This window comes from Actinomadura alba, assembly GCF_014323705.1.
Taxonomy (GTDB): Bacteria; Actinomycetota; Actinomycetes; order Streptosporangiales; family Streptosporangiaceae; genus Actinomadura_C; species Actinomadura_C alba.
The window spans coordinates 1-56,710 of record NZ_JABVEC010000035.1 but is presented as its reverse complement, the minus strand read 5'-3'; the positions used below and the strand labels follow the sequence as shown (position 1 = coordinate 56,710).

The following is a 56,710-nucleotide window of genomic DNA, read 5'->3' as shown; positions in this document are numbered from 1 at the left end:
CTGCGCCGTGCCGTCAACGCCTGCCGGGCCCACCCCAAGGTCGCGGTGCTGACCGCTCCCGGCGCCGGCCCGGCCGAGCTGGCCCGCGAGCTCGCGCCGCAGACTCCCCGGTCGTTCGTCGTCTGCGAGGACCTCGGTGGCCCGGACGAGCGGGTCACCCGCTGCCGTCCCGCCGAGGCCACCACCCGTACCTGGCGCGATCCCAACGTGGTGCTGGTCCTCGACGCGGGACGCGGAACCGGACCCAGGAGGTGGCTCGCGGGCGCCGCTCCCGGCCCCGCGGAGTGGGCGCTGCCCGAAACCGCGTTCGAGCACCGCAACTCGGTGGTCACCAAGGCCGAGGTCCGGGCCCTCGTGCTGGCCAGGCTCGGGCCGCGGCTCGGTGACCTGGTCTGGGACGTCGGCTCGGGCAGCGGCTCGGTGGCCATCGAGTGCGCCCGCTTCGGTGCCGCGGTGATCGCGGTTGAGCGGGACGCCGCGTCGTGCGACCGCATCAGGCACAACGTGCGTGCACACCACGTCAAGGTGGCCGTGTCGCGTGGCGACGCCCCCGCCGTGCTCGACCACCTGCCCGATCCCGACGCGGTCTTCGTCGGCGGCGGCGGCCCCGACGTGGTGGCCGCGTGCGCCGCCCGGGCACTGCGTTCCGTGGTCGTGGCGCTCGCCGCCGTCGAGAGGGTACGGCCGTCGCTCGACGCGCTCACCACGGCGGGCTTCACCGCCGAGGCCGTACAACTGCAGGCGAGCCGGCTGTCGCCACTGCCCGGCGACGTGCACCGGCTCGCCGCGGGCAATCCCGTCTTCGTCGTCTGGGGAACGCGTGAGTGAACAGTCGTCTGAGGGACCCGTGAGTCAACATGGGAGCGAGCAGGTGATCGGCGTCGTCGCCGCGACCGCGAGCGGCCGCACCGCGGCCGCCGCGCTCGCCGCCGCGTGGCCGGGCGAGGTCCGGTTGTTCACCGGCGAGAAGGCCGGCGACGGGCTGCGGGCGGCGTGGCACGCCTGCGACGCGGTCGTCGCCTTCCTCGCGGTCGGTGCCACCGTACGGGTCCTCGCGCCGCTGATCGGGCACAAGGCCGACGACCCGGCCGTCGTCTGCGTCGACGAGTCTCTGCGGTTCGCGGTGGCCGTGCTCGGCGGTCACCACGGCGCGAACGCGCTGGCCGACCGGGTCGGTGGCGTGCTCGGCTCCCTGCCCGTGGTCACCACGGCGACCGACGCGGCCGGGATCCCCGCCCTCGACTCCTTCGGCGCCGACCTCGGCTGCACGATCGAGAACCCCTCGATGCTCGCCCGGGTCGGCGCCGCCCTGCTGTCCGGCGAGCCGGTGGCCCTGGCCGACCAGGGTCCCTGGCCGGTACCCGCGCTGCCGGGCAACGTCACCGTGCAAGACCCGGCCCGCGATGACCCGGCCCGCGATGACCCGGCCCGCGATGACCCGGCCCGCGATGACACGGCGGGGGCCGGGGCACGGGCGCTCATCCGGATCGACGACCGGACCCCGGCCCACCCCTCCGACCCCGAGGCGACCCTGGTGCTGCGGCCCAAATCGCTGGTCGTCGGGGTCGGCGCGGCCCGCGGCGTGGCCTCGGCGGAGGTGGGCGGGCTCATCGACGCGGCACTGTCCGACGCCGGGCTCGCGCCGGCGTCGGTGCGGTGCGTCGCCACAGTCGATCTCAAGGCGGACGAGGGAGGCCTCCTCGAAGCCGCCGGGCAGCGCGGCTGGGAGGTGATCACCTTCACCGCGGACGCGCTCGCCGCGATCGACGTGCCGAATCCCTCCGAGATCGTGCGGGCCGAGGTGGGCACGCCCAGTGTCGCCGAGGCCGCCGCGATCCTCGGTGCCCGTACACACGGCGCCCGTACACACGGCCGGGCCGCGGAGCTGGTCGTCGGCAAGCGGAAGTCGGCGGCCGCCACGGTCGCCGTCGCGCGGCTGACCCCCAAGGGCCGGCTGACCCTCGTGGGCCTCGGGCCGGGCGCTCGCGACCTGCTGACCCCGCGCGCCGAGGCGGCGCTGCGGAGGGCCTCGATCGTCGTCGGCCTCGACCAGTACGTCGACCAGGTCCGCGACCTGCTCCGTCCCGGCACGAGGACCATCGAGAGCGGCCTCGGCCAGGAGGAGGAACGGGCCCGTACCGCGGTGGAAGAGGCTGGGCGCGGGCGGGCGGTCGCGCTCATCGGATCCGGTGACGCCGGGGTCTACGCCATGGCGGCCCCCGCCCTCGACTTCGCCTCGGCGGACATCGTCGTGGAGGGGGTCCCGGGCATCACCGCCGCGGTGGCCGCTTCGGGCCTGCTCGGCGCCCCTCTCGGCCATGACCATGCCTACATCTCGCTCTCCGACCTGCACACCCCGTGGGAGGTCATCGAGCGGCGGGTGCGCGCCGCCGCCGAGGGCGACTTCACGGTCTGCTTCTACAACCCGCGCAGCCGCGCGCGGGACTGGCAGCTGCCGAAGGCGCTGTCGATCCTCGCCGAGCACCGGCCGCCCACGACGCCGGTCGGCTACGTGCGCAACGCCACCCGGCCGGGGGAGAGCATGACGCTGACCACGCTGGACGAGATCGATCCGGCCGGGGTCGACATGTTCACCGTGGTGATCGTCGGATCCAGCCGCAGCCGGACGGTGGCGGGGCGATTTGTCACCCCCAGGGGGTATAAGTGGGCGTGATCAGCGGCGTGGTCGTCACCACGCGGTGCCAGGGGTGCGGCGCCTGCCTGCTGACCTGCCCCGAGCGAGCGATCCGCCCGCACGGCGACCCGCTGCTCGTGCTCGACGAGCTCTGCACCGGCTGTGGTGAGTGCGTCGAGGTCTGTCCAGTCGACGCGATCGAGGAGATCACCTCATGAGCACCCGCGAGCCGCATCCCATCGAGGTCCGGTCGTACGAGATCCTGCGCTCGCGGATCGACCTGTCCACGATGCCGCCACTGCGGCGGGCGGTCGTCGAGCGGGTGATCCACGCCACCGCCGACCTCGAGTACGCCGCGGACATCGTCGCCGACGAGGCCGACCTGGTGCGCGGGCAGGAGGCCCTGCGGGCGGGGGCGGCACTCGTCACCGACGTGGCCATGGTCGCCGCCGGAGTGACCGCCCGTGCGGCGGTCTGCCGCATCGGCGACCCGGCCGCGGCGCGCATGGCCGGTGAGTCCGGGATCACCCGGTCCGCCGCCGCCGTACGTCTTGCGTACGCCGAGGTGGGGCCGGGTGCGGTCTGGGTGGCCGGCTGCGCGCCCACGGCACTGGAAGAGATCATCTCGCTCGGGGTGGCGCCCGCTCTGGTGATCGGCCTGCCCGTCGGGTTCGTCGGCGCGGCCGAGGCCAAGGCGGCGCTGCGGGCGAGCGGCCTGCCCCAGCTCAGCAACGTCTCCGAGAAGGGCGGCTCCGCGCAGGCGGCGGCCGCGGTGAACGCGCTTCTGTACGCCGGCCCGTACGCCGGCGGCGATCGCGAGGACGAGCTGAAGGAGGAGGACCGGTGAAACCGCCGCTGCTGGTGGTCGGGCACGGAACCCGCGACGACGAGGGGGTCGCCGAGTTCGGACGGTTCGTCGACCGGCTGCGCGGCCGGATGCCGGTCGAGGTGGCCGGAGGGTTCATCGAACTGTCCCGGCCGCCGCTGACCGACGCGGTCGCCGAGCTGTACGGGCGCGGTCACCGGCGGGTCGCGGCCGTGCCGCTGGTCCTGGTCGCGGCCGGGCACGGCAAGGGCGACATCCCCGCCGCGATGAACCGGGAACCGTCGCGCCATCCCGGGCTGTCCTACGCGTACGGTCGGCCGCTCGGCCCGCATCCCGCCCTGCTCTCGCTGCTGGAGCAGCGGCTGGACGCGGTCCTCGATCCGGCCGAGCGAGGGCCGGACACCGCGGTCCTCCTGGTGGGGCGAGGTTCCACCGATCCGGACGCCAACGCCGAGGTGCACAAGGTCGCCCGGTTGTTCTGGGAGACGCGGTGGTCCCGCGGTGCGGACGGCGCGGGCGGTCACGGCACCGAGCCGGCGTTCGTGTCACTGGCCTGGCCGGGCGTCGCCGCCGGCCTGGACCGCTGCCGGCGGCTCGGTGCGCGGCGCGTGGTCGTGCTGCCGTACTTCCTGTTCCCGGGCGTCCTGCCGGACCGCGTGGTGGCGCAGGCGCGGGAGTACGCGGCCGGCCATCCGGGGTTCGACGTACGGTGCGCCGAGGTGATCGGCGACTGCGACGAACTCGCCGACCTGGTGGCGGAGAGATACGAGGAGGCGCTCGTCGGCGACATCCGGATGAACTGTGACACCTGCGTCTACCGGATCGCCATGCCGGGCTTCGCCGACCGCGTCGGCGCCCCGCAACGACCCCACCACCATCCCGACGATCCCACGCACGGACACGGTCATGCCCACGCCCACTGAAGCCGAGTCCGCGAGGGGCGCCGCACTGTCTGGACTGAGGAGCGAGGGAGCGAGGTACGAGCGAGTGAGCGACGAGGGAAGACAGCGCGTCAAGGCGCCCCGAGCCGCCGAGCGGAGCGAGGCCATGGACACAGACATAGATCTCGGGCATCACGGCGACGCCGAGGTCGGCGGCGGGCTCGTGGACTTCGCGGTCAACGTGCGTGGCGGGACGCCGCCGGCCTGGCTCGCCGAGCGGCTGCGCCGATCCGTCGACGACCTGGCCGCCTATCCCCGGCCCGGCCCGGCCCGGGCCGCCGTCGCCCGGCGGCACGGCAGGCCCGACGATGAGGTCCTGCTCACGGCGGGGGCGGCCGAGGCGTTCGTCCTGCTCGCGCGGGCGCTGGCACCGCGCCGCGCCGTCGTCGTACATCCGCAGTTCACCGAGCCCGAGGCGGCCCTGCGGGCCGCGGGCCACCCGGTCGAGCGCGCGGTGCTCGGCGGCGGCTTCACTCTCGACCCGGCCGCTGTCCCGGCGGACGCCGACCTCGTCATGATCGGAAATCCGACCAACCCGACCTCGGTCCTGCATCCGGCGGCGGGCGTCCTCGGCCTCGTCCGGCCCGGCCGGCTGGTCGTGGTCGACGAGGCGTTCATGGACTGCGTGCCCGGCGAATCCGAGAGCCTGGCCTCGCACGGCGGGCCCGGCCTCGCGATCGTGCGCAGCCTCACCAAGACCTGGGGGCTGGCCGGACTGCGGGCCGGTTACGTTCTCGCCGAGGCCGCCCTGGTCGCCGAACTGGCGCGGGCGCAGCCGCTGTGGGCCGTGTCGGCTCCCGCGCTCGTCGCGATCGAGGCGTGCTGCTCTCCCGAGGCGGTCACGGAGGCCGGCACCTGGGCCGCGGGCCTCGGCGCCGAACGGGAACGGTTCGCCACGGCCCTCGGCGCTCGCGGCCTGCACGTGGTGCCGGGGGCCCGCGCGTCCTTCCTGTGCGTCCGCGGCCCCGGAGAACTGCGGGCCCTGCTGCGCGAGCGCGGTCACGCCGTGCGCCGGGGCGACACCTTCCCCGGTCTCGGCCCGGAATGGCTCCGGATCGCGGTACGCGACGCCCGCACCAACGACACCCTTCTGGAGGTGCTTGATGACCTGGACTTCTGAGCTGATCCGGCAGACGGTCGCGGCGATCCGCCCGCCCGACGACGCGGCGATGCGCGCCGCCCGCATGCACCAGGACCGGCTGACCAAACCACAGGGATCCCTCGGCATGCTCGAGGACGTCTCGGTGCGGCTGGCCGGGCTGGCGGGGGAGTGCCCGCCCCCGCTTCCCGTCCCGGCCGCCGTCGCCATCTTCGCGGCCGACCACGGTGTGCACGCACAGGGCGTGACACCGTGGCCCCAGGAGGTGACCGCCCAGATGGTGGCCAACTTCCTCGCCGGGGGAGCGGTCGTCAACGCATTCGCCGGACAGGTCGGCGCCGACGTCACGGTGGTCGACGTGGGCGTGGCCGCCGAACTCCCCGAGGCCCCGGGGCTGCTGCCGCGCAAGGTGGCGTACGGGACGGCCGACATGACCGAGCAGCCGGCGATGACGGCCGAGCAGGTGCTCCGAGCCGTGGAGACCGGGATCGAGGTCGCCCGGGATCTCGTGTCGGCCGGCAACCGCTGCCTCGTCACCGGCGACATGGGGATCGCCAACACGACCGCCTCCGCCGCGCTGATCGCCGCCTGCACCGGGCTGGCCCCGGGCGAGGTCACCGGACGGGGCACCGGAATCGACGAGGCCATGCACAACCACAAGATCGATGTGGTCGCGGCCGCGCTGGACCGGCACGCGGAGCCGATCCGCGCGATGCGCGGGCAACTGCATGATCACGGCAGGGTGGGGCGGGCGCTCGAGGTCCTCGCGGCCGTGGGCGGACTGGAGCACGCGGCCCTCGCCGGCTTCATCCTCGGCGCCGCCTCCCGCCGGGTCCCGGTCGTGCTCGACGGCGTGATCGCCGGCGCGGCCGCGCTGATCGTCGCGGCGGTCGAGCCCGACGCCGTCGCGGCCTGTGTCGCGGGGCACCGGTCGATGGAGTCCGGGCATGCCGCTACCTTGGTTCACCTGGGACTGCATCCGCTGGTCGACCTGGAGCTCCGGCTCGGGGAGGGGACCGGAGCGCTTCTGGCCCTGCCCCTGGTCCAGAGCTCCGTCCGGGTTCTTCACGAGGTGGCCACATTCGATTCCGCGGGTGTTACCGAGAAACAACTGGACGGTCAGCGAGACGGTTCGGCATAGCGAGGTGAAGCCGAGTACTTTGGTGCGCGAACACACCTGCCTGTCATGGTCCGGCCACCGGGCGAAGTGGTGGTCGGTTCCGCGATGAGAAAGATCGATACCGTGCCCCCGTACCTGCTCGGCCTGCGTCTCACCGGGCGACGTGTCGTCGTCGTCGGTGGTGGGCGGGTCGCGCAACGCCGGGTTCCCTCGCTGGTGGCCGCCGGCGCCGACCTGATGCTCGTCTCCCCCGAGGTGACGCCGTCGCTCGAGGACCTCATCACCGGTGGTCAGGTGCGGTGGGAACGCCGGCCGTACGCCACCGGCGACTGCGCGGGAGCCTGGCTGGTCCAGGCGTGCACCGACGACCCGAAGGTCAACGCCGCCGTGGCCGCCGAGGCCGACGAGCGGCAGACCTGGTGCGTGCGGGCCGACGACGCCGAGGCGTCCGCCGCCTGGACCCCGGCGACGGCGCTCGTCGGCGAGACCTCGGTCGGCGTGCTCGCCGGCGGCGATCCCCGGCGCGCGGCCGGCATCCGTGACGCCGTCGCCGACGGCTTGCGCGACGCCAGCATCGAGTCCCGCCACTCCCGGCACAAGCCGGTCGGCGTCGCTCTCGTGGGCGGTGGCCCCGGCGACCCCGGCCTGATCACTGTGCGCGGTCGCCGGCTGCTGGCCCTCGCCGACGTGGTCGTCACCGACCGGCTCGCTCCGCGGCTGCTGCTCGACGAGCTCGCGAACGACGTTGAGGTGATCGACGCGGCCAAGATCCCGTACGGCCGGTCGGCCACCCAGGAGCGCATCAACGAGCTGCTGGTCGAGCACGCCAGGCAGGGCAGGTTCGTCGTTCGGCTCAAGGGCGGCGACCCCTTCGTGTTCGGCCGCGGGGCCGAGGAGGTGCTCCACTGCGCCCGGCACGGCGTCCCGGTCACGGTGGTCCCCGGGATCACCAGCGCGGTGGCCGTACCGTCGGCGGCGGGCATCCCCGTCACGCACCGTGGTGTGAGCCAGGAGTTCCACGTCGTTTCGGCGCACCTGGCCCCGGACGCGTCCGGCTCGACCGTCGACTGGGCGGCCCTTGGCCGATCGCGGGGAACCCTGATATTGCTCATGGCCGTCGAGCGCATGACCCTCATAGCGGCAGCACTCATGCGCTATGGTCGGTCCCCTGACACGCCGGTCGCCGTGATCCAGGACGGTACGCTGCCGGGCCAGCGCGCGCTCACGGCGACGCTCGACACGGTGGTGGATGAGATGACGGCACAGGACGTGCGACCTCCGGCGATCGTGGTCGTCGGAGACGTGGTGGACGTGGCGCGGGAAGTCGACTTGATGAGAGCGGACATGGGACAGGGCCCGTGACGACCCCGGCGGATCAGAGCGCTGTTCAGACGGCGGGAGCCGGAGCCGGAACCGGAAAGTACACAGCGGTCACTTCCGCATCCTCGGCCGATCTCGGCCGGGTCCTGATCGAGCTACGCGACCAGATCGACTCGTTCCGCTTCATCTTGGACGTGCCCGGCGCCGAAGACGCCCGCGCCGCCCAGCTGGAGATCAGGAATCAGCTCGACGACTATGTCCTGCCGCGGTTGCGCAGCGCGGGCGTCCCCATGCTCGTCGTGCTCGGCGGTTCCACCGGAGCGGGCAAGTCGACGCTCGTCAACACCCTGGTCGGCGAGCGGGTGAGCGCCACCGGTGTGCTCCGGCCGACCACGAGCAGCCCCATCCTGGTCTGCCATCCCGACCACGCCGAGTGGTTCCTTGAGGGCCCCCTGCTGCCGGGCATGGCGAAGGTCCCCGGCCCGGCCCCCGACGCGGTGGTCGGCGACCAGCTGGTGATCATGCAGAGCGAGGCGCTGCCGGCGGGGCTCGCGCTGCTGGACAGCCCGGACTTCGATTCGGTCTTCGAAGACCACTACGAGTTCGCCACCAAGCTGATGGCCGCCGCCGATCTGTGGCTGTGCGTGACGACGGCCGCCCGCTACGCCGACGCCCAGGTGTGGCAGATGCTGCAACGGGCCAAGGAGCACGGCGCGACCATCGGCACCGTGCTGTCCCGGGTGCCGCAGGGCGCGGGTTCCGAGGTCGTCGAGCACTTCGTCGAGATGCTCGAGGAGCACGGCGTCGGCGAGGCCGAGCGCTTCACGATCCCCGAGACCAAGATCGAGGCCAGCCGGCTGCCGGAAGAGTGCGTCGAGGACGTCCGCGAGTGGCTCGTCGGCCTCGCCGACAGCGACGAGCGCCGCTCCGATGTGATCCGCGACACCTTCGGCGGCGTGCTCGACAGCTTCCGCACCCGTGTCCCAGAGCTGGCCAAGCAGGTCGAGACCCAGGTCGAGCTGAGGACGGCGCTGCGCTCGGACGTCGAAGCCGGCTACGCCACCGCGCTGGCCGAACTCGACGAGGCCACCCGCAACGGCTCCCTGCTGCGCGGCGAGGTGCTCGCCCGCTGGCAGGACTTCGCCGGCACCGGCGACCTCGTGCGCGCGCTGCATGTCCAGCGCGGCCGTGCCGCCCGCAAGTCCAACCGGCGGCGTCGCACCCCGACCCGGGTCAGGGCGCTCAAGAGCGCTCTGCGCGCGGGGCTGGAGTCGCTGATCCTGGCCGGTGCCGACCATGCCGCCGAGCAGGTGGTCACCCGCTGGCGGGAGAACCCCGCGGGCCGCGAGATCCTCGTGGGCGGCCAGGGCGCCGGGGCCGGCGCGGCACGGGTGACCGCGCTCGAGCACGCCTCGCCGGAACTGGCCCGCCGCGTCACCCGGGCCGTCAGCGCCTGGCAGGACCACGTCCTCGAACTGATCCGTACCGACGGCGTCACCAAGCGCTCGGTCGCCAAGCTGGTGTCCTTCGACGAAGAGGCGCTCTCACTGGTGCTCACGGTCGGCCTGCTCGCGTACGGCACGAGCGACGTCGCCGTCGAAGGCGGCACCAGCGCCGTGCCGCAGCGGCTGCTCAAGGCGCTCTTCGGCGCCGAGTCGCTGCGCGGCATGGGGGCCAAGGCCCGGGCCGACCTGCGCAGCCGGATCGGAATGCTGTTCGATGAGGAGGCCATCCGGTTCGGGCAGGCGATCGACGCCGCCGGGATCCCCGATGAGAACACCGCCGTCCAGCTCTACCAGGCGACATACAACCTCGAGGTCGCACGATGACCACGACCGCTACCAGCGCGTTCCAGCCCTCGGCGCACCCGTCCGCGGACGGCACCAGCGTGTCCGGCCGCTTCGAAGCGCTCGAACAGCTGGTCGAGCTCGGCGCCGGCCGGCTCGACCAGGAGCTCCTGGACGAGACCGCGACACTGCTCGGGCGGGCCGGGCAACGGCTGCGGCTGTCGGGTGAGCACACGGTCGTCACCCTCGCCGGGGGCACCGGCAGCGGGAAGTCGTCACTGTTCAACGCCATCTGCGGGCTCGAGTTGTCCCCGGTCGGCGTGCGGCGGCCCATGACCTCACAGGCGCACGCCTGCGTCTGGGGCCTCGACGGGGCCGGCCCCCTGCTGGACTGGCTCGACGTCGACAAGCGCTTCCGCTACGCCAGGGCGAGCGCGCTCGACGGGTCGGGCGGCCGCGAGACCGGTACGGGCACCGACGGATCGCTGCAGGGCCTCGTCCTGCTCGACCTCCCCGACCACGACTCGATCCGGGCCGCCCACCGCGCCGAGGTCGACCGGTTCGTCACCATCGCCGACCTGCTCGTCTGGGTGGTGGACCCGCAGAAATACGCCGACGCCTCCCTGCACCGCAACTACATAGTGCCGTACGCCCGGCACGCCGGCGTCACGCTCGTCGTGCTCAACCAGGTCGACCGGTTGCAGCCCGAGGAGGTCGAGGACTGCGTGTCCGACCTCCGCCGGTTGCTCGAGGCCGAGGGCCTGCACAAGCCCCGCATCGTCACCACCTCGACTGTCGCCGAGGGCGGCGTCACCGGCATCCGCGAGGTCCTCGTCGACGCCGTCACCGCCCGCCGGGCCCGTACGGAGCGGCTCGCCACCGACCTCGGCGCCCTCGTCGACCGGTTCGCGGCCTTCGACGGCGGACACGAGCCACCGGCGGCCGTCGACGACCGCCGGGCCACCGCGCTGGTCGACGCGCTCACCGACGCGGCCGGGGCGCCGGCCGTCGCCGAGGTCATGGAGAGCGCCTACGAACTCCGCGCGGTCGACTACGTCGGCTGGCCGATCGCCCGCACCGCCGCCCGGCTGCGCAGCGACCCGCTCCGCAAGATGCGGCTCACCGAGTTGCGCGACGAGTTGCGCGGCGCCTTCACGGGCCCGGTGGGCGCCCAGCAGGGCGACGTCGACAACGCCCTGCAGGGCGTGACCGACGAGGTCGTCAACGGCCTTCCCGAGCCCTGGGCCCGATCGGTACGCGCCGCCAGCCGCTCCCATGCCGCGTCCCTCCCGGAGGCGCTCGGGATCTCCCTCAAAGAGGCCCTCCCGGCGTTCAACCAGGTGCCGCGCTGGTGGTGGCTGGTCAAGACCTGGCAGTACTTCCTCGTCCTGGTCACGATGATCGGCCTGATCTGGATCGGCCTGCTCGTGTTCCACGGCGTCTTCGGCGCCGACGACGCCACCGACGGGCTGGTCGGCGACTCCGGCCTGATCCCCTACGTGGCCGTCCTCGTCGCCTGTACCTTCGGGATGGGCGCCCTCACCTCCTCGGCCTGCCGCAACGTCGTCGCGCTGTCGTCGGCCAAGCACGGCGAACGGATGGAGGACCACATGCGCACCCGCATCAGAGCGGTGGCCAGGGAAAGGGTCCTCAACCCGGTCAGCGCGGAACTGGACGTGTACGCCAGGTACCGGGCTCTGCTCAATGGCCGCGCTCCGCGCGGCGACTCGCGGGCGCTTTGACGCTCTGTTGAATGGCCGTGCCTCCGGCGCGGCGACTCGCGGGCGCTTTGACGCGGCGGCTTCCCTCGTCGCTCAGTCGTTCGTTCCTCACTCCTTCGCTCCTCAGTCCAGCCGCCGCGCGCCCGCTCGCAGATGTTCTTCGTGAGCGGGTTGGGCACCATCTCGCCGTGATCATGCAGTTGTGACGGGGAGTTATCCACAGATCGCGGTCTGGGCTCCCGCTGAGGGGTGTGGTGCTTCACGGTGGTGTCGGACGGGGTCGTTACCGGCCTCACGAGACACCGAGTGGAGGATTCGATGAACGACGCGCACGTCACCCTGGTCGGCTGGCTGGCCCAGGATCCGTTCTACACGGTCACGCAGCACGGAACGTCCTTCCTGTCGTTACGGGTCGGCTGCACGCCGCGCCGTTTCGACCGGCAGACCGGGCAATGGCAGGACATGGAATCCATGTTCGTGACGGTGAACTGCTGGCGGGGCCTCGCCGACAACGTCAACACCTCGAAGCTGAAGCGGGGTGACCCGGTGCTCGTCACCGGGCGGCTGCGGATCCGGCAGTACGTCAAGGACGAGCAACTGCGCTTCTCCGCCGAGATCGAGGCGACCACTCTCGGCCATGACCTCACCCGTGGGTGCGCCGAGTTCCGGCGGGTCCAGCGCGGGGGTGTCATGACCAGCGAGGACCGCACGGAGGCGGCGGAGCACAACGACCGGTGGGCCGAGGCCGGCGGGCCGGCTCCCACGACGGACGAAGACGAGTTCGAGCCCAGCGAGACGTCCGCCACGGGGTCGTCCACCACCGGGTCGGCCGGGCCCTCCGAGGGGCACCTGGCCGATGCCGACGGCGCCGCTGTGGACAAGGGAGAAGAGGACGAGGAAGGGGATGGAGCGGATCTCGGCCGCTTCGACGTGCGGACCACGGCGGCTTGACCGGCGGGTGAGCCGTCCGAGCGCACACGGTTCGGGGCGTCGTCTCATCGGGGCGGCGCCCCTGCCGAGAGGCAGGGTCAGTGCGGCCGGCCTCGCCGGCCGCGTGGAAGGGCGCGCGGCCGTCCGCGGCCGGAGGCGCCGCTCATATCCATGAAATGCCGCGCATGGTGTGCTCCCCCTCTGGGATGTGCTGAGAACCACGTGACCGCAGGTCCCAACGTGGGCGTTGATCCCAATGCGCCCACGTGTGCGTAAACGAAGGTACCCGTTCACGGCCCGCCACGCACACTTTGCAACTATCGTGTTACACAACGTGAATCACTGCGGCGTGCGCAGGACCCACCGAGGGCTGTCCCGACCGATGGGGGAAGTATGACGGCAGTGCAGCAGCCATCCGCCACCGAGCGGACGGATCTGGCTCACGGGCCGCGGCGGATGCCGCCGATGCCGCATCCGCTCCGGCTGGCGATTTACGTGGGCCTGATCGTCTCCCTGCACGTACTCCTGACCGCGCGCGAGCTGACGCGTACGCCGTTCCGGTTGACCGAGCTGCTCACCTTCGGTGCGCTGCTGGCCTGCGGGGCCGTGTGCATCGAGGCGTCCCGGCGGCTCGGCATGCCCGCCGGCGTGGCGCGCGACCTGCTGTCCGCGTGGTGGCTACCGGTCGCGCTGCTCCTGCCGCCCGTCTACGCGTTGCTCATCCCGATCCCGCTGCAGGCACTGCTGCAGTTCCGGGTACGCCGGACACTGCTGCACCGCCGGGTCGTGGTGGCGTCGGCCCTCGGGCTGGCCGGCGCCTCTGCGTCGTACGTCTTCCACTGGGTCGTGCCCGACCCGCTGCGCGGGGCGCCGGCCTGGGTGATCGACTCCGGCCCGGGAGTCGCCACGGCCGTGGGCTGCGCGGCGCTGTTCACGGTGGTCAACACGGCGCTGGTCGCGGTCGCGGCGCGCAGCGCGGCCCCCGACAGCCGGTGGCGCGAGGTGCTGTGGAACCGCGAGAGCCTCATCCTCGACGTGGTGGAACTGTGCGTCGGCATGCTCGTGACCATCGCCGCCGCGATCTCACTCAGCCACCTGCTGCTGGCCCTGCCGCCGGTCATGCTCCTGCAGCGCAGCCTGATGCACCAGCAGTTGAAGGCCGCCGCCCGCACCGATGCCAAGACCGGGCTGCTCAACGCCGCCGCCTGGCAACGTGAGGCCGACACCGAGATCTCTCGGGCGCGCCGCTCCGACGAGCCGCTGGCGCTGCTGCTGATCGACATCGATCTGTTCAAGCGGGTCAACGACACCTACGGGCACCTGGTCGGCGACCAGGTGCTCTTCGGCGTCGCCACCACGTTGCGCGGCCAGTTGCGCGACTACGACATCACCGGCCGGTTCGGCGGTGAGGAGTTCGTCGTGCTGCTGCCCGGCACCGACACCGTCGAGGCGTGCCGGGTCGCCGAGCGGCTGCGCAACTGGGTCCGGCGGCTCTCCGTGCCCGCCGACGACGGCACGGTCGGCGTCACGGTCTCGATCGGGGTGGCGCTGTTCCGCACGCACGGCGAGGATCTGATCGAGCTGCTCACCGCCGCTGATCTCGCGCTCTACCGGGCCAAGGAGTCCGGCCGTGACCGGGTCTGCCTCCCGGCCACCACGGTGCCGCGTCCCCCGACGATCTGATCATGGCGGGCGGCACCCTGGTTCAGGGCGCTAGCTGCCCTCAGGACCCCATAGGCTTGAGGCATGCCCGAGTACATCTATACGCTGCAGCGCGTGCGCAAGGCGCACGGCGACAAGGTCGTCCTCGACGACGTCACCCTGAGCTTCCTGCCCGGGGTGAAGATCGGCGTGCTGGGCCCGAACGGCACGGGAAAGTCCACGCTGCTGCGGATGATGGCCGGCCTGGAGCACCCGTCCAACGGGGACGCGCGGCTCATGCCCGGCTTCTCGGTCGGCATGCTCCAGCAGGAGCCGCCGCTCAACGAGGACAAGACGGTGCTCGGGAACGTCCAGGAGGGCGTGGCCGAGACCAAGGCCATGCTCGACCGGTTCAACGAGATCGCCGAGCAGATGGCTACGGACTACTCCGACGAACTGCTCGAGGAGATGGGCAAGCTTCAGGAGCAGCTCGACCATCGCAACGCCTGGGATCTGGACAGCCAGCTCGAGCAGGCCATGGACGCGCTCCGCTGCCCGCCGCCGGACGCCGAGGTCACCACACTGTCAGGTGGTGAGCGCAGGAGGGTCGCGCTCTGCAAGCTGCTGCTGGAGGCACCCGACCTGCTGCTGCTCGACGAGCCGACCAACCACCTCGACGCCGAGAGCGTCCAGTGGCTGGAGCAGTACCTCGAGAAGTACGAGGGCACCGTCCTGGCCGTCACCCACGACCGGTACTTCCTCGACAACGTCGCGACCTGGATCCTCGAGCTCGACCGGGGCCGTTGCTTCCCCTACGAGGGCAACTACTCCACGTACCTCGAGAAGAAGGCCGAGCGGCTGAAGGTCGAGGGGCAGAAGGACGCCAAGAAGAAGAAGCGCCTTGAGCAGGAACTGGAGTGGGTGCGCTCCAACCCGAAGGCGCGGCAGGCCAAGAGCAAGGCACGGCTCGAGCGCTACGAGGAGATGGCGGCCGAGGCGGCGAAGTACCGCAAGATGGACTTCGAAGAGATCCAGATCCCGCCGGGCCCGCGTCTGGGCACCACCGTGATCGATGCCGTCGACCTCACCAAGGGCTTCGCTGACCGGCTGCTCATGGAGAAGCTGTCCTTCCGGCTGCCGCCCAACGGCATCGTCGGGGTCATCGGCCCGAACGGTGTCGGCAAGACGACGCTCTTCCGCATGGTCGTCGGTGAGGAGACTCCCGACGACGGCGCGCTGAAGGTCGGCGAGACCGTCCAGGTGTCGTACGTCGACCAGGGCCGGGGTGGCATCGACCCGAAGAAGAACGTCTGGGAGGTCGTCTCCGACGGGCTCGACCACATCAAGGTCGGTCAGGTGGAGATGCCGTCGCGCGCCTACGTCGCGGCGTTCGGCTTCAAAGGGCCCGACCAGCAGAAGCCCGCTGGTGTGCTGTCCGGCGGAGAGCGCAACCGGCTCAATCTGGCGCTCACCCTCAAGCAGGGCGGCAATGTGCTGCTGCTCGACGAGCCGACCAACGACCTCGACGTCGAGACGCTGTCGAGCCTCGAGAACGCGCTGCTCGAGTTCCCCGGATGCGCGGTGATCACCTCGCACGACCGGTGGTTCCTCGACCGGATCGCCACCCACATCCTGGCGTGGGAGGAGGGCTCGAACTGGTTCTGGTTCGAGGGCAACTTCGCCGACTACGAGATGAACAAGATCGAGCGGCTCGGGGCCGACGCGGCCCGGCCGCACCGGGTCACCTACCGCAAGCTCACCCGGGACTGAGCACGCGTGGGGCCGGCGTGGAGCCGGCCCCAGGACATGGATCATCAGGCGAGGACATGGAAGACATCGCGACCATGCCCGTGGCCGCCCAGCGCCACGTGCACGAGTTCCGCATCCGCTTCAGCGACATCGACTCGCAGGGGCACGTGAACAACGTCCGGTTCCTGACCTACCTCGAGGACGCGCGGTTGGAGATGTTCCACGCCGACCCCGTGCGCAACGGCGAACACCCGGTGCGGGGCATGGTCATCGCCCGTCACGAGATCGACTACCGGCGGCCGCTGATGTTCGGCATCGAGCCCATCCGGGTCGAGACGTGGGTCACCGAGGCCGGAGCCGTCTCGTTCCGGCTGGCCTACGAGGTGCGCGACGACGAGCACATCTATGCCAAGGCGACCTCGCGCATCGTCGCCTACGACGTCGACGCCGTACGTCCGCGCCGGTTCACCCCGCAGGAGCGGGAGCGCATCGGCCGGTATCTCCATCCGGCTTCCTGAACGGCGCGGCACCGACCCAGGCACCGACCACCGTGCCCCGGAGTGTCTTTCGCGGCATTGCTCCTAAGTAACACAGATACATAACAAACCTCGCACGGATGTACACATATCCACTGCTCGCCTCTAATGTCACGCCCGATACAGGCTGATTCGACATAAAAGGGGTGGGGATGCGGAAGATCTCTGGTCTGCTGCTGTCGATGTTGCTCCTGGTGGGGCTCATCAGCAGCACGGCCTCGGCGCAGGCGTCGCCGAGCGCCACCGAGGGGGACATCCTCGCGCGGCTCAAGGCCATTCCGGGCATGAAGGTGCTCGCTGAGCGGCCCACCAACCCGGGGTTCCGCTATTTCCTGCTCAGCTACCGGCAGCCGGTCGACCACCGGCACCCGGAGCGGGGCGGTTTCGACCAGCGGTTCACATTGCTGCACAAGGCCGTCGACCGGCCGATGGTGCTCTACACGTCCGGCTACAACCTGAACGACCTGCCGACGTTCCGGTCGGAGCCCGCGCAGCTCATCGACGGCAACCAGATCTCCGTGGAGCAGCGGTTCTTCACGCCGTCGCGGCCTGAGCCCGCCGACTGGAGCAACCTGAACATCTGGCAGGCCGCCACCGACCACCACCGCCTGGTCACGGCCCTCAAGAAGATCTACAGCGAGAAGTGGATCTCTACTGGTGCCAGCAAGGGCGGCATGACCTCGGTCTACCACAGCCGGTTCTATCCGAAGGATGTGGACGGCGTCGTCGCCTATGTGGCGCCGAACGATGCCGACAACCGTGAGGACAGCGCCTACGACCGGTTCTTCAAGACCGTCGGCACCGACCCGCAGTGCCGCCAGCGGCTGAAGGACCTGGCGGCCGAGTCGCTCAAGCGCCGTCCCGCGATGCTGGCCAAGTTCGAGGCGGCGGCCGCGGAGCAGGGCCTGACCTTCGGCATCCTCGGGACCCCCGACCGCGCCTTCGAGTCCTCGGTGCTGGACCTCGAGTGGGGTTTCTGGCAGTACATGCTGCAGTCGGCCTGCGCGAGCGTCCCCGACCCGAAGACGGTCACGACCGACGACCTGTACGCCTTTGTCGACCAGATCGCCGGCTTCTCCTTCTACTCCGACCAGGGCCTGACCCCCTACGTCCCGTACTACTACCAGGCCGGCACGCAGCTGGGCTGGCCGTACCCGAAGTTCGATCACCTGCGGGGCCTCGCGAAGTACGCCGGCCTCTACCAGCCGCGGTCGTTCGTTCCGGCCGAGCTGAAGATGCGGTTCGAGCCCTCGGCGATGCGTGACGTCGACCGCTGGGTGCGCAATGACGGCCGTCACCTGATGTTCCTCTACGGGGCCAACGACCCCTGGGGCGCCGAGCCGTTCCGCCTGGGCCGAGGCACCAGGGACTCCTATTGGTACGAGGTCGCCGGCCTCAACCACAACGGACGCCTGATCGGCTACCTGCCGGGGGACGAGCGGGCCAAGGCCACCGCCGCGCTCCAGCGGTGGGCCGGCGTGTCCGGTCAGCAGCAGGCGAGGAAGCTCAACACCACGTTCGACACCTTCGACGAGCTGCAGCTCAACCGCCCGCCCCTGTAACCCTCCCGGATCGCGAACGGGCCCGTGCCGTCCAGCCGGACGGCACGGGCCCGTTCCCGTACGGCGGGTGGCTCAGCCCGGTTTGTTGATCAGGCTGCGGGCGGCCATGACGAGGTAGTTCCAGAGCCGCTCCTCGTGCTCCGGAGCCAACTGCAGCTCGTTGACCGCGTCGCGCATGTGCCGCAGCCAGGCGTCGTGCTCCTGTACGCCGATCGTGAACGGCACATGCCGCATCCGTAGCCGAGGGTGGCCGCGTTGCCGGCTGTACGTGGACGGCCCGCCCCAGTACTGGATCAGGAACATCCGGAGGCGTTCCTCGGCCGGGCCGAGGTCCTCTTCGGGGTACAGCGGGCGCAACACCGGGTCGTCGGCCACGCCCTCGTAGAAGCGGTGGACGAGGCGACGAAAGGTCTCCTCGCCGCCGACCGCCTCGAAGTAGTTCATGTCGGTAGCCATCGCGCTCAACCCTATGCGGGCGGCGAGGCCACCGCGACGCCCGCCTCATCGAAGGTCTTCTTGACCCGCTCGCGGAGCTGGCGAGCGACTTCGGCCTGCTTGCCCGGCGCGGTCTTGAGCACGACCCTGACCACCATCGCGTCGCCGGTCAGCGCCTGCACGCCCCACACGGACGGCGTCTCCAGGATGATCTCGTCCCATGGCGGGTCGACGGCGAGCGCCTCGGCGCTCTCCTTGAGCAGCGCGCGCACCTTGTCGACGTCCTCGTCCGGGGAGACCGGGATGTCGAGCACGGTGCGGGCCCAGTTCTGGGACTCGTTGCCGATCCGGAGGATCTCTCCGTTGCGCATGTACCAGACCACGCCGTTGATGTCGCGCAGCCGGGTGACCCGCAGGCTGACCGCCTCGACGGTGCCCTTCGCCGGTCCCACGTCGATCACATCGCCCACGCCGTACTGATCCTCCAGCAGCATGAAGATGCCGGCGAGAAAGTCCTTGACGATGTTCTGCGCGCCGAAGCCGACGGCGACGCCGATGACGCTGGCGCTGGCCAGGATGGGCGCGAGGTTGAGGCCGACGGTCCCGAGGACGCTGAACAGCGCGGTGCCCAGAATGAGGATCGAGGCGATGCTGCGCAGCACCGATCCCATGGTCTGGGCCCGCTGCCGGCGCCGCTCGCTGATGAGGGCGGGGCTGCCGTCGAAGATCGTACGAGTCCGTTCGCGCAGCCGCTCGGGCATGGTGCCCTCGGACATGCGGAGCGTGATCCTGGTGATGAGCCGGTGTGCCGCGTGCCGCAGGATCATCGCGATCAGGAGGGTGATGCTGATCTGCACCAGGGCGGTGAGAGGCCGGTCGAGCCAGGTACTGAAGAACTTCGTGAAGTCCGGGTTGTGCGTCGTGGCCCAGCTGATCCGGCAGGCGATGCTCGGCTCGCCCGGGCCGCAGTGGTCCTCCGGTCGTCCCTGCCCCCACAAGGGAAGTGTTGCCAGAGCCTCGTAGAACAGTGGCACGAGTGAGACCCTCCCCGGGCCGGTCAGATCTGTTCGCCGTCACATCGCCGTGGTCGGCGGCGGTACGAGCCGATCGTAGGGGACGGCGGGGACCGGTTCATCCGGCACCGCCTGCGCGACGCGCAGATCTCGGCTTGGGGAGGGACGGCTCGACCTGGGGAGGGACGGATCTCGACCCGGGGAGGGGCGAACCCCGCCCGGCCGGCGCGCGCTGGTTCGCGCCGGCCCGGCGAGGTCCGGAAAGGGCCGTCCGCCGATCCGGTGTGGGTCCGTGGCGGGGGCCCGTGGTCCACCACTGCGGGTGTGGAGGAGGGCCGGGTGTGCCCGTGCGATCCGGCCGCCGCGCCGTTCCAGCCGGGGACACGGGACACACCCGGGCTAATGGCGGCGGACGTCCAGGACGCGCGCCACCTTGATGGCGGCGCCTCCCGGGTCGCCGACCTGGTGCAGACGCTCGCCCCATGACCACCAGTAGTAGTCATCGCGGGTGTCCGGCGCGGGGGCGCAGGTCACGTTCTCTGAGAGGCTCGCGGCCTCGGGATTGACGACCCGCAGGAACACGGGGTCGTCGGCTCGGGCCTGCACCACTCTCGCGATCAGCCCGTGGGTTCCGAGTTCGTGCACCAGCTCTTCCAGGTAGCCGACGCGCTTGTCGGGTAACACCTGAGCACCCTCTTCCGTCCGTGGTGGCGTCTTCGGGACCGTCCTGTGTGATCAAGCGGATACGCACTGCTATGCGGGGCGAGAATTGCAAGTACCTCGCTGGTTGGTCAAGCGCGGCGTATGCCCGCGAGAGGACAAATGTCGAACCCGGTGTAGGTCTCTCATCCTTGGGAGGACATATTTACGCCCGCGAGCAGTGCTGGGCACCCGGTGCACCCTCATTTCTTGTGAATGGGTTGGCTTGCGGCCTCGTGAGAGTTACGCTTCGTCACGAAGAGTAATCAACGTGATTGATTACCGGTCGCCCTGGCGGCGAGGAGGCCGGAACGGATGTCCGAACCCCCGCAGAAAGAAACGGACATAGCGCGCAGAATTCGAGCGCAAGGTCTGGCCCGACGGCAGACGTCCGTCAAGATCGCATCGGATATACACGATCAATGCGGCCGCCTCTTCGGCACCAGCCTGATCAAGGCGCATCGCCTTGCTCTCGGCGTGTCGCTGTCGGACGTGGTCGCCCAGGTAAGAGCGCTGTTCGAACTCGAGGACAGGCCCACCCCCAAGCTCGGCGAGACGCTGCTGTCGGCTTATGAAAGCGGCTACAAGAGGCCGGGTCCGGAATATCTGCACTACCTGTGCCGCGTGTTCCGGGTCGATCCCGATGGGCTCGGTTTTCCCGGTCGCTGCATCTGCGGCCAGAAGCATGCCATACGTCCCGATACGCCGCCGTTAGTCCAAGTTCAAGGCGAATCGGACGCACTTGTCGGCTCTGTCGTCGTGAGCATGCCGGACAACCGGAACTGGATCAATCAAGTTAGAGGTCTCTATGGCTCTGACCGCGCAAGGGAGCCTGCCTGCGCGGATGTAGGAGAGGAGGACATCGTGCTTCGCAGGACCCTTCTGCAATTGCTCGCCGGAGCGGGCGTGACCCTCGATGGTCAGTTTCTCGGCGCTATCGACAACCTTCGCCGCAGGATGGACGACACGCTGGTCAACGCCACCGTGTCGCCCACGATGCTCGACCAGTGGGAGGAGACCACCCTCGGGTACGGCCAGCAGTACCAGGCCACTCCTTCCCTGCGCATGCTCTGTGACGTGCTGCTGGACTTCAGCGAGGTGCGCCGCATGTGCGATCACCGGCAGCCCATCGAGTTGCAGGAGCGGCTGTGCCGGTTGGCCGCCCAGCTCGCCGGCATGTCGGGGCTCATCATGATCAACCTGGGCGACCACCGGCTGGCGCGCTCGTTCTTCCGCACCGCCCGTACCGCCGCGGACGAGACCGGCGACAGGCCGTTGCGCGCCTGGGTGACCGTGCGCGAGGCGCTGGTCCCGATGTACTACGGGGACCCGCGGGAGGCGCTGCACCTCGCCCGGAAGGCGCAGGACCTGGCCGGCCGCACGCCCAGTGTGGCGGCCGCCATGGCCCCCGCCGTCGAGGCGCGGGCACTCGGCCAGCTCGCGTTGCGCGGCCGGTCCGACGCCGCACCCGGCGCCAGGCGTGCCCTCGTCCGCAGCCGTGCCGTCTTCGACCAGTTGTCCAAGGCCGATCTGAATGATCTCGCTTATGGTTTCACCGAGCGTCAGATGTCGTTCTACGAAGGCGACACCTTCACCAATCTCGGTGATCACCAGCGGGGCGAAGAGGTGCTGAGCCACGCTCTGACGCTGTACTCGGCGACCGAGCGGGTCGACCGCACGCTGGTCCGGCTCAACCGGGCGGCGTGCAAGCTGTACGCCGGGGAACCCGGTGCCGCGGCGACCACGGCCAAGGAAGCGATCTTGGAGCTGCCCGACGAGCACCGCTCCGACATCCTGCTGCACCGCGCCCGGCAGCTCAACGCGGCGGTGGCCGCCAAGCACGGCGAGATCCCCGAGGTGAAGGACTTCCGCGAGGCCCTGTCCGGTCCATCGGTGCAGAGCCCGACGATCACGCCGCCGGTTCCTCGGCCGTCGTCGCCCGAGCCGGTCTGACCGCCGGGATGACGAACCGCGACAGCGGTGTCCGGGAGCTCATCCGGCGCCGCGCGGAGCCCCCTGTCTGGGAGTTCGGCGATCTCACCATTCGGCGGTATCGCTCCGCCGACCACACGGCCGTCCTCGCGCTGCACCACGATGGGCTCGCCCAGGTGGGGCTGCGGCCCGGAGACGGCGTCTACTACGACCATGACTTCCCCGCGCTCAAGGAGATCTACCTGGACAACGGCGGCGAGTTCGTCGTCGGCCGGTCCGCGCGGATCACGGGCAGGTTCACGGATCAGAGCCGTCAGAGGCGCCGGGTGCTCGCCATGGGCGGTCTGCGCCGGGTCGACGAGCACACCGCCGAGATGGTGCGGCTCCGTGTGCACCCCGACGTCCAGCGGCGGGGCTACGGTGCAGCGATCGTCCTCGCCCTGGAGGAACGGGCCATCGAGCTCGGCTACCGGTTACTCCAGGGCGACACCACCGACCTGCAGGCGCCCGCGCTGGCCCTTTACCAGAGGTTCGGCTGGCGCGAGACCCGCCGCGAGGTCATCCGCGGCATCGTCAACATCTACGGCGAGAAGGTGCTCGGCCCGACCTGAGGTGCCGGCGTCCGCGAGATCAGACCCGTAGATCAGACCCGTAGATCAACCCGGCAGATCATCCCGTAGGTGCAGGCCCGTGCGGGCCGCCATGAACGACAGCGTGTCGACGGCCAGTTGCACCGTCCGGCTCACCGCACGGGCCCCGTGCCCGACCTCGGCCTCGTTGCGCAGCAGGATCGGTTCCGCCGACGACGTCGCGTGCTGGAGTGCAGCGCACATCTTGCGGGCGTGCAGGGGATCGACCCGGGTGTCGCTGTCGAAGATGGTGAAGAGCGTCGCCGGATACTCCACGCCCTCTTCGACGTGGTGGTACGGGGAGTAGCCCAGCAGCCAGCCGAGCTGCTCGGGTACCTCGGCAGAGCCGTACTCCACGTTCCAGGTCTGGCCGAGGCCGAATTTCTCGTACCGCACCATGTCCAGGAGCGGAGCCGAGCAGACGACCGCACGGTAGAGGTCCGGCCGCTGGGTCAGGGCCGCGCCGACGAGCAGGCCGCCGTTGGAGCCGCCCGAGATGGCCAGCCGCGACGGCGTGGTCCAGCCGTCCGCGATCAGTTTCTCGGCCGCAGCGTGGAAGTCGTCGAACACGGCCTGCTTGCGGTCGAGCATGCCGGCCCGGTGCCAGTCCTCACCCTCCTCGGAGCCGCCGCGCACGTTGGCGATCACATAGACGCCGCCCGCCTCGACCCAAGTGAGGATGGTCGGGGAGTACGACGGCGTCAGCGACACGTTGAAGCCGCCATAGCCGTACAGGACGGTCGGCCGCGGCTGGTCGCCGGCCGCCACATCGGCCCGGGAGATGACCAGCATCCGTACCTGGGTGCCGTCGTAGGACTCGTAGGCGATCTGCTCGGCCCGCACGTCGGGCAGGTTCACCGTGCCGGGGGCTGCCTGCCACAGGGAGGTCCCGCCGGTGCGGGCGTCATAGCGTTGAACCGAGGTGGGCGTGACGTGGTCGGTGTAGCCGAACCACGCCTCGTGCCCGCCCTCAGGGCGTTCGACGATTCCGCTGATCGTGCCCAGGCCCGGTGTGGGCACCTCGCCGATCCGCTCCCCGGTGACCAGGTCGTGCACGGTGATCTCGCTGATCGCGTGCCGCGTCCAGGCGGCCAGCAGCACCGGCCGGTCCAGCTCCGGCCCGTCCAGGATGGCGAAGTCGCTGAGCACCGCCTCGGGGTCCTCGGGAATCAGATCACGCCACGTCTCGTACGAGGGGTCGGCCGGGTCGGTGACGCACAACCGGGCCCGTGGCGCGTCCCGGTCGGTGAAGAGGTAGGCCCGCCCGTCCCGGCCCACGTAGACGCCCGTCTCGGCGTCGACGCCCTCCTGGATCACGGTGAGCGCCGGGGCCTCGATCGTCGAGACGGACAGGTCGGCGAACCAGAGGTCGTTGCGCGGAGCCGTGCCCTGTGCGGCCGACAGGGCCAGCCATCTGCCGTCCCTGCTCACCGACACGCCGTAGTAGGTGGTCTTCTCGCCGCCCTCGCCGAAGATCATCACGTCGTCGGTCTCGGGGTCGGAGCCGACGCGGTGCAGGTAGACGCGGCGATGGTACTGATCCTCGCCCTCGGGCACCTCGCTCGCGGGCAGGCGCCGAACGTAGTAGAACGCCTCGCCGCCGGGCAGCCAGGCGATCTGGGTGTACCGACAGCGCTCGATCGGCCCCTCGATCTCCTCGCCGGTCTCGACGTCCATCACCCGCAGCACCGACTCCTCGTCGCCGCCGTGGGAGAGCTGGTAGGCCAGCAGCCGGCCCTCCTTGTCCGGTTGCCAGGAGTCGAGCGTCGTGCGCCCGGAGTCGTCGATCGCCATCGGGTCGAGCAGCGTCCGCTCGACATCGTCGGCGCCCACGGTGTAGAGCACGGCGTGCTCCTGCTCCGCCGTCCGGCGGACGAAGAAGCGCCGGTCGCCGCGCCATACCGGGGCGCCGATGCTGCCCGATCCGAGCAGGTCGGTCAGCCGCGCGCGCAGCCGCTCCCGGCCGGGTAGATCGTCCACCGACTGGTGGAAGAGCTCGTCCTGGGCGGCGAGCCATTTCTTGGTGTCATCGCTCTGCGGGTCCTCGAGCCAGCGGTACGGGTCCGCGACCTGATGACCGTGAAGATCCTCGACGATGCCCTGGCGCTGCGCGGCCGGGTACGGTGGTCGGCTCATGGATCGCACCTTACGTCCTGGTAGGACTGCTCCGTGCCCCGCTTTCGCACCATCCGCCACTTTACGTGTTCTTGCCATCACACGCGGAGCACCGTGTTCTCGGGCCGTAGGTAGGCTCGGGATGACCAACCGTCGCGGCGTGTCGAAATTGACGGGTAGCGTGATGGGGCCCTCACGAGCCACACTGATGGCAGCTTCGAGTTCGCCCCTGAGGAGGTCCTCGTGGCGCAGGTGCCGAAGGAACAGGTCGAGCCTCCCACCGAGGCACGCATCAGCGTGTCCCCGCGGGCGGTCGGCGCCTGTGCGCCCGCGGAGGTCGTCTGATGCGACAGGTCCTCCTCCTGAACGCGACGTACGAGCCGCTCACCACTCTGCCGCTCCGGCGGGCGGTATGTCTCGTGCTCAGAGAGAAGGCCGACGTCGTTCATCACGACGTCACCGGAGCCCGGCTGCGGTCCGCGACGGCGTCCATCGAGGTACCTTCGGTCATCCGGCTGCGCCGGTACGTCCGGATCCCGTTCCGGACGCGGGTGCCGCTGACCCGCGCCGCGCTGATGCGGCGGGACAACTTCCAGTGCGCCTACTGCGGCCGCCGGGCCGAGACGATCGATCATGTGCTGCCGCGCAGCCGTGGCGGCAAGCACACGTGGGAGAACTGCGTCGCCTCCTGCTCGACCTGTAATCACCGTAAGGCCGATCGACTCCTGGAGGAGCTGGGGTGGGCGTTGCACGTCACCCCGGTGGTGCCACGCGGCGCCCACTGGCGGCTCATCGGCGTCATCCACGACGGTGATCCGCAATGGGCGCCGTATGTCACCGAGCCCGCGGCCTAGGTACCCTGAGGGGGTGCCGCGCTATGAGTATCGATGCCGGGCGTGCGGAGACAGCTTCGAGCTCTCCCGCCCGATGAGTGAGTCGTCCGCGCCCGCAACGTGCCCGGGCGGCCACGATGACACCGTCAAGCTGCTGTCCACGGTCGCGATGACCGGTGCCTCCCGGGCGGCCGCGCCGGTCACCCGCCCGGCGGGTGGGGGCGGCGGTTGCTGTGGCGGGGGTTGTTGTGGCTGACCGCCCGGCCGTGGGGCATTCTTGGCGGCATGCCTGAACTGATCGAACATCCGTCCCGGGTGACCGCCGCCGGCGAGCCGCCGAAGCTGATCGACGAGTACGTCGGCCGGGTCAACACCGGCGACGAGCGGCTCAGCGTGGCCCACATGCGCAGCCCGGCCGGTTGGGCCGAGCCTGGCCAGCGCCCCGAGTTCGACGAGTACACCGTGGTGCTGAAGGGCACGCTCCTCGTGGAGTATGAGGGCGGCAGCATGAACGTCGGCGCCGGCCAGGCCGTGCACACCAAGCCGGGGGAGTGGGTCCGCTACAGCTCGCCCGGCGCCGAGGGCGCCGAGTACATAGCCGTCTGCCTACCCGCCTTCGCCCCCGGCACGGTGCACCGGGATGAGAAGTAAGAATCAGCCGGAGAGCTGGGTGATGTCGCGGGCCGCGCCGGTGGAGGCCGAGGTGGCCATCGCGGCGTAAGCCTGCAGGGCGACGCTGACCGGACGCTGCCGGTCGCGCGGACGGTAGGAGCCGAGGTCGGCCAGCAGCCGCTCGCGGCGGGCCCTCAGCTCCTGCTCGGGCACGTCCAGCTCCAGCGACCGCTGCGGGATGTCGATCACGATCCGGTCGCCGTTCTCGACCAGCGCGATGAGGCCCCCACTGGCCGCCTCGGGCGAGGCGTGCCCGATGGACAGGCCGCTGGTGCCGCCGGAGAACCGGCCGTCGGTGACCAGCGCGCACGCCTTGCCGAGCCCGCGGCCCTTGAGGAAGCTGGTCGGGTAGAGCATTTCCTGCATGCCCGGCCCGCCCTTGGGGCCCTCGTAGCGGATCACCACGACGTCGCCCGGCTTGACCTGGTCGCCGAGGATCCCGTCGACGGCGTCGTCCTGGCTCTCGAAGACGACGGCCGGGCCGGAGAAGGTCCACAGCTCCTCCTCGACCCCCGCCGTCTTGACGATCGCACCCTCGGGGGCGATGTTGCCGTAGAGCACGGCCAGGCCGCCGTCCTTGGTGTAGGCGTGCTCGACGTCTCTGATGCAGCCGGCGGCCCGATCGAGGTCGAGGCTCTCCCACCGGGTGTCCTGTGCGTACGGCCGGATCGTGCGGACACCGCCCGGCGCGGCGTGGAAGAGCTCGACCGCCTCGGGGTGCACGTTGGGTGAGCGGACGTCGTAGGCGTCGAGGAACTCGCCCAGCGAGGCGCTGTACAGGGTGTGCACGTCGCGGTGCAGCATCCCGGCCCGGTCGAGCTCGCCGAGCAGCGCGGGGATGCCCCCGGCCCGGTGGACGTCCTCGACGTGATACTTCGAGGTCGCCGGGGCGAGTTTGCAGATGCACGGCACGCGGCGGGACAGCTCGTCGATCTCCTTGAGGCCGAAGTCGACCTGCCCCTCGTGGGCCGCCGCGAGCAGGTGCAGGATCGTGTTGGTGGAGCCGCCCATGGCCACGTCGAGCGTCATCGCGTTCTCGAACGCGTCGCGGGTGGCGATGCTGCGCGGCAGCACCGAGTCGTCGTCGCCGTCGTAGTAGCGGCGGCAGACGTCGACGATCAGCCGGCCCGCGTCCTCGAAGAGCCGCTTGCGGGCGGTGTGCGTGGCCAGCGTGGTGCCGTTGCCCGGCAGCGACAGCCCGATCGCCTCGGTCAGGCAGTTCATGGAGTTGGCGGTGAACATGCCCGAGCACGACCCGCAGGTCGGGCAGGCGTTCTCCTCCATCTCGGTGAGCTCGTCGTCGGAGACGCTCTCGTCCGCCGCAGAGATCATCGGGTCGATGAGGTCGAGCTTGCGGATCGTCTTGGCCTCGCCGTCGACGACGGTGACCTTGCCGGCCTCCATCGGCCCGCCCGACACGAACACGGTGGGGATGTTGAGCCGCATCGCGGCGATCAGCATGCCCGGGGTGATCTTGTCGCAGTTCGACACGCAGATCATCGCGTCGGCGCAGTGGGCGTTGACCATGTACTCGACCGCGTCGGCGATCAGTTCGCGGCTGGGCAGCGAGTAGAGCATGCCGCCGTGCCCCATCGCGATGCCGTCGTCGACCGCGATCGTGTTGAACTCGCGCGGGACCCCGCCGGCCTCGCGGACCGCGTCGGCCACGACCTGCGCCACCTCACGAAGGTGTACGTGGCCGGGCACGAACTCGGTGAAGCTGTTGGCGATCGCGATGATCGGCTTACCGAAGTCCTCGCGCGCGACGCCGGTGGCCCGCAGGAGGGCCCGGGCGCCGGCCATGTTCCTGCCGTGCGTGACCGTACGTGATCTGAGCGGTGGCATGGGGCTCTCCCAACTGAATGCTGTCCTCCCGATCGTACGGCCCCGGGGATTCGGATGAGACGACCGTCCCACCACTTGGACATTCAGCCGCCAGGCCGGGCCTCAGTCGGCGGAGTAGGCGGGCGGCAGCATGTTCTCGGCCGCCTTGGCGATCCGCTGGACGTCGGTCTCGGTCAGGATCTTCGGGCGGCGGCGCAGATAGGACTTCGCCCGTCCGCCCGAGTAGACGTCGACGTCCCGTACGGTCATCACCTTCCACGGGATGGACGGGCCGTAGATGGCCACCGACGGCTGGACCGGTACGTCGAAGCCGACCTGGGCGCTGAGCAGCCTGCTTGCCTGGCCGGCCTCCCAGCACGCCTCGTCGAGCCGGTCCTTCTTGTTGAAGGGGCCGTGGAAGAGCTTGCGGTGCGAGAGCGTCCGGACCGGCAGGCGCTTGTCCCACTTCTCCGAGTCGATGGCGTAGACGCCGCTCGGGCCGATGACCAGATGGTCGATCTTGCCGTCGCTGACGCCATCGTCGTCGCGGGGGACCGCGCGCGCGTGCAGTATCCGCCACCCGCTCTTCTCCAGGCCGCGCAACTGGCGTTCGGTGCGGCGTTCGGCCGCGGAGGACTTCCGCCACGCGTCGACGCTGGACTGCGTACGGGCCCGGCGGACGGTGTCCGCGATCACCACCACCACGGCGACCGTGAAACCGACGCGGAGGCCGAAGAAGATGGTGATCGCCAGGCCGATGATGATCGCGACGCCCACGCGCTGGCCCCACCGGCGGACCTGCGGGTCGCTGATCAGGTCACCGTAGGTCTGTTCCCGAGACCGGGGGGACTCGCCCCCCCGCGGATGGCCGTCTGCCGAATGGGTCTTACCGTCCCGCCCCATAATCGACATTTTTAACGCTCCGTATTCCTCTCCGGGAAGATGCGTGATCCTCTGTGCGCAGAGTAAGCATTTCGTTTACCGGCGACTAGTCTTGTCAGGTTTATACTTTTGTCGCCTCGCATGTGTGATTCATTGGCGGGCGGCCAGGGTAAGTTCTGTGCACCGCTGCTCCTGGCATGCCCAGGTGCGTCCCCGGGGCGGCCCGCCGCGCCGTCCCTCCCGCGCCGTCCCTCCCCGCCCACCTTTGATCCGGGCTTCGGGGGCGTCTACTGTTCGGCTTTGTGACTGATATCCACGACCTCACCGCGACGCGGCAGGCGGCAGCGGTCCGCAACCGTGAGCTTTCCCCTGTTGAGATCGTTGATCACTACCTCGGTCGTATTGAACGGGTAAATCACCAGGTGGGCGCCTACGTGACCGTCACCGGCGAGTCGGCGCGAGAGCAGGCCCGCAAGGCGGAGCGGATCGTGCTCGAGGCCGCGGATCCGGCCGGCCTGCCGCCGCTGCTCGGCGTCCCGGTCCCCGTGAAGGACCTCAACATGGTGCAGGGCGTGCCGATGACCTTCGGGTCGGCCGTCTTCGACGACCTTACGGGATTCGCGGACGATCACGTCGTGACATCGCTGCGGGACGCCGGGTCGATCATGATCGGAAAGACTAATACGCCGGAGTTCGGGCTGCCGTGCTACACCGAGAACGCGGTGGCTCCGCCCGCCCGTACCCCCTGGGATCTGGGCAGGTCGGCCGGCGGCTCCAGCGGAGGCGCGGCGGCGGCGGTCGCCTCGGGCCTCGCCCCGGTCGCGCAGGGCAGTGACGGCGGAGGATCGATCCGGATCCCGAGCAGCGTCTGCGGCCTGTTCGGGATCAAGCCGACCCGTGGCAGGGTGTCCCAGGGCCCGATCATCCCGGACCTGTTCGGGCTGTCCGCCAACGGGCCGATCGCGCGGACCGTCCTGGACGCGGCCACGCTGCTCGACGTGATGTCCGGGTCGAAGCCCGGCGACCTGTTCCTCGCGCCGCCCCTGCCGGCGGGCGACACGTTCGCGGCCTACGCCCGCCGGGAACCGGGACGGCTGCGCATCGCGCGCACGATCGAGCCGGTCGTGCCGGGCGCGGTCGTCCATCCCGACTGCGTCGCCGCCTATGAGGAGGCCGGTTCGCTGCTCGCCGAACTGGGCCACGAGGTCGTGGACTTCGCGCCGCCGTACGGCCCCGATCTGGTGCCGATCTTCGAGACGCTCTGGAGCGTCATGGCGACGATGACGCCCGTCGACCCCCTCCGTGCGGACAGGTTGCAGCCGCTCACCCGCTGGCTGCGCGAGCGGGGCGACGCGGTGACCGCCCATGCGCTGCTCTCGGCGCACGCGCAGCTCCAGGGGACGCTGCGGGTGAGCCTCACCGCCATGGCCGAGTACGACGCGATCCTGCATCCCACGCTGGCCCTGCCGCCGGTGCCGATCGGTCACTTCCACGACGTGGATCCGGCGGAGAACTTCGAGCGGCAGAAGCGGTTCACTCCGTTCACCTCCCTCTACAACATCTCCGGCCAGCCCGCGGTCAGCGTGCCGCTGCACTGGACCGAGGACGGCCTGCCGATCGGCGTGATGCTGGCCGGACGGCTGGGCGGCGAGGGCACGTTGATCTCGCTGTCGGCCCAGCTCGAGGCCGCGCGCCCCTGGATCGGGCGCAAGCCGCCGATCTGGACCGCCTGATCCGGATCCGGCCGCAGCCGCCCGTTTTATCGGCGATCGCGTTGTTCTGGTCTTCGATGGGCATGGTTGTGCTGTGGCGGACTTGGATCTGATCGAACTTGCGGGCGAATACCGGGTCGGGACGGCCTACACGGACTGGCGCGGGCGGCATGTCGAGGTGCCACCCGACACGATCAGGGCCGTACTGGCCGCGATGGACGTGGACGCGTCGTCTCCGGCGTCCGTGCGGGCCGAACTCCGCCGGCTAGGCGAGGAGTGGAGCACCCGGCTGCTGCCCCCGGTGGTCGTCCATCCGGCGGTGGCCGCGTCGTCCCACCGGCCCGCGGGCGCCTCGCCGGCCGAGCCGCTCCGGCTTCCGGCGGCCGGCCGGGTCTGGGTGGAGCTCGACGGCGGCGGCGTCGTGCCCCTGAGCGCGGGGCCCTCCGCCCGCCGGCGGCACGAGACACTGGGGCGCGACCGGGAGGAACACGAGCTCCGGCTGCCCCCGGACATCCCGGTGGGATGGCACCGACTGCACGCCGAGCGCGGCGCTCATCACGAGAGCGCCGCGCTGCTCGTGGCGCCACGCCGGCTGGAACCCCCGGCGGCACGGGCCTGGGGTCTCATGGCCCAGCTCTACTCGGTGCGGTCCGAGGCATCCTGGGGGCTCGGGGATCTGCGGGATCTGGCCGATCTCGCCACCTGGAGCGGTGACGAGCTCGGCGCGGGGTTCGTCCTGATCAACCCTCTTCACGCGACCGAGCCGGTGCGCCCGATCGGGCCGTCCCCGTACTTCCCGATGAGCCGCCGCTTCGCGGCTCCGCTCTATCTGCGGGTCGAGGACGTGCCGGAGTACGCCGCCATCGCCGAGGACGACCGGAGGCGCGTCGACGGGCTCGCCGCGCTCATGAGGAACGGCGCGCGGGGCCGCGGTGACGCGACCGGGCCGCTGGACCGGGACTCGGTGTGGGCCGCCAAGCTGAGCGCCCTGGAGATACTCCATCGAGGTCCCCGTACGGCCGCGGAGGAGGCCGAGTTCGCCGCGTTCCGGGCGGGGGAGGGAGCCGCCCTCACCGACTTCGTCACCTGGTGCGCCCTCGCCGAAGAGCACGGGGCGGACTGGCGGGACTGGCCGGCCGAGCTGCGCGACCCCCGCTCACCCTCCGTCGCCGCCGCCCGCGATCGGCTGGCCGGACGGGTCGACCTCCACGCCTGGCTGCAGTGGCGGCTCGACGGGCAGCTCGGCGCGGCGCAGCGCAGCGCGCGCGAGGCCGGAATGGCGATCGGCGTCGTGCACGACCTGGCGGTCGGCGTGCACCCGGGTGGCGCGGACGCGTGGACCTATCGGGCGATGTTCGCCTCCGGGATGCGCGTCGGGGCCCCGCCGGACGAGTTCAACCAGCGTGGCCAGGACTGGGGGCAGCCCCCCTGGCACCCCGGCCGGTTGGCGGCCGCGGAGTACGGGCCGTACCGCGAGATCCTCGCGTACGCGCTGCGGCACGCGGGCGGGCTCCGCCTCGACCACGCGATGCAGGTGTCGCGGCTGTGGTGGATCCCCGAGGGCGCGGCCGCCGACCAGGGCACCTATGTCGGCTATGACCGGCCGACGCTGCTGGACGTCCTGTGCTCGGAGACGGCGCGGGCGGGTGCCGTCCTCATCGGCGAGGACCTCGGCGTGGTCGAGCCGGGGTTCCGCGAGGACCTCGCCGGGCGCGGCGCGTTCACCACCTCCCTGTTGTGGTTCGAGCGCGACGAGCGGGGCGCGCCGCTCCCGCCCGAGCGGTGGCGGGAGCTGTGCCTCGCCACCGTGGGCACGCACGACATGCCACCGATCACCGGGTTTCTGCACGGCGACCACATCGAGCTGAGGAACCGGCTCGGGCTGCTCACCCGGCCGGTGGCCGAGGAACTGGCCGAGCACGAACGCGCGCTCGCGGACTGGATCAAGTCGCTGACCGAGCTCGGGCTGCTCGAGCTCGGGCTGCTCGAGGACGGGTTGCTCGAACACGGGTTGCTCGAACACGGGCTGCTTGAACACGGGCTGCTTGAACAGGGCGGCGGGTCGGACCGCGAGATCGTGGCCGCGCTGCACGCCTTCCTCGCCCGTACCCCCGCCAGGCTCATCGGGATCTCGCTGGCCGACGCCGTCGGCGAGCGCCGCACCCAGAACCAGCCGGGCACGACCGACGAGTACCCGAACTGGCGTGTGCCGCTCGCGGACGCCGAGGGACGCGCCGTCCTGCTCGAGGACCTGCGCGACGATCCGGACGTACGGACGGCGGTCGCCGCCGTCATCAACGCCGTGAGCGGGCGAGAGCCCCGCCGAGCCGGGGAGTGACGATCAAGGATCGTGGCATCTGTGCGTGCCACGATCCTTGATCGTCATCTTGGCCCAGGGGCGGGCCGGGGTCAGGCGGTGGAGGCGTCCTTGGCGCGGGCGCGCAGGGCGCGGGCGACGCCGTCACGGCCCTCCGACAGCAGCCGGGCGAGCCCGGCCGGCGGCCGGTTCCCCTCGATGTAGGCGTCGGTGCGCTCGATCGTGTCCGGCGAGATGACCAGGACCGGATAGGCGACCTCGGCGAAGGTCTGCGCCATGTCGCTGCTCCAGTCCTGCCAGATCCGGCCCACCTCGGCGAAGAACCTCTCGGCGTACGGCTCCAGCAGCGCGACCTGGTCGGGCTCCACGAACCCGCCCAGCGTCGCCCGGAACACCGCGTTGGGCAGGTCCCCGCCGACGATCCGGTCCCACGCGGCCGCCTTGGCCTCGGCGGTCGGGATCGCGGCCCGGCAGGATGCCGCGTTCCGCTCGCCCGCCGCGGTGGCGTCGCGCTCCAGCTCCGTGGCGATCTCGGCCTCGCCCGCGGCGCCACGGACGACCAGCCGGCGCAGCAGCGCCCACCGCAGGTCCGTGTCGACCGTGAGCCCCTCGAGGGTCTCGGTGCCGTCGAGCAGCCCGCGCACGTACTCCAGGTGAGCGCCGTCGGCGGCGGCCGCCACGAACGCCTGGGTGTAGGTGAGCTGGAAGTCCGATCCGGCCTCGGCCTCGCGGGTCAGTTCGTACAGCGCGTCGGCCATCAGCCGCAGCCCCGTCTCGCGCCACGCGGGGTCGGCGTACTGCTGGACGGCCGTGCGGGCCTGCCGCAGCAGGGTCTGGGCGACCGAGATGTCGCTGACCCCGCGGATGCCGGACAGGACGAGCCGCACATAGTCCCGGGTGGCCATCTCGGCGTCGCGGCACATGTCCCACGCCGCCGTCCACCCGAGGGCCCTCGGCAGACCCTCGCGGATCTCGCCGATGCCCTCGACGAGGGTGTGCAGGGAGTGGTCGTCCAGTCTGATCTTGGCGTAGGTCAGGTCGTCGTCGTTGACCAGCACCAGGTCGGGGCGGCGCTCGCCGATGAGCTCGGTCACGTCGGTGCGGGCGCCGACCACGTCCAGCTCGACGCGCCGGCGTCGTGTGATGCCGTCGCTCGTGCGGTCGTAGAGGCCGATCGCCACGCGGTGCGAGCGCAGCGTCGGGTGCCCACCGGGCGCCTCCTGGACGACGGCGAACGACTGGAAGGTCCCGTCCTCGGCCAGCTCGTAGGCCGGGCGCAGGGTGTTGACGCCGGCGGTCTCGAGCCACTCCTTGGACCAGGAGGTGAGGTCGCGGCCCGACACCTCCTCGAGCGCGTCGAGCAGGTCGGCGAGCACCGTGTTGCCCCACGCGTGCCGCTGGAAGTAGCGCCGCACGCCCTCGAGGAAGTTGTCGCGCCCCACATAGGCGACCAGCTGCTTCAGCACGCTGGCGCCCTTGGCGTAGGTGATGCCGTCGAAGTTCACCTCGACCGCGTGCATGTCCGGGATGTCCGCCGAGATCGGGTGCGTCGACGGCAACTGGTCCTGCCGGTACGCCCACGCCTTCCACAGGTTGGCGAACGTCGTCCACGAGCCGTCCCAGCGGGTCGCCTCGCTCTGGCAGAGCACGCTCATGTACGTGGCGAACGACTCGTTCAGCCACAAGTCGTCCCACCACCGCATGGTGACCAGGTCGCCGAACCACATGTGCGCCATCTCGTGCAGGATCGTCTCGGCGCGGCGCTCGTAGGCGGCGTCGGTCACCCGCGACCGGAAGACGTAGTCCTCCAGGAACGTCACACAGCCGGCGTTCTCCATCGCACCGGCGTTGAACTCGGGCACGAACAACTGGTCGTACTTGCCGAACGGGTACGGCTGGGCGAACACCCGCCGGAAGAAGTCGAAGCCCTGCTTGGTCACCTCGAAGATCGCGTCGGCGTCGAGGTGCTCGGCCAGCGAGGCACGGCAGTAGACGCCCAGCGGAATGCCGTCGTGCTCGTCGCGCACGACGTGGTAGGGCCCGGCGACCAGCGCCGTGATGTACGTGGGCACGCGGGGCGTGGGAGCGAACCGCCACCGGGCCGGACCGCCCGGTTCGCGGGCCTCGTCGTTCGGCGCCGAGTTCGACACCACCTGCCAGTCCCCGGGCGCGGTGACCCCGAGCTCGAACGTCGCCTTGAGGTCCGGCTGGTCGAAGCAGGCGTACATGCGGTGGGCGTCGGCGGTCTCGAACTGCGAGTAGAGGTAGACGCTCTGGTCGACGGGGTCGACGAAGCGGTGCAGGCCCTCACCGGAGCGGGAGTAGGCGCAGTCGGCGACGACGGTGAGCTCGTTGGCGGCCGCGAGGTCGGGCAGCGGGATCCGGCCGGCGGCCTCGTCGTAGGTGGCCGGGTCGAGCGCGCGGCCGTTGAGGGTGATCTCACGCACGACACCGTCGTGCAGGTCGACGAAGCTGGACGCGCCCGGCTCCGCACAGCCGAACCGGATCACGCTGGTCGATCCGAACCGCTGATCGCCCGTGGTCAGGTCGAGCCGCACCGAGTACGACTCGACGGCCAGCAGCCTGGCGCGTTCCTGCGCCTCGTCGCGCGTGAGGTTGCCTGCCACGTGCCCCTCCTGGTTCTCCTGAGCGGCCCGCGGCGAACGACGTGGCCGCGTGGCCTTGGTGTTCCCGGCCCTGTTCCGCTGAGCCCTGTACTACCCGGCTCGGTCTTCCGGGCAACGGTCTTCCCGGCATCCTCCCATGTCCGGGGAGGGTCCGGCGCGGCCCGGTGCCCCCGGCACGGCGCGCCGCCGCGGCGGACCCGACGAGATCGTGACGGCCGCGACGGACGTGGTCGCGATGCGCCGTTGACGTGGGGATTGACGTGGGGATTGACGTGGGGAATGTGGCACCTCGGTTCCGGGTTCAGGGAATTGATAGATCTTCGATCCCTGTATGGAGGCCTGCCGTGTCCGACCGCACTCCGGTGGATTTCTGGTTCGATCCGCTCTGCCCCTGGGCCTGGATCACGTCGCGCTGGATCCACGAGGTGTCCGCGTTGCGCCCGGTCGAGCCGCGATGGCACGTGATGAGCCTGTCCGTGCTCAACGAGGGCAGGGACCTCCCCGAGGAGTACCGCGGTTTCCTCGACAACGCCTGGGGACCGGTGCGCGTCTGCATCGCCGCCGAGCAGAAGTACGGCTCGGAGATCCTGGGGCGGCTCTACACCGAGCTCGGCACCCGCTTCCATGACCAGGGCAAGCCGAAGGATCGCGCCACCATCGAGGAGGCGCTGCGCGCGGCCGACCTCGACCCCGCTCTCGCCGACGCCGCCGGCACCGACGAGCACGACGCGGCACTGCGCGCCTCGCACCACGACGGGATGGACCGGGTCGGCTACGAGGTCGGCACCCCGGTGATCGACGTCGAGGGCGCCGCCTTCTTCGGGCCGGTCGTCTCACCGATCCCCCGGGGCGAGGCGGCGGCGAAGCTGTGGGACGGCGTGCGGCTCGTGGCCGGCACCGAAGGCTTCTTCGAGCTCAAGCGCAGTCGCACCCGGGACCCGATCTTCACCTGATCGGCCGGCTCCGCTTGACCGGCTCCGCTTGACCGGCTCCGCCTGGTCGGCCGCGCTTTACCCGTTCGTCCGCTGATCCTTACCGACTCGACCGGTACGGCTTGTCGCCATCCCCTGCTTGTTGCGACTATCTTGCAACAAGCAGGGACAAGCGGTCAGACTGGTCTGAAACCGGCTCGACAGCGACGATCAGGAGGCGGCATGCACGTACCGGACGGATTCATCGACGCGCCGGTATCCCTCGGCACGGGCGTCATCGCCGCCGCGGGCATCGCGGTATGCCTGCGCGGTGCTCACAGGGAACTCGACGATCGCACCGCCCCCCTCGCGGGCCTGACCGCCGCGTTCGTCTTCGCGGCGCAGATGCTGAACTTCCCGGTGGCCGTGGGCACCAGCGGTCACCTGCTCGGCGGTGCGCTCGCGGCCATTCTGGTGGGCCCCTATACGGGTGTGCTCTGTGTGTCGGTGGTGCTCCTCGTACAGGCGCTGCTGTTCGCCGACGGAGGGCTGACCGCGCTAGGGGTGAACATCACCGTCATGGGCCTGGTCACGGTCCTGGCCGGATACGGGCTGTTCCGATTGCTGATCCGGGTGCTGCCGAGAACACGGGCCGCGGTGTCCGCAGCCTCGTTCGTGGCGGCACTGGTCTCGGTGCCCACGGCCGCCCTGGCGTTCACCGGCGTCTACGCCCTCGGCGGCACCACGGACGTTCCGCTCGGCACCGTCGCCGGCGCGATGATCGGTGTGCACCTCCTCATCGGCCTCGGCGAGGCGATCATCACGATGGTCACCGTGTCGAGCGTGCTCGCCGTCCGGCCCGACCTCGTCTACGCGGCTCGCGGCCGGGTCCGCGAGCTCGAGCTCAAGAACACGCCGGTCCGGCCGTCCGCCGCGGGCGTCTGAGAAGGAGAGTCATGACCACCAGACGTTTCCTCACCGCCGGGCTTCTCGTCGCCCTCGTCCTCGCCGGCATCCTCAGCTACTACGCCAGCAGCAAGCCGGACGGCCTCGAGAAGGTGGCGGCCGACAAGGGCATCAACGCCAAGGAGGAGGACCACGCGTTCGCGGACTCCCCGCTCGGCGACTACGGCGTGAAGGGCGTCGACCACGGGCGGCTGTCCGGCGGCCTCGCCGGCGTCATCGGCGTGGGCGTCACCCTCGCCCTCGGCGGCGGGCTGTTCTGGGTCGTCCGCCGCCGCGACTCGTGAGCGCGAGCGGAGCCGGCGGATGAGCGGGGCGACCACCTCGCTCGGCCGGCTGTTCCTGCCGGGAGCGACCGTCGTGCACCGGTTGCCGCCGCAGTGCAAGCTGGTGGCGACGGTCGCGTTCGTGCTGGCCGTCGTGTCCACCCCGCGTGAGCAGGTGTGGGCCTTCGGCCTGTACGCCATGCTGCTCGCCGCCGTCGCGGCCACCGCGCGCGTCCCGGCGGGGGTCATCGCGCGGCGGATGGCGATCGAGCTGCCGTTCGTAACGTTCGCCCTGCTCATGCCGTTCGTGGCGCACGGTGAACGCGTCACGGTCGCCGGGGTGGGGCTGAGCGTCAGCGGTCTGTGGGGGGCGTGGAACATCCTGGTCAAGGGCACGCTGGGCGTCGTCGCCTCGATCCTGCTCGCGGCCACGACCGAGGCCCGCACACTGCTGCTCGGCGTCGAGCGGCTGCGGCTGCCGTCGCTGCTCACCCAGATCGCCACCTTCATGCTGCGCTACACCGATGTGATCGTCGACGAGCTGCGCAGGATGAAGGTCGCCCGCGCCGCCCGCGGTTTCGAGGCCCGCGACATCCGGCAGGTCGGCGTGCTGGCGCGCTCTCTGGCCGCGCTGTTCCTGCGTTCGTACGAGCGCGGCGAGCGGGTCCATCTGGCGATGGTCAGCCGTGGCTACGACGGCCGGATGCCGGTGCTGCACGGGGACGCCCGCGCCTCCGGTGCCCAGTGGGCGACGGCCGCGGCCCTGCCCGCCGCCGCGGCGCTGGTCGCGGCGACTGCTTGGATGGTCCAGTGGACCCATCTCTAGAGGTGCGCGGGCTGGCGTACGCCTACCCCGACGGCCACCAGGCCCTGTACGGCGTGGATCTCACGATCGCCCGGGGCGAGCGGGTGGCCCTGCTCGGTCCGAACGGCGCCGGCAAGACCACCCTGGTGCTGCACTTGAACGGCATCCTGCACGGCGGCCTCGGCACCGTACGCGTCGCCGGCCTCGGCGTCGACCCGGCGGACAAGAAGTCGCTCCGGGAGATCCGCCGCCGGGTCGGCATCGTGTTCCAGGACCCCGACGACCAGCTGTTCATGCCGACCGTGCGTGAGGACGTCGCGTTCGGCCCCGCCAACCTGGGCCTGCGCGGCGACGAACTCGACCGGCGGGTGGTGTCCGCACTGACCCGCGTCGGCATGCTCGAGGTCGCCGACCGGCCGCCCCAGCACCTGAGCTTCGGGCAGCGCCGCCGCGTCGCGGTGGCCACGGTGCTGGCGATGGAACCGGAGATCCTGGTGCTCGACGAGCCGTCGTCGAACCTCGACCCGGCCGGCCGGCGCGAACTGGCGGAGGTCCTGACATCCCTGGACGTGACCGTGCTCATGGTCACGCACGACCTTCCGTACGCGGCCGAGCTGTGCCCTCGCTCGCTCATCATGTCCGGCGGCCTGATCGTCGCCGACGGGCCGACGCCCGACATCCTCACGGACGACGAACTGCTGCGCGCCCACCGCCTCGAGCTGCCGTTCGGCTTCGATCCGGCCGCCGTGGCCCGCTGACCGCGACGGCGCGACGTCCCTGGAACGGCCGCCGGGTGTCCGAGGCGGTGGATAGGGTCGGATGGTGCCCCAAATGATCATCGAGGCCCGGGATGTGGGAGTCGAGTTGGGCGGTGGCCCCGTTCTGCGAGGGGTCGACCTCCGCGCGGGCCGCGGTGACATCGTCGCCGTGGTCGGGGAGAACGGCGCGGGCAAGTCGACGTTGCTGCGGTGCCTGGCGGGCCTTCAGCCCGGGGTGTCGGGGAAGGTCGGCGTCTTCGACCGGCCGCCGGTGGACGAGCCGGCGTTCTGGCGCGACGTCGCCCTCGTCGGGGACGAGCCGGCGTGGTATCCGGGGCTGACGGTGCGTGAGCATCTGGAACTGATGCCCGCGGTGCACGCGGCGGCGCGGATGGAGGTCGGTACGGCGCTGGAGACGTTCGGCCTGGCCGGGCGGGGCGACATGGCGCCGCTGTCGCTCTCGACGGGCCAGCGGCAGCGGCTGTCGCTCGCCATGGCGCTGATCCGGCCGAGCCGGCTCCTGCTGCTGGACGAGCCTGAGCGCGGGCTCGACCCGGCGTTCAGGTCGCGACTGGCGGCGTGCCTCACCGAGTACGCGGCGGAAGGCGGCACCGTGGTGATGGCCACGCACGACCTGCGGCTCGTCGAGGTCACCCGCGCTCGCTCGGTGACGTTGGAGGCGGCATGAAGACCTGGTCGGACCGGTATTCCGCCGTGGTCGGAGCCGCCGTGGCGGTGGCGCTGCTGGTCCCGGCCTCGAGCGCGGTGGTGACGAGCCTCGCGCAGCAGGTGGACCCGTCGAGGATGGGCGCGGGCATCGCCTTGGTCGCTCTGGCCTTTGCGGGTTATCTCGCACTCGCGCGCGCGTTCGGTCCCGTCGCCACCTCGGCCGCCGACGCGGCGTGGCTGCTGCTCTCGCCGCTTCCGCGTCGCGGTGTGCTGAGGAGGACGGTCGGGATTCTGCTCGCGATCTCGCTGCTGGGCGGGCTCGCCCTGGCCGTGGGCCTGCTCTCCGCACTCGGCGTCCGCGACCAGCTCACGCTGCGGCTGCTCACGGCGGTGGTGCTGGGGGTCTCGGCGACCATCGGCGGGATGGCGATGGCGGTGCTGGCGCAGGCCTCGCAGGCGTGGGATTCGTGGCTGCTAGGAACGATCATCTTCGTGATGGCGCTCGCGGTGCTCGCGGCGGTGCTGGGCAGCGGTCTGTGGCGGCCACTGCCGGCCGCCGTCGCCGGCGTGCCCGCCTCCGTGGGCTCGGCCATCGCGGTCGTGTCGGCCATCGCGGCCGCCGTGCTGGCCCGGCGGGCGTGGGCGGCGCTCGAACGCGTCCCCGCGCACAGGGTCCTGGCCGCCTCGACGCGTACCGGTCAGGTGGCCACCGCCACGGTTCTCCTGGATCCCAGCGCGCTGACCTGGATCGCCGAGGACGAGCACTGGCGGGGGCGCGGCCTGCGGTCCCGACCGTGGCCACCGCGCCTCCACGGCCCGCTGGTGCTCGCCTGGCCCGACTGGCGCCGTCTGGCGCGGCGTCCGGGCCGGTCGGCGCTGCTGCTCGCGAGCGCCACGCTGCCCGCCCTGGCCGCGCGGGCAGGAGGCGGTCTCACCACGTTCGCGCTGGTCCTGATCGCCGCCGGAACGCTCGCCGCCGCGGCGGCCTGTACGACGGCGGCACGACGGGACGGAGACGACCCGAGCCTGGCGCGGCTGTCCGGCGTCGGTACCCGGCCCGCGCTGGCGGCCCGCACGCTGTTGCCCGCGCTGGCGGGCGGCGGCTGGCTCGGCGTCGCGCTCGCCGGGCTCGTCGCGGCGGGCGCGCTGAGCGAAGGGCCGTGGTGGCTGTTCGGCCCGGCCGCAGCGCCGGCCCTGGCCGCCGGGGCCCTGCGGATGGCGCGGCGCCGCCCGATCGACCATTCGATGCCGATCATCCCCATCCTGGGCGGCGCCGTTCCCATGGGTCCGGTCGTCTGGGCGCTGACCGGCGCGGACGTGGCCGCGCTCGGCTGCGCGCCCGTCCTGATGGCCCTGAGCACCCAGCCGCCCGCCCTCGGCCCCTATCTGGTCGCCCAAGCGCTCGCTGGAACGGGCGTGGCGGCGGTGTTCCTGCTCCGCCGGCGGGTCCGCTAGGCCCTGTCTGACAAAGGCCCAGGCCTGGCCGCCGTTGGCTCGTTGACCTGCGTGTCCGCCTGTTCCGCTTGATTTGATCTTGATCTGCGGGGAAACTCATTCCTGGTAGAAACGACGATGGTTTTCATAATCAACGAGATTCGGGGGTTCGCGTGAAGATAGCGTTCGTCGGCAAGGGCGGCAGCGGCAAGACCACGCTGTCCGCGCTGTTCGTACGGCACCTGGCCCTGCGAGGCCGCGAGGTGGTGGCCGTCGACGCCGACATCAACCAGCATCTCGGTGCCGCGCTCGGCCTCGACGAGCACCAGACGGCGGCGCTCCCGGCGATGGGCGCGCACCTCACCGAGCTGAAGGACTATCTCCGCGGCGACAATCCGCGCATCACCTCCGCGGCGGCCATGGTGAAGACGACTCCGCCGGGGACCGGGTCGCGGCTGCTTCGGGTGGGCGGTGACGATCCCTTCCACACCAAGCTCGCCACCGAGGTCAGAGTGGGCGACGGCGCCGCCGGCGTCACCCTCATGGCCACCGGGCCGTTCACCGAGGACGACCTCGGTGTCGCGTGCTACCACTCCAAGACGGGCGCGGTCGAGCTCTACCTCAACCACCTCGTCGACGGGCCGGGCGAATACGTCGTGGTCGACATGACCGCGGGCGCCGACACCTTCGCCTCGGGTCTGTTCACCCGGTTCGACCTGCTGGTCCTCGTCGCCGAGCCGACCTGGAAGGGCGTCGGCGTCTACCGCCAGTACGTCGACTACGCGGCCGACTACGACGTCGCGATCACGGTGGTCGGCAACAAGGTGCACGGTCCGGACGACGTCGCCTACCTGCGCGAGCACGTGGGCGCCGACCTGCTGACCTGGATGGGTCATTCGGCCGCGGTGCGCGCTCTTGAACAGGGCCGTGGCGACGTCGCGCTGGAGACCTCCAACGAGGCGGCGCTCGGGCACCTGCTCGAGGCGGTCGACGCCCGCCCCAAGGACTGGGCCGGATTCCACCGGCAGGCCGTCGAATTCCACATCAAGAACGCGCGGAGCTGGGCCAACCGCGCCGTGGGCCAAGACCTCGAGAAGCAGATCGACCCCGGGTTCACCGCCGAGGGCTACCGCCACGAGTGATCGCGGTCTAACCTGCCGCCATGGCAGCACGGCGGACAGTGCCCCTCGCCCTCAGCGCCGTCGGCACGGTGGGCGTCATCGCCCTCGTGTTCGGCAACCAATGGCTCCAGGACTACCTCCTGCGCGAGGACGTCGAATACGACGGCTTCGGACGCCTCCTCGCCCGGGTGCAGTTCCCGAACTGGCGCCTGTACGGGCCGAACTTCACGTCCGTCGTCATCGCGGACTTCGCGCTGATCCTCCTGCTGGGCCTCATCGCCCTGCTCGTGATGGCGGGAGCGCGCGCCCTGGAGCCGAGGCACGGCGCGATCGGCGCGCTCATCCTGGGCTGGTGGGCCACGGTGGTCGCCGCGGGGCTGACGGGCCCGGTGCGCGGCCTGCTCATCGCGCTCACGAACGACTTCCCGGCAGAGCAGACGTGGCTCATCTTCTGGAACGGCGTGGACTCCGGCGCCGGCTTCGGGCTTCTCTACGGATGGTTGCCGGGTCTGGCCGTCCTGCTGGTCTTCAACGTCGGCCGGAGCAAGGACACGGCGATGGCCATGCCACCGGGCGCGCCCGGCGGCCAAGTCCCACCGCCGCCTCCCGGGCCCGCACCACCGCAGCGGCAGGGGGCTTGGGGGGTTCAGCAGCCGGCGGCCTGGTCGCCGCCCCCCTCCACCGGCCGGCCGCCGCCGCCGATGGGCTACGCGCCACCACCGCCCGGCCACGTGCCTCCGCCGGGGCAGATGCCGTACGGAGGTCACATGCCGGGACAGCCACCGGGACAGCCACCGGGACAGCCATTGGGGCAGCCATTGGGGCAGCCGCCGTTCGGAGCGCAGGCGCCACCGCCTCCTCCCGGTTACGCCCAGCAGGCGCCGAGTTGGTACCCGCCCGGCTCCTCCGCACCGCAAGCACCACCGCCGGTGCCACCGCCGCCTCCGGCACCGCCGGCGTCCGGCGGGACGCCCCAGGAGCGGGAGGCCGACCCGGCCGAGGTGACCGACCACCCGGAGACGGACCGTACGGACACCGACCGTACGGCGCCGGCCGATGCCGAGGAGACGGCCGCCGACGCGGAGCCGAGACGTCCGGATGCCGCGCTGCCCGACGAGGAAGACCGCCTTCCGCCCCCCACCTGATCGAGCGGATGGCGGGACCTGACAGACTTCCCGCCATGCGCGTTTTTCTGGGTTCCGACCACGCGGGCTACGAGCTGAAGCAGCACCTCGTCGCCTGGCTGGCCGAGAGCGGTCACGAGCCGGTCGACTGCGGGCCCGCGGAGTTCGACCCCGTCGACGACTACCCGCCCTTCGTACTGCGGGCCGCTGAGCGGGCGGCGGCCGAGCCGGGCTCGTTCGGCATCGTCATCGGAGGGTCGGGCAACGGCGAGGCGATCGCGGCGAACAAGGTCAAGGGCGTACGGGCGGCTCTTGTCTGGAGCGAGGAGATCGCGAAACTCGCCAGGGAGCACAACGACGCCAACGTGATCTCCATTGGCGCGCGCATGCACGACCTGGACACCGCGACGCGGTTCGTTGACCTGTTCCTCAGCACGCCGTTCTCCGGCGATGAGCGGCATGTCCGGCGGATCGCGATGCTCACGAAGTACGAGCGGACCGGCGAGTTGCCCCTCGTCCCGTAGGTCTTCTCTGCCCGTGCCGTCGAAACGATCTCGCTAGGGTGACGCGGGATGGCCGTTCTGCTGCCTGGCCTGCCGCTTGCCGAGCCGGCGGCGTTCGCCCTTGGCGGGCTTGCGAGGGGGCTGCGGCTTGGGCGGCTCCTCGCCCTCAGCCCTTGGACGTGACACGTCCCGCGCTCGCATCGCCGCGTCGAGGGTGACGCGCATACCGGGCTGATTCATAGCACACCTCCTACCCTTCAACATCTCCGTCCACTCGTGGTCAGGCATGGAGTCTCGTCACACGAGGGTGCTACGGCGATGCGACGGCCGGATTCGCGGAGAAGGTGGCGGTGGTGCAGAAGGCATCCGGGGAGGTCAAGCCGGTAGACGCTCGGTTACCTGCGTTAGGTGATTTATTCGTGACAAAGGGTAAAGGGTGGCGTGGATTCGAGCCAGGTCGGGTCGATGCTCGATACAGTTCTCGGGATGCTCCAACGTCTGGTCCACCTGCTCCCACCGGGATTGCGCGCCTACCTACGGCGCGTACCCATCCTCGTGCGGATCTACCAGTGGCTCCGGAGGGGCAAACTCACCAGCGACCGCAACATGTTCGTGGCGCTCGCCCTCGCCACCATCGTGATCGGGTTGATGGCTCCGATCTCGCAGACCTGGTTCCCGTCGAGCGCGATCGTGCTCACCGTGCTCGCGGGCGGCCTGCTGCTGCGGGTGCGCACTCTGCGCATCCTGCTCGCCGTGGTGGCCGTGATGATCGTATACGACGGGTTCGTGGTCAGCTGGCCGAAAGTGGGCCCCGGCGTCGTGGTCACGGTCTTCGTCACGGCCGTCCTCGCGATCACCCTGGCCCGCACTCGGGAGCAGATCGGTGTCCAGGGGCTGCGTGGCGAGTACATGCTGCTCGAACTCCGCGACCGGCTTCGCAAGCATGGCGAGATGCCGGAGCTTCCCGCCGGGTGGGACTCCCAGGTGGTGCTGCTCCAGGCGGGCGGATCGTCGTTCGGTGGCGACTTCGTCGTCTCGGCGTGCGACGGCAAGACGCTCGAAGTGGCGCTCGTCGACGTCTCGGGCAAGGGCGTCGACGCCGGTACCCGCGCCCTCATGCTGTCCGGAGCCTTCGGGGGATTGCTTGGATCGGTCCAATGTGACCGTTTCCTCCCGGCGTGTAATACCTATCTCCAGCGGCAGCGCTGGGACGAGGGATTCGTCACGGCCGTGCACGTCGTCGTCGACCTGGCCACGGGGGAGTACGTCGTCGAGTCCGCCGGGCACCCGCCGGCGGTGCAGTTCGACGCGCGCAGCGGCACCTGGCAGGTCAGCGCGGCCAAGGGCGTCGTCCTCGGAGTGGTCCCCGACCTGCGATGCGAACCCGAGAGCGGGTTGCTGCGGCCCGGCGACGCGTTGCTCCTCTACACCGACGGGCTGGTCGAGTCGCCCGGTCGCGACCTCGACGCGGGGATCGACCGGTTGCTCGGCGAGGCGGAGCAACTGGTCCCGCAGGGCTTCCGCAAGGGGGCCAAGGAACTCGTCGAGACCATGGCCGCCGCCCGTGACGACGACTGCGCCCTGGTCCTCATCTGGCGTACCTGAACCGCCGTACCACCTGAACCGCCGTACCTGAACGCCGACGGTGGTGCTCAACCCGCCCAGGGCACCTCGGGGGAGCGGTAGAACGCGACTCCGGCGGCCGTCCATCGGGCGCCGTGCGCGGCGAGCCGATCGCGATAGGACTCCCACGATCGCCCCCGCGCGGGGGACCAGCCGATCTCGGCGAGCGCCGGCAGCCGAGGGAATGTCATGAAGTCGATGTCGCCCGCGCCGGTGACCGTCTCGGTCCAGAGCGGCGCCTCGACGCCCGCGATGTCCTGTTCCTCGACCCCGTCGACCAGTGTCGCGGGATCCCAGGCGTAGGAGTCGCGCACGCCCACATGGCCGGCCCAGTCCAGTCCCAGCGGCGTGCCCGAGTGGTACTTGCCGTCGAGGTAGGCGTGGTCGGCAGGGGACATGATCACGCGCGCGCCCTGGCGTACGGCGTCACGCGCCGCCCGGGTGTCCGGTTCCGACCCCTTGGCGGGGCGCCAGTACTGCACCAGTGCGCCCCGGGTCAGGGGCGCCGACGCGGCGTCCTGCCAGGCCACGACGGTCTTTCCCCGCTCGCCGATGATCCGCTGGGCTCGCGCGAGGAACCGGGCGTAGTCGGCCGGGTCAGTACTGTGGGCCTCGTCGCCGCCGATGTGGAGGTACGGGCCGGGGGTCAGTTCGGCGACCTCGTCGATGACGTCGCCGAGGAACCGGTAGGTGATCTCCGCGTGCGCGTCGAGTGAGCTGAAGCCGACCTCGATCCCGGTGTAGCGGTCGGGCGCCCGGCCGCCCGGGTTCAGCTCGGGGTAGGAGGCGAGCGCCGCGTTGGTGTGCCCCGGCACATCGATCTCGGGGACGACCGTCATGTGGCGTGCGGCGGCGTGCTCGACGATCGCCCGGTACTCCGCCTTGGAGTAGTGACCACCGGCGCCGCCGCCGACCTCCGTACCGCCCCCATAGGTCGCCAGCCGGGGCCACCGGTCGATCGCCAGCCGCCATCCCTGATCGTCGGTGAGATGCAGGTGCAGGATGTTGATCTTGTACGCCGCGGCCTGGTCGATGAAGCGCTTGACGGTGTCCACGGCGAAGAAGTGCCGTGCCACGTCGAGCATGACCCCGCGCCAGGCGAACCGCGGATGGTCCTCCACCCGTACGCCGGGGATCGTCCACGGACCGGGGCGCGCGCCGGCGTGCTCGACGCCGGGTGGCAGCAGCTGGCGCAGGGTCTGCACCCCCCGGAAGAGCCCTTCGGCGGTGTGCGCGCGGAGCCGTACGCCCTGGTGGCCGATGTCCAGGAGATGACCCTCTCGGCCCAGCCGCTCGGGGTCGTCGAGCAACAGGGCGATGTCGCCGCCGGTGTCACCCACGGCGGGGGCGGAGGACGCGACCACCGGAAGGTGGTGACCGGTCGGGCGGCGCAGCAGCGTGGCGAGCCACGCGGCGACGGCCTCGCCCGGGCCGTGGGTCACCCGGATCCTCGTGTCGGCCGTGAGCGTGCAGGTCTCTGGAACGGGCGTCAGCGAGACCGGTTGGGGGATCACGCTGAACGCTGTCACAAGTAGGAAAGTTATCAGTTTCATGAAACGAGACCGTCACCTTGGTGTAGCACGCCGTGCAAACACGTTCCCTACTCTCATTCGTGGAGGCTGTGACGCGACGGCCGAGGGACTTCGCCTGATGATCCTCCTCGAGGGGCGAGGGCCTGACGGGTCGACGCGGCGCGGTGAAGTGGCGCTCGCGTGGTGGTACCCCAGGGGTGGGGAGGCACTGCCGCGCGGGCGCCCGCTCCTCAAAGTCCCGTTCCGGTTCGGTAGATCCACTCGTCTGGATCATTGCCCGCTCCATGCCGTGGATCCCGCGTACGGCGTTCAAGGGTATTTCCCACTAAACAGGTTGTAGAACTAGGGAAAATCGGCGATGATGGCGTCCTCGCCGGAGCCACGGCTCGCTCCCGGCGAGAGACGCCGGTACCTCGGCTCGACCGGTTCCCCTTGTGCTGGTGCTCGTTTGGGTGCACGAAACCCGGCCGGGCCGCCTCCGTCGTTCGGGGCGATCGTGCGGCGGAGGGCCTGGTGACCGGGGTGGCGGTGGCACGGACCCCGGTCACCGGCCGGCGGCGTCCTCAGGTCGCGCCCGATTGTTAGCGGTGCGACCGGGTGCTCGTCACGGGCCGGGCGGTGGAGTACAACGGCCTCACCGAGCTGTCGCCCGTGATCGCCGTCGACGTCTGCGTCACGGGTACCGTCGCGCCGGCCCCCTACGACCTGCCGCGGGCCGACGGGGTCACCTTCGAGCGGAACGAGAACACCCTCGTGACGTTCCCGGAGCGGCTCACCGCCACCGAGCACTACCAGCTCGGGCGCTATGGAGAGGTGACCGTCTCCGCGGACGGACGGCTGTTCCAGCCGACCGACCGCAACGGCGTCACGCAGGCCGCGAACGACCGGCACCGGCTGCTGGTCGACGACGGCTCGACCCGGCAGAACCCGGCGACCGTCCCGTACACCTCGCCTGAGGCGCTGCGGCTCGGCGACACGGTCAGAAGGTCCTCGAGCGCGGCGGGCTCGTCGGCCAGACCGAGCGCTTCGTGCCGCCGTCGCGGCGCTACAGCTACGTGTTCGACGGGCAGGCCGGTGAACTCGACCACGTGCTCGCCGGCCGGCTGCTGTCGTTCCTCGTCTCCGGGGCGTCGATCTGGCACATCAACAGCGACGAGCCGCTGATCCTGGACTACAACACCGAGTACAACCCGCCGGCCCTGTACGCCCCTGACGCCTTCCGCTCCTCCGACCACGACCCCGTGGTGGTGGGCCTCAGGCTTCCCGGTCGCTGATCGGGTCCTGATCGGGTCTGTTCGGCTCTGTTCGACTCTTTCGACAAAGGCGAGGCTCCACCGGGAACTCCCGGTGGGGCCTCGTCTCGCTGTGGACGAGTGACCGGGGCGCCGGATGTTTCCGACGAGAGTTCTGGGTATTGCTCGACGAAAGCTCGACACGGATGAGCCGCGGCTCTCAGCAGAGGAGACTGATCGGTGGAGATCCAACGACGCAGTGACAAGCACGGCCCGGTCCGCGATGAGATCTTCAAGAGGCGGCCGGAGGCCATCGAGGCATACCTGGAGGAGTGGCGGGAAGCAGCGCCTCCCCGGGAAGGCGGCCCCATCGCGGATCTCGCGCCCGATCCCGACCACGGTGGCGGCGCGCCGACCGGCATGACGTCCGCGGACGTCTCTGGACGCGCCGAGATCGCACGGTGGCTCCAGCCCAGAGAGTTCCCGGCCACTCGTGAGCGCCTCGTCGAGAGCGCGCGCGGGCTGCGTGCGCCGGACCCCGTCGTACGGGCTCTGGAGTCACTGCCGCGCGAGCACGCCTTCCAAAACGTCCAGGAGGTCTGGCAGCGACTCGGGGGCGGGAGTGAGGATCCCACGCACCGCGCCTGATTTCGATCATCGGCAGGTCGGTGTTCGAATCACCTGACGTCCGCGTCGTAGAACTTCTGGAACTGGCCGGACGCGATCAGGAGGTGCAGCCACTGGTCCACGAACTCCTTCCAGACGATGTCGCCCTTGGGCAGCATGTAACCCAGCTCGCCGTACTGCAGCGGCTTGTCCGGGTTGACCGCGCACAACTCGGGGTGGACCTTGGACTGCACGACCGCCTCGGTCGCCTCGGTCACCATCACATCAGCGCGCCCCGCGACGATCTCGTCGAAGATCGTGATGTTGTTCGGCCACACGATCAGGTCGGCGAGCGGCAGATTGGCGCGGGCGAACGCCTCATTGGTCCCGCCGGGCGGAGTGATCACCTTGACGCTCGGCTTGTTCATGTCGGCGATCTTCTGGAACCTCGACACGTTCTCACAGCGGGTCAGCGGGACCTTTCCGTTGACGAGAACCGTCTTCGAGAAGAAGACGTCCTTCTGCCGAGTCAAGGTGACCGAGATCCCGCCGATGGCGATGTCGCACTTCTGCGATGTGAACGTCGGAACGAGAGCCGACCAGGGCGAGGGGACGTACCGCACCTGCACCTCGAGCGCCTTCGCCAGGTCGTTGACCATGGTGATGTCGAGTCCCTTGTACGACCCGTCGGCCTGCCGCAGGGCGAACGGCCGGTAGTCGCCCGGCGTGCACGCCCGGATGTAGCCGCGCCGCTGGATCTCGTCGAGCCTGCTGTCGCCATGGGGTTTCGATTTGACGGACGCGTCGACGTCCGCCCCTGTGAAGGAGACGCCCCCGACGAGGACGACCGCCGCGGCGAGCATGCCGACCAGCGCGCGGCTGCGGCGCAACCTCAAGCCGATCTTGCTGAGAGTCGAGACAGGTGTCCGTCCGGCCGAGTCTTCTTTCATGTTCACCATTCGCTCCTTGATCATTTGGGAGGTCGCCCGATGCTAGGAGACGGAGGCGAGTCAGTTCTAGTGCCGCTCGGTTCTACTGCCGCTCGGTTCTACTGCCGCGGTCAGCTGGTGCCTTGGTGCGAGTCGTCCGGCACGGTACCGGTGACGTCCGGTGAATCGCCTGCCATGCTCTGGAGACATGGGCGACGTTGACGGCTCGGACTGCGTGTTCTGCGCGATCGCTCGCGGCGAGGCCGAGGCGAGCGCGGTGTACGGGGACGATCTCGCGATCGTGGTCATGACCCTCGGGCCGGTCACGCCCGGCCATCTTCTGGTGATCCCGCGCGTACACGCGGTGGGGCTGGAGGATCTGGACGAGGAGACCGGCGCGCACGTGTGGAAGGTGGGCCACCGCATGGCGAGGGCGCTCCGGCGCTCCGGCCTGCGCTGCGAGGGCGTGAACGTCTTTCTGGCGGATGGCGAGGCCGCCTTCCAGGAGGTCTTTCACCTTCATCTGCACGTGTTCCCGCGCTACGAGGGAGACGGCTTCCGGCTGGCCGCGGACTGGAACACCAGAACGCGTGCCTCGCTGGACGAGGACGCCGAGGCGGTCCGGGCCGGCCTCGCGGCGCTCGATTCGCTCGGAGCATGATCCGTTAATGCGACATCGCCGGCCCCGGTGCGGATACGCTTCGGCTCATGAGCCTGGCCCTGTGGCCCGTCTTCGAGGACGGCCGATCCCATGGGCTGACCGACGAGGGCGTGACCCTGCTCGAGTCACCGCTCGCCGACCCGCTGCTGAGGTTCGACGCGTATGCCGCGCTTATGATCCCCGACCACTTCACCGGAGACCCGGACGGGCTGGTCGTCGGAGCCGAGCCGAGCTGGTACGAGCCTCGTGACGCGATCCGGACGATCGACGCCATCCGTACGACCCTCGGGCCTTCCGACCTGAACCTGGCCGGCGCCCTCACCGCTCTGGAGGGCGTGCTCATCGCGGCGGCGGCCCGGGGCACGCGATTCCATTTCACGGTGGCCTAGCACTCGGCCAATGGCCCGCGCCTGGTCCACTTCGCGCGGAAATGCCGTACACGGCATCGTGACGAAAGCGACGACGAGCTTCTTGATCAGGACCGGTGGCATGTGGCCGAGCGATTGGTCGTCCATTTCGACGAGGCCTGCATCGACCTGGCGCACCACCTGAACACCAGTGGCCGGGTCGCGGACGTGCTCGGCAGGTCGGTGCCGATCGTGGTCTTCGACATGTACCGGCCCGGGTGGGAGGGCATCGCCACCAAGGCCGCCAACCCACCCGAACTGGTGGAGCGGTACTTCCAGGAGTGGAACCCGGAGTAACGGCACCGCCTCGATCGCCGAGGCGGTGCCGCGTCATGTCCCGGTCGACACCGCCGGACGTGCGCTCACATCGCGTCTTCGAGCTCCTTGAGCAACTGCCGCTTGGACCTGGCGCCCACCATCGACTTCACCGGCTCGCCATCGCGGAAGACCATCAGCGTGGGCATCGACCGGACGCCGTACGCCGCCACCGTCTGGGGATTGGTATCGGCGTCGAGTTGCAGGACCTTGATCCGGTCGCTCTCCTCCGCGGCGACCGCGCCCAGTACCGGGGCCAGCTGCCGGCACGGAGGGCACCAGTCGGCGGTGAACTCCAGCAGCACCGGAAGGTCGGCTTTCAGCACTTCGTCGTCGAACGTCTCGTCCGTGACCTCGTCCACACCCGCTGCTTTGATCATCGTCATCCTCTCAACTCGCAACGTGGGTCGGGCCCGCCCGGCAGCTCCGCCTCGGCCCGCACCAGCTGCGCGCTCACCTGGGAGCGCACCGCCCGCAACTCCTCCATCAGCGCATCGAGTTCGGCGAGCTTCCTCCGGTACACGTCGAGCGAGGCGGGACACGAGTCGCCCGCCGGATGCCCCGCCCGCAGGCACTCCACGAAGGGCCGGGTCTCCTCGAGGCCGAACCCGAAATCCTGAAGCGTGCGGATCTGCTCCACGAGCCGTGGTCTTCGTCGCCGTACACGCGGTATCCGTTGACCGCGCGACCGGCGGAGAGCAGTCCGCGCGACTCGTAGTAACGCAGAGTCCGGGTGCTGACCCCAGCCCGTTCCGCAAGTTCACCGATGCGCATGGACCTGACGCTAGACCTTGACGCCGACGTCAACGCAACGGGCCACGGTGACTTCGTTAGGGTCGTGCGACAAGATCAGGAACGGAGGGAGACACGGATGGCGGAGCCTTCGCGGAGCATCCAGGCACGATTGTGGGACCGGCCCACCATCCCATGGCGACTCGTCGCCCTCGTCCTGGTAGTGATCCCACAGTTCGCCGTCAGCCCGATGCCGGATCTCGGTCGCCAGGACAATGGCCTTGAAGAGTACGAGGGGGTCCAGGCGTTCGTCCGACGAGGCCGAGAGGCCGACGAGGCGTCGTCTGTGTTCGTCCGGGAGACCGGAGGGGCCGAGGCATGGTTCGACTTTCTCTCCCACTCGGGCCTGATCCTGCTGGCGCTCGCGGTGGCCTTCATACTCCCCGGGCCGTCCGGACGCCGCGCCGCATTCGCCGTCACCTGGGCGCTGTGTCTGTGCGGGGTGATCGCCGGATACGCCGCCAGTTCGGCGGCGGGCAGTCTCCTCTGGGCCTATTGCGTCTTCTACCTGTCCGCGTCCGCCGTCCTCACCATCACCGGAATAAGGTCCGCGCTCGCCCGGAACTGACACTGCGTGGAAGCACCAAAAGCTACGTGAAGACCGAAACTCGGATTCCTCCGGCATATGGGTTGACCTGGCCTTTGTGGGTGGAGCGTCAGGCATCGACCCGTGTGGGGTCTTCGCAGTCTGGTTGCGTCTGTGCGCGCTCGGCGGGCGTGGCATGATGACCCGGTGGAAGATCAAGGGAGGACGGAACCTCCGCTGGTGGCCGAAGAGCGCACATCGCTGGCCGGCTTCCTGCAGTACCAGCGCGAGACCCTTGCCATGAAGTGTGCGGGGCTGACCACCGAGCAGCTCAAGCAGAGATCCGTACCGCCGTCGGCCATGTCACTTCTGGGGCTGGTTCGGCATATGGCCGAGGTGGAACGGGTCTGGTTCCGGATCAGGCTGAGCGGCGAGGGCATTTCGTACCGGTGGAAACAGCGACCCGGCGATGACGCCGACTTCCAGATCGACACTGCTGACCCCGACGAGGCGTTCGATGCCTGGGATGAGGAGTGCGTACGGTCCCGTGACATCGTGCACGCCGCCGAGTCCCTCGACATCACTGGGCGCTACCGCGACAAGGACGTCTCGCTCCGCTGGATCCTCACCCACATGATCGAGGAGTACGCGCGGCATAACGGCCATGCCGATCTGCTCCGGGAGCGCATCGACGGAACCACCGGCGAATAAGTACTCGTTAGCAGTGCGAGCCATTCCGCGAGGCTCTGGGCCTGCTGTCACGTGGGGTGCGGCCCCCGTGACGACCTGGGCGTGCGGCGCACCCGTGACCGCCGTTGGCGGGAGACCTGGGTGGGTGGCGCGATGCGCGGCCGGTGCGGCGACGCGAGATCATCGCGCAGGCGCTCGGGGACGCCTTCAAGACCGCTCGGGACGGGCCAGGAAACGATCGGGCACACAACAGCACGGAAGCGGAAGAAGACCAAGTGAAGATCAAAGGCCCAGGTCCGGGAATGCCGGTTGACCTGGGCCTTTGTGGTGGGAGCGGGCGACGGGAATCGAACCCGCGTAGCCAGTTTGGAAGACTGGGGCTCTACCATTGAGCTACGCCCGCGTGCAACGAGTGACCAGGGATCCGCCTGGTCACTCACCTGGATAGCGTACCGGTTCCCGGGGGCGGTTCGCGTCATGATTATCCAGACCATGATCGCGTGCTGGGTGGCCGGGCGACCCGGACCGCATCGGGAAGATCGCTCGTCCCGGTGAGGACGCGCCCCCATTGGGTCTCTTTGTGGAGGCGCTGCCGTCCGGATCGGCACTACACTGCTCACGTCACCACTACGGTGGGCCCTGGTACGGGTCGCGCGCGGTGGTGGCCGGGGTGTGGCGCAGCTTGGTAGCGCGCGTGCTTTGGGTGCACGAGGCCGTGGGTTCGAATCCCGCCACCCCGACCAGGTCAGGGCCCTAATCCGATAACGGACTAGGGTCCTGAGTGTCTAGCTGTGTAACCATGGTTTTGGATCATGACTCAAAGAGGCGATCCATGATCACGGCTCCGCCTTGGAACTGGCCGGATCTGCTTGCGGTAGATCGCCTCCGTGACAGCCGTGCTGCTGTGCCCCACCAGGCGTGAGATCTCCTCCAGCGGAAGACCACCGTCCGACAGCAGTGACACGAAGCTGTGCCGCAGTTCCCTGGGCGTCAGCCAGCCCGTCCGCCGGCAAGGCTAAGCCTCGATCCACCGACGTGGCTTGAGTGTGGTCTTCTGAGGGTTTCTGCGCCGGTGCTGGGTGGGGGCTGGGGATGGGGGGCATGTATCCGCTGGTCTGCCCAGCTTTTCCACGGTTGGGTTCCGGTCGGGCCCTGGCGGGCGGGATGAGCAAGGACGGTCAGGCCGGTGCTGGTGGGTCGTGGACCGTCTCGAACAGGTGTGTCCAGGTGTTGCGCCAGCGCCAGTTGTGCGGAAGGTGGATGGTGAGGCGTCGTGCGGAGCGGGCGATCCGGGCCGGGGCCTGGACGAGGTGGGCGCGCAGGGTGGCGGTGGTGGCCTTGGCATGGAAGGCGGAGGTCAGTGCTCCGGTGGCTCGCAGCAGGTTGTGGGTCATCGCCCACAGGGTGAGCCAGGCCGCGTTGGCGTGGAAGTGCCCTGAGGGCAGGTGGGCCAGGGCCGAGGCTTTGCTGTCGGCGATGACCTGCTCGACGACGGCGTGGTGGCGGTGCTGGCGCTCGGCCTGGAGCATCGGGGCGGGGTTGTCGGTGAAGAACGGGTGGTAGCGCCAGAGGGGGAACAGTTCGCCCTGTTCACCCACGACGGCGGGTTTGGCCAGGTCGCGGACGCGGCGCACGATCAGCCGTGCGGTGACCCACTCACTGTTCTTGCGGCTGGTGAACGCGGTGTAGGCGGGGATCTCGGCGACCTCGGCATCGGAGATGAGTTCACCGGTGTCGGGGTCGGGCACGGCGGTGGGGTAGGTGATCTGCTGCCATGCGGTGTCGGGGAGGGCCAGGACGGCACGTCTGACGGAGGGGTTCATGCCGCAGGTGATGGAGAAGCGGGCGCCGGCCCGGCGGCACGCGGCGATGACACCGCGTTGTAGAACTGGGAGTCCGCGCGCAGGATGCGGGTGCCGGTGCAGCCGGCCTCCACAGCGGTGGCCAGAGCCTCGCTGACAAGCTTCGCAGCACCTCGGGAGTCGGCTGCCTTGCCGCGCCGCATCCGCACGGTGGCGATCACCGGCCGGGAGTGCTGGGTGCAGATGGTGGCGAGCAGAGGGTGGAGGGTCCGGATGCCGGTGAACCGGCCGTACTCGGCGCCCTGCTTGGTGCGACCGTAGACCCGTTTATGGGTGGAGTCGACATCGATGAAGGCCGTCTCACCGGCGCCGGGCAGCAGCGGGGCATGTGCGGCCAGCGCGGCCAGGAACCTGCGGTGCACGGCATGGAGCTGGAGGGCGTGACCGTGGGTGAACGCGCGCAGGAACGTACCCAGGGTGGATGGGGCACGGATACCCCCGAACAGGACCGGCATCGCACCGTGCCGCAGGACGTCCAGGTCATCGATGCTGTCCGCGCCCGCGACCATGCCGGCCACGATGCTCATCACCTTGGCGTCCGCCCCTGCACCCGCGCCGTTCTTCGCCCCGGTCAGCTTCACCTTCTCGGCAACCAACCGCGAAAGCCCGCACCGCTCGGCCAGCCGCACCACCGGGACCAGTCCGGCATACGCGACCAGATTCGCCTCATCGAACGCGACGGACACCGCCGAAGCGGCATGGGAAGATTGCATCTCGCGGGTGCTCTCTTGCTCTGTGGATGCGGAACCGTAGGAAGTCCCATCATCCCGGCTCAGAGGGCATCCGCGTCTTCATATCCAGCCCTGAACCGGCCATTGCTCGGTGGATCGAGGCTAAGAGGCCCCGCCCCCGCGCAAGTCCGGAACCGTCCAGCTCCACCCTGCCGCCCGGATGCAGTACGTTCGTCCGGGGCTGGGAGGTGTGGTCACGTTGGACATGATCGAAGCCGGGACACTGGGCGGGAGTCCTCCACGCGGCCGAGTACTCCGCGCCGCTATCACCGCGGTTCTTTGGCTCTCAGCCTTCGTCGGGCCGCTAATTCTCCACAACGAAGTGGTAGTCCCCTCACTTCAGATGTTGAGCAATGATGCACGCGTTCTGGATGTAGCGGACCTGGTTATATTGGGGTGCCAGTTCGCTATCTTCGCCTGGCTGTGCCCCAAGGTCTCCTACCGGTGGTTCGATTGTCTGATCCTGGCCGTACCCATCGCCGGCCTAGTGATCTGGGCACCCGCATCCTGTGGCGGATCGCCTACCTGCCGTACCGGGATTGGCGGCCACGATCAGACGAAACTGATGGCTGGATTCGCATCACCGATACGGACCGGGCTAGCCAGTTGCCAATCTACGTCGCTCGGAAGGGGCCCGGGCACGCGCCGTGATAGGTAAGTAGATGTCGTGCCACAAACGTGCCAGTCGGGACA

Annotated in this window: 53 protein-coding genes, 2 tRNA genes and 2 pseudogenes (1 of these 57 cut by a window edge); 41 read left to right on the top strand and 16 right to left on the bottom strand. The window is 70.3% G+C overall.

From position 1 onward, the window contains the following. The 15 genes from cbiE to HKK74_RS31780 form a co-directional block, all read left to right on the top strand. Positions 1–828: the 3' portion of a precorrin-6y C5,15-methyltransferase (decarboxylating) subunit CbiE gene (gene cbiE / locus HKK74_RS31850; RefSeq protein ID WP_187247095.1), read on the top strand. Its footprint begins 414 nt before the window's first position; only the last 828 of its 1,242 coding nucleotides appear in the window; the start codon falls outside the window, past its left edge; the stop codon is at positions 826–828. Positions 829–847: 19 nt separating this feature from the next. After that, a complete protein-coding gene (cobJ, locus tag HKK74_RS31845; RefSeq protein WP_312881992.1) occupies positions 848–2,674 on the top strand; it encodes a precorrin-3B C(17)-methyltransferase in 1,827 nt (608 codons plus the stop codon). Continuing rightward, on the top strand, positions 2,665–2,853 hold the full coding sequence (locus tag HKK74_RS31840) for a 4Fe-4S binding protein (protein ID WP_312881991.1): 189 nt from the start codon (positions 2,665–2,667) through the stop codon (positions 2,851–2,853). Before cobJ ends, HKK74_RS31840 begins: the two co-directional genes overlap by 10 nt. Beyond that, on the top strand, positions 2,850–3,482 hold the full coding sequence (locus HKK74_RS31835) for a precorrin-8X methylmutase (protein WP_187247094.1): 633 nt from the start codon (positions 2,850–2,852) through the stop codon (positions 3,480–3,482). Before HKK74_RS31840 ends, HKK74_RS31835 begins: the two co-directional genes overlap by 4 nt. Beyond that, entirely contained in the window at positions 3,479–4,384 is a 906-nt protein-coding gene (locus HKK74_RS31830; RefSeq protein WP_187247093.1) for a sirohydrochlorin chelatase, read from the top strand. The genes HKK74_RS31835 and HKK74_RS31830 overlap by 4 nt, the downstream gene beginning before the upstream one ends. Positions 4,385–4,508: 124 nt before the next feature. Then, positions 4,509–5,522, top strand: a complete 1,014-nt coding sequence (gene cobC / locus HKK74_RS31825) for an Rv2231c family histidinol phosphate aminotransferase CobC (protein WP_246492174.1) — start codon at positions 4,509–4,511, stop codon at positions 5,520–5,522. Then, positions 5,506–6,642, top strand: coding sequence for a nicotinate-nucleotide--dimethylbenzimidazole phosphoribosyltransferase (gene cobT, locus HKK74_RS31820; protein ID WP_187247091.1), 1,137 nt, complete (start codon positions 5,506–5,508; stop codon positions 6,640–6,642). Before cobC ends, cobT begins: the two co-directional genes overlap by 17 nt. 84 nt (positions 6,643–6,726) lie before the next feature. Continuing rightward, positions 6,727–7,983 carry a uroporphyrinogen-III C-methyltransferase gene (gene cobA, locus HKK74_RS31815; RefSeq protein ID WP_187247090.1) on the top strand — a complete coding sequence of 419 codons (1,257 nt, stop codon included), beginning with the start codon at positions 6,727–6,729 and terminating at the stop codon, positions 7,981–7,983. Beyond that, complete coding sequence (locus HKK74_RS31810; protein ID WP_312881989.1) at positions 7,980–9,770, top strand: GTPase family protein; 1,791 nt, start codon at positions 7,980–7,982, stop codon at positions 9,768–9,770. Before cobA ends, HKK74_RS31810 begins: the two co-directional genes overlap by 4 nt. Then, positions 9,767–11,470, top strand: coding sequence for a GTPase family protein (locus tag HKK74_RS31805; protein WP_187247089.1), 1,704 nt, complete (start codon positions 9,767–9,769; stop codon positions 11,468–11,470). The genes HKK74_RS31810 and HKK74_RS31805 overlap by 4 nt, the downstream gene beginning before the upstream one ends. A 297-nt stretch (positions 11,471–11,767) precedes the next feature. After that, positions 11,768–12,400 (top strand): single-stranded DNA-binding protein, encoded by a 633-nt coding sequence (locus tag HKK74_RS31800; RefSeq protein ID WP_187247088.1) that lies wholly within the window; start codon positions 11,768–11,770, stop codon positions 12,398–12,400. Between the two features lie 372 nt (positions 12,401–12,772). Beyond that, positions 12,773–14,062 carry a GGDEF domain-containing protein gene (locus HKK74_RS31795; RefSeq protein WP_187247087.1) on the top strand — a complete coding sequence of 430 codons (1,290 nt, stop codon included), beginning with the start codon at positions 12,773–12,775 and terminating at the stop codon, positions 14,060–14,062. A 63-nt stretch (positions 14,063–14,125) separates the two neighbouring features. After that, positions 14,126–15,790, top strand: coding sequence for an energy-dependent translational throttle protein EttA (gene ettA, locus HKK74_RS31790; RefSeq protein WP_187247086.1), 1,665 nt, complete (start codon positions 14,126–14,128; stop codon positions 15,788–15,790). Positions 15,791–15,846: 56 nt separating this feature from the next. Continuing rightward, the gene (locus HKK74_RS31785; RefSeq protein ID WP_187247085.1) at positions 15,847–16,287 is read left to right on the top strand and encodes an acyl-CoA thioesterase; all 441 of its coding nucleotides are present in this window, start codon (positions 15,847–15,849) and stop codon (positions 16,285–16,287) included. A gap of 170 nt (positions 16,288–16,457) precedes the next feature. Continuing rightward, positions 16,458–17,867 (top strand): S28 family serine protease, encoded by a 1,410-nt coding sequence (locus HKK74_RS31780; protein WP_187247084.1) that lies wholly within the window; start codon positions 16,458–16,460, stop codon positions 17,865–17,867. A 72-nt stretch (positions 17,868–17,939) separates the two neighbouring features. On the opposite strand, the gene HKK74_RS31775 is transcribed toward HKK74_RS31780, so the two are convergent. The 3 genes from HKK74_RS31775 to HKK74_RS31765 all read right to left on the bottom strand — a co-directional run bounded on the left by HKK74_RS31775 (position 17,940) and on the right by HKK74_RS31765 (position 19,999). Then, the gene (locus HKK74_RS31775) at positions 17,940–18,323 is read right to left on the bottom strand and encodes a globin (protein ID WP_187247083.1); all 384 of its coding nucleotides are present in this window, start codon (positions 18,321–18,323) and stop codon (positions 17,940–17,942) included. A gap of 11 nt (positions 18,324–18,334) precedes the next feature. Then, on the bottom strand, positions 18,335–19,336 hold the full coding sequence (locus HKK74_RS31770; protein WP_312881987.1) for a mechanosensitive ion channel family protein: 1,002 nt from the start codon (positions 19,334–19,336) through the stop codon (positions 18,335–18,337). 378 nt (positions 19,337–19,714) lie between these two features. Beyond that, positions 19,715–19,999, bottom strand: a complete 285-nt coding sequence (locus tag HKK74_RS31765) for a hypothetical protein (RefSeq protein ID WP_187247082.1) — start codon at positions 19,997–19,999, stop codon at positions 19,715–19,717. A 330-nt stretch (positions 20,000–20,329) separates the two neighbouring features. Here HKK74_RS31765 and HKK74_RS31760 point away from each other — a divergent pair, with 330 nt between their 5' ends. Together HKK74_RS31760 and HKK74_RS31755 are read left to right on the top strand one after the other, a co-directional pair. Next, positions 20,330–21,967 (top strand): helix-turn-helix domain-containing protein, encoded by a 1,638-nt coding sequence (locus tag HKK74_RS31760; protein WP_246492173.1) that lies wholly within the window; start codon positions 20,330–20,332, stop codon positions 21,965–21,967. Positions 21,968–21,975: 8 nt separating this feature from the next. Continuing rightward, positions 21,976–22,557 (top strand): GNAT family N-acetyltransferase, encoded by a 582-nt coding sequence (locus HKK74_RS31755; RefSeq protein WP_187247081.1) that lies wholly within the window; start codon positions 21,976–21,978, stop codon positions 22,555–22,557. 45 nt (positions 22,558–22,602) lie between these two features. On the opposite strand, the gene HKK74_RS31750 is transcribed toward HKK74_RS31755, so the two are convergent. Then, entirely contained in the window at positions 22,603–24,711 is a 2,109-nt protein-coding gene (locus HKK74_RS31750) for a prolyl oligopeptidase family serine peptidase (protein ID WP_187247080.1), read from the bottom strand. 323 nt (positions 24,712–25,034) lie between these two features. On the opposite strand from HKK74_RS31750, the gene HKK74_RS31745 reads away from it, so the two are divergent. The 3 genes from HKK74_RS31745 to HKK74_RS31735 are packed head-to-tail and all read left to right on the top strand — an operon-like array spanning position 25,035 to position 26,174. After that, entirely contained in the window at positions 25,035–25,544 is a 510-nt protein-coding gene (locus tag HKK74_RS31745; protein WP_187247079.1) for an HNH endonuclease, read from the top strand. A 13-nt stretch (positions 25,545–25,557) separates the two neighbouring features. Beyond that, positions 25,558–25,779 (top strand): FmdB family zinc ribbon protein, encoded by a 222-nt coding sequence (locus HKK74_RS31740; RefSeq protein ID WP_187247078.1) that lies wholly within the window; start codon positions 25,558–25,560, stop codon positions 25,777–25,779. Positions 25,780–25,808: 29 nt separating this feature from the next. After that, positions 25,809–26,174, top strand: coding sequence for a cupin domain-containing protein (locus HKK74_RS31735; RefSeq protein ID WP_187247077.1), 366 nt, complete (start codon positions 25,809–25,811; stop codon positions 26,172–26,174). A 3-nt stretch (positions 26,175–26,177) separates the two neighbouring features. Here the strand turns inward: HKK74_RS31735 and ilvD are convergent, their stop codons facing one another. Together ilvD and HKK74_RS31725 are read right to left on the bottom strand one after the other, a co-directional pair. After that, entirely contained in the window at positions 26,178–28,040 is a 1,863-nt protein-coding gene (gene ilvD, locus HKK74_RS31730; RefSeq protein WP_187247076.1) for a dihydroxy-acid dehydratase, read from the bottom strand. A 102-nt stretch (positions 28,041–28,142) separates the two neighbouring features. Next, positions 28,143–28,931 carry a nuclease-related domain-containing protein gene (locus tag HKK74_RS31725; RefSeq protein ID WP_187247075.1) on the bottom strand — a complete coding sequence of 263 codons (789 nt, stop codon included), beginning with the start codon at positions 28,929–28,931 and terminating at the stop codon, positions 28,143–28,145. Positions 28,932–29,203: 272 nt separating this feature from the next. Between HKK74_RS31725 and HKK74_RS31720 the strand changes: the two genes are divergently transcribed. Then, positions 29,204–30,634 (top strand): amidase, encoded by a 1,431-nt coding sequence (locus tag HKK74_RS31720; protein ID WP_187247074.1) that lies wholly within the window; start codon positions 29,204–29,206, stop codon positions 30,632–30,634. A gap of 73 nt (positions 30,635–30,707) precedes the next feature. Further along, entirely contained in the window at positions 30,708–32,951 is a 2,244-nt protein-coding gene (gene malQ / locus HKK74_RS31715) for a 4-alpha-glucanotransferase (RefSeq protein WP_187247073.1), read from the top strand. 71 nt (positions 32,952–33,022) lie between these two features. Here malQ and pepN read toward each other — a convergent pair whose 3' ends face one another. Then, positions 33,023–35,557 (bottom strand): aminopeptidase N, encoded by a 2,535-nt coding sequence (pepN, locus tag HKK74_RS31710; RefSeq protein WP_187247072.1) that lies wholly within the window; start codon positions 35,555–35,557, stop codon positions 33,023–33,025. A 344-nt stretch (positions 35,558–35,901) separates the two neighbouring features. On the opposite strand from pepN, the gene HKK74_RS31705 reads away from it, so the two are divergent. The 10 genes from HKK74_RS31705 to HKK74_RS31665 all read left to right on the top strand — a co-directional run bounded on the left by HKK74_RS31705 (position 35,902) and on the right by HKK74_RS31665 (position 44,132). Continuing rightward, positions 35,902–36,510 carry a mycothiol-dependent nitroreductase Rv2466c family protein gene (locus tag HKK74_RS31705; protein ID WP_187247071.1) on the top strand — a complete coding sequence of 203 codons (609 nt, stop codon included), beginning with the start codon at positions 35,902–35,904 and terminating at the stop codon, positions 36,508–36,510. 201 nt (positions 36,511–36,711) lie between these two features. Next, entirely contained in the window at positions 36,712–37,413 is a 702-nt protein-coding gene (locus HKK74_RS31700; protein ID WP_222722970.1) for an energy-coupling factor ABC transporter permease, read from the top strand. Between the two features lie 11 nt (positions 37,414–37,424). Further along, complete coding sequence (locus tag HKK74_RS39390; protein ID WP_222722969.1) at positions 37,425–37,718, top strand: PDGLE domain-containing protein; 294 nt, start codon at positions 37,425–37,427, stop codon at positions 37,716–37,718. Between the two features lie 19 nt (positions 37,719–37,737). Then, positions 37,738–38,523: a cobalt ECF transporter T component CbiQ gene (gene cbiQ, locus HKK74_RS31695; RefSeq protein ID WP_187247070.1), complete on the top strand. Its 786-nt coding sequence runs from the start codon at positions 37,738–37,740 to the stop codon at positions 38,521–38,523. Then, positions 38,508–39,260, top strand: coding sequence for an energy-coupling factor ABC transporter ATP-binding protein (locus HKK74_RS31690; RefSeq protein ID WP_187247069.1), 753 nt, complete (start codon positions 38,508–38,510; stop codon positions 39,258–39,260). Before cbiQ ends, HKK74_RS31690 begins: the two co-directional genes overlap by 16 nt. 73 nt (positions 39,261–39,333) lie before the next feature. Next, positions 39,334–39,948 (top strand): ABC transporter ATP-binding protein, encoded by a 615-nt coding sequence (locus tag HKK74_RS31685; RefSeq protein WP_246492172.1) that lies wholly within the window; start codon positions 39,334–39,336, stop codon positions 39,946–39,948. Continuing rightward, positions 39,945–41,384: a DUF6297 family protein gene (locus tag HKK74_RS31680; protein WP_187247068.1), complete on the top strand. Its 1,440-nt coding sequence runs from the start codon at positions 39,945–39,947 to the stop codon at positions 41,382–41,384. Before HKK74_RS31685 ends, HKK74_RS31680 begins: the two co-directional genes overlap by 4 nt. Positions 41,385–41,536: 152 nt before the next feature. Beyond that, entirely contained in the window at positions 41,537–42,505 is a 969-nt protein-coding gene (locus tag HKK74_RS31675) for an ATP-binding protein (protein WP_187247067.1), read from the top strand. A gap of 20 nt (positions 42,506–42,525) precedes the next feature. Beyond that, positions 42,526–43,629, top strand: a complete 1,104-nt coding sequence (locus tag HKK74_RS41105) for a hypothetical protein (protein ID WP_187247066.1) — start codon at positions 42,526–42,528, stop codon at positions 43,627–43,629. 35 nt (positions 43,630–43,664) lie between these two features. Beyond that, positions 43,665–44,132 carry a ribose-5-phosphate isomerase gene (locus HKK74_RS31665; RefSeq protein ID WP_187247065.1) on the top strand — a complete coding sequence of 156 codons (468 nt, stop codon included), beginning with the start codon at positions 43,665–43,667 and terminating at the stop codon, positions 44,130–44,132. 33 nt (positions 44,133–44,165) lie between these two features. Here HKK74_RS31665 and HKK74_RS31660 read toward each other — a convergent pair whose 3' ends face one another. Next, positions 44,166–44,351, bottom strand: a complete 186-nt coding sequence (locus tag HKK74_RS31660) for a hypothetical protein (RefSeq protein ID WP_187247064.1) — start codon at positions 44,349–44,351, stop codon at positions 44,166–44,168. Between the two features lie 246 nt (positions 44,352–44,597). Between HKK74_RS31660 and HKK74_RS31655 the strand changes: the two genes are divergently transcribed. Further along, entirely contained in the window at positions 44,598–45,716 is a 1,119-nt protein-coding gene (locus HKK74_RS31655; protein WP_187247063.1) for a PP2C family protein-serine/threonine phosphatase, read from the top strand. Between the two features lie 47 nt (positions 45,717–45,763). Here the strand turns inward: HKK74_RS31655 and HKK74_RS31650 are convergent, their stop codons facing one another. Further along, positions 45,764–47,263, bottom strand: a complete 1,500-nt coding sequence (locus HKK74_RS31650) for a beta-N-acetylhexosaminidase (protein ID WP_187247062.1) — start codon at positions 47,261–47,263, stop codon at positions 45,764–45,766. A gap of 806 nt (positions 47,264–48,069) precedes the next feature. Continuing rightward, positions 48,070–48,243 carry a hypothetical protein gene (locus HKK74_RS31645; RefSeq protein ID WP_187247061.1) on the bottom strand — a complete coding sequence of 58 codons (174 nt, stop codon included), beginning with the start codon at positions 48,241–48,243 and terminating at the stop codon, positions 48,070–48,072. Between the two features lie 51 nt (positions 48,244–48,294). On the opposite strand from HKK74_RS31645, the gene HKK74_RS31640 reads away from it, so the two are divergent. Further along, positions 48,295–48,540 (top strand): hypothetical protein, encoded by a 246-nt coding sequence (locus HKK74_RS31640; RefSeq protein WP_187247060.1) that lies wholly within the window; start codon positions 48,295–48,297, stop codon positions 48,538–48,540. 198 nt (positions 48,541–48,738) lie between these two features. After that, positions 48,739–49,146 carry a DUF2795 domain-containing protein gene (locus HKK74_RS41665; protein ID WP_222722966.1) on the top strand — a complete coding sequence of 136 codons (408 nt, stop codon included), beginning with the start codon at positions 48,739–48,741 and terminating at the stop codon, positions 49,144–49,146. A 29-nt stretch (positions 49,147–49,175) separates the two neighbouring features. Here HKK74_RS41665 and HKK74_RS31630 read toward each other — a convergent pair whose 3' ends face one another. Then, positions 49,176–50,054 carry a transporter substrate-binding domain-containing protein gene (locus HKK74_RS31630; protein ID WP_222722965.1) on the bottom strand — a complete coding sequence of 293 codons (879 nt, stop codon included), beginning with the start codon at positions 50,052–50,054 and terminating at the stop codon, positions 49,176–49,178. A gap of 187 nt (positions 50,055–50,241) precedes the next feature. On the opposite strand from HKK74_RS31630, the gene HKK74_RS31625 reads away from it, so the two are divergent. From HKK74_RS31625 to HKK74_RS31615, 3 genes are all read left to right on the top strand, one after another. Next, entirely contained in the window at positions 50,242–50,694 is a 453-nt protein-coding gene (locus tag HKK74_RS31625; protein WP_187247059.1) for an HIT family protein, read from the top strand. A 47-nt stretch (positions 50,695–50,741) separates the two neighbouring features. After that, positions 50,742–51,083: a hypothetical protein gene (locus tag HKK74_RS31620; RefSeq protein ID WP_187247058.1), complete on the top strand. Its 342-nt coding sequence runs from the start codon at positions 50,742–50,744 to the stop codon at positions 51,081–51,083. 102 nt (positions 51,084–51,185) lie between these two features. Next, positions 51,186–51,398 (top strand): hypothetical protein, encoded by a 213-nt coding sequence (locus tag HKK74_RS31615; RefSeq protein ID WP_187247057.1) that lies wholly within the window; start codon positions 51,186–51,188, stop codon positions 51,396–51,398. 65 nt (positions 51,399–51,463) lie between these two features. On the opposite strand, the gene trxA is transcribed toward HKK74_RS31615, so the two are convergent. The 3 genes and pseudogenes from trxA to HKK74_RS42145 all read right to left on the bottom strand — a co-directional run. After that, positions 51,464–51,796: a thioredoxin gene (gene trxA / locus HKK74_RS31610; RefSeq protein ID WP_222722964.1), complete on the bottom strand. Its 333-nt coding sequence runs from the start codon at positions 51,794–51,796 to the stop codon at positions 51,464–51,466. 2 nt (positions 51,797–51,798) lie between these two features. Further along, a complete protein-coding gene (locus HKK74_RS31605; RefSeq protein ID WP_425544375.1) occupies positions 51,799–52,056 on the bottom strand; it encodes a MerR family DNA-binding protein in 258 nt (85 codons plus the stop codon). Between the two features lie 68 nt (positions 52,057–52,124). After that, positions 52,125–52,190: pseudogene (locus HKK74_RS42145) on the bottom strand (MerR family DNA-binding transcriptional regulator); the annotation flags it as partial. A 97-nt stretch (positions 52,191–52,287) separates the two neighbouring features. On the opposite strand from HKK74_RS42145, the gene HKK74_RS31600 reads away from it, so the two are divergent. Both HKK74_RS31600 and HKK74_RS31595 read left to right on the top strand, forming a co-directional pair. Then, positions 52,288–52,776, top strand: coding sequence for a hypothetical protein (locus HKK74_RS31600; protein ID WP_187247056.1), 489 nt, complete (start codon positions 52,288–52,290; stop codon positions 52,774–52,776). A 198-nt stretch (positions 52,777–52,974) separates the two neighbouring features. Beyond that, the gene (locus tag HKK74_RS31595) at positions 52,975–53,445 is read left to right on the top strand and encodes a DinB family protein (RefSeq protein ID WP_312881980.1); all 471 of its coding nucleotides are present in this window, start codon (positions 52,975–52,977) and stop codon (positions 53,443–53,445) included. 311 nt (positions 53,446–53,756) lie between these two features. Here HKK74_RS31595 and HKK74_RS31590 read toward each other — a convergent pair. After that, positions 53,757–53,827, bottom strand: a tRNA-Gly gene (locus HKK74_RS31590). Positions 53,828–54,090: 263 nt separating this feature from the next. Here HKK74_RS31590 and HKK74_RS31585 point away from each other — a divergent pair. Next, positions 54,091–54,167 (top strand) — tRNA-Pro (locus HKK74_RS31585). A 435-nt stretch (positions 54,168–54,602) separates the two neighbouring features. Here the strand turns inward: HKK74_RS31585 and HKK74_RS31575 are convergent. Beyond that, positions 54,603–55,999 (bottom strand): annotated as a pseudogene (locus HKK74_RS31575) (IS1380 family transposase). Positions 56,000–56,710: the final 711 nt, after the last annotated feature.

Coding starts and splice junctions, on each gene's coding strand:
- HKK74_RS31835 (WP_187247094.1), top strand. CDS start 2,850: ATGAGCACCCGCGAGCCGCATCCCATCGAGGTCCGGTCGTACGAGATC.
- cobC (WP_246492174.1), top strand. CDS start 4,509: ATGGACACAGACATAGATCTCGGGCATCACGGCGACGCCGAGGTCGGC.
- cobT (WP_187247091.1), top strand. CDS start 5,506: ATGACCTGGACTTCTGAGCTGATCCGGCAGACGGTCGCGGCGATCCGC.
- cobA (WP_187247090.1), top strand. CDS start 6,727: ATGAGAAAGATCGATACCGTGCCCCCGTACCTGCTCGGCCTGCGTCTC.
- HKK74_RS31805 (WP_187247089.1), top strand. CDS start 9,767: ATGACCACGACCGCTACCAGCGCGTTCCAGCCCTCGGCGCACCCGTCC.
- HKK74_RS31800 (WP_187247088.1), top strand. CDS start 11,768: ATGAACGACGCGCACGTCACCCTGGTCGGCTGGCTGGCCCAGGATCCG.
- HKK74_RS31795 (WP_187247087.1), top strand. CDS start 12,773: ATGACGGCAGTGCAGCAGCCATCCGCCACCGAGCGGACGGATCTGGCT.
- ettA (WP_187247086.1), top strand. CDS start 14,126: ATGCCCGAGTACATCTATACGCTGCAGCGCGTGCGCAAGGCGCACGGC.
- HKK74_RS31785 (WP_187247085.1), top strand. CDS start 15,847: ATGGAAGACATCGCGACCATGCCCGTGGCCGCCCAGCGCCACGTGCAC.
- HKK74_RS31780 (WP_187247084.1), top strand. CDS start 16,458: ATGCGGAAGATCTCTGGTCTGCTGCTGTCGATGTTGCTCCTGGTGGGG.
- HKK74_RS31775 (WP_187247083.1), bottom strand. CDS start 18,323: ATGGCTACCGACATGAACTACTTCGAGGCGGTCGGCGGCGAGGAGACC.
- HKK74_RS31760 (WP_246492173.1), top strand. CDS start 20,330: ATGTCCGAACCCCCGCAGAAAGAAACGGACATAGCGCGCAGAATTCGA.
- HKK74_RS31755 (WP_187247081.1), top strand. CDS start 21,976: ATGACGAACCGCGACAGCGGTGTCCGGGAGCTCATCCGGCGCCGCGCG.
- HKK74_RS31750 (WP_187247080.1), bottom strand. CDS start 24,711: ATGAGCCGACCACCGTACCCGGCCGCGCAGCGCCAGGGCATCGTCGAG.
- HKK74_RS31745 (WP_187247079.1), top strand. CDS start 25,035: ATGCGACAGGTCCTCCTCCTGAACGCGACGTACGAGCCGCTCACCACT.
- HKK74_RS31735 (WP_187247077.1), top strand. CDS start 25,809: ATGCCTGAACTGATCGAACATCCGTCCCGGGTGACCGCCGCCGGCGAG.
- ilvD (WP_187247076.1), bottom strand. CDS start 28,040: ATGCCACCGCTCAGATCACGTACGGTCACGCACGGCAGGAACATGGCC.
- HKK74_RS31725 (WP_187247075.1), bottom strand. CDS start 28,931: ATGTCGATTATGGGGCGGGACGGTAAGACCCATTCGGCAGACGGCCAT.
- HKK74_RS31700 (WP_222722970.1), top strand. CDS start 36,712: ATGCACGTACCGGACGGATTCATCGACGCGCCGGTATCCCTCGGCACG.
- HKK74_RS39390 (WP_222722969.1), top strand. CDS start 37,425: ATGACCACCAGACGTTTCCTCACCGCCGGGCTTCTCGTCGCCCTCGTC.
- cbiQ (WP_187247070.1), top strand. CDS start 37,738: ATGAGCGGGGCGACCACCTCGCTCGGCCGGCTGTTCCTGCCGGGAGCG.
- HKK74_RS31685 (WP_246492172.1), top strand. CDS start 39,334: ATGATCATCGAGGCCCGGGATGTGGGAGTCGAGTTGGGCGGTGGCCCC.
- HKK74_RS31680 (WP_187247068.1), top strand. CDS start 39,945: ATGAAGACCTGGTCGGACCGGTATTCCGCCGTGGTCGGAGCCGCCGTG.
- HKK74_RS41105 (WP_187247066.1), top strand. CDS start 42,526: ATGGCAGCACGGCGGACAGTGCCCCTCGCCCTCAGCGCCGTCGGCACG.
- HKK74_RS31665 (WP_187247065.1), top strand. CDS start 43,665: ATGCGCGTTTTTCTGGGTTCCGACCACGCGGGCTACGAGCTGAAGCAG.
- HKK74_RS31660 (WP_187247064.1), bottom strand. CDS start 44,351: ATGAATCAGCCCGGTATGCGCGTCACCCTCGACGCGGCGATGCGAGCG.
- HKK74_RS31655 (WP_187247063.1), top strand. CDS start 44,598: ATGCTCCAACGTCTGGTCCACCTGCTCCCACCGGGATTGCGCGCCTAC.
- HKK74_RS31630 (WP_222722965.1), bottom strand. CDS start 50,054: ATGAAAGAAGACTCGGCCGGACGGACACCTGTCTCGACTCTCAGCAAG.
- HKK74_RS31625 (WP_187247059.1), top strand. CDS start 50,242: ATGGGCGACGTTGACGGCTCGGACTGCGTGTTCTGCGCGATCGCTCGC.
- HKK74_RS31620 (WP_187247058.1), top strand. CDS start 50,742: ATGAGCCTGGCCCTGTGGCCCGTCTTCGAGGACGGCCGATCCCATGGG.
- trxA (WP_222722964.1), bottom strand. CDS start 51,796: ATGATCAAAGCAGCGGGTGTGGACGAGGTCACGGACGAGACGTTCGAC.
- HKK74_RS31600 (WP_187247056.1), top strand. CDS start 52,288: ATGGCGGAGCCTTCGCGGAGCATCCAGGCACGATTGTGGGACCGGCCC.